This window comes from Winogradskyella sp., assembly GCF_016744625.1.
Lineage (GTDB): Bacteria > Bacteroidota > Bacteroidia > Flavobacteriales > Flavobacteriaceae > Winogradskyella.
In genome coordinates, this window is the sequence record NZ_JADGDZ010000010.1 from 1 (window position 1) to 57,671 (window position 57,671).

Annotated in this window: 41 protein-coding genes and 1 tRNA gene (1 of these 42 running past the window's edge); 24 read left to right on the forward strand and 18 right to left on the reverse strand. The window is 33.6% G+C overall.

What is annotated here, in order from left to right:
* Positions 1-11: 11 nt before the first annotated feature.
* From lptB to QZZ53_RS03950, 3 genes are all read right to left on the reverse strand, one after another.
* Positions 12-752 carry an LPS export ABC transporter ATP-binding protein gene (lptB, locus tag QZZ53_RS03940; protein WP_296381711.1) on the reverse strand — a complete coding sequence of 247 codons (741 nt, stop codon included), beginning with the start codon at positions 750-752 and terminating at the stop codon, positions 12-14.
* A gap of 87 nt (positions 753-839) precedes the next feature.
* Complete coding sequence (gene tatC / locus QZZ53_RS03945; RefSeq protein ID WP_296381713.1) at positions 840-1,673, reverse strand: twin-arginine translocase subunit TatC; 834 nt, start codon at positions 1,671-1,673, stop codon at positions 840-842.
* The gene (locus QZZ53_RS03950; RefSeq protein WP_296381715.1) at positions 1,673-2,638 is read right to left on the reverse strand and encodes a KpsF/GutQ family sugar-phosphate isomerase; all 966 of its coding nucleotides are present in this window, start codon (positions 2,636-2,638) and stop codon (positions 1,673-1,675) included. Before QZZ53_RS03950 ends, tatC begins: the two co-directional genes overlap by 1 nt.
* Before the next feature lie 88 nt (positions 2,639-2,726).
* Here QZZ53_RS03950 and QZZ53_RS03955 point away from each other — a divergent pair, with 88 nt between their 5' ends.
* Positions 2,727-4,928 carry an ATP-dependent DNA helicase RecQ gene (locus QZZ53_RS03955; protein WP_296381717.1) on the forward strand — a complete coding sequence of 734 codons (2,202 nt, stop codon included), beginning with the start codon at positions 2,727-2,729 and terminating at the stop codon, positions 4,926-4,928.
* Between the two features lie 31 nt (positions 4,929-4,959).
* Here the strand turns inward: QZZ53_RS03955 and QZZ53_RS03960 are convergent, their stop codons facing one another.
* A complete protein-coding gene (locus QZZ53_RS03960; RefSeq protein WP_296381719.1) occupies positions 4,960-5,409 on the reverse strand; it encodes a hypothetical protein in 450 nt (149 codons plus the stop codon).
* A 114-nt stretch (positions 5,410-5,523) separates the two neighbouring features.
* Between QZZ53_RS03960 and QZZ53_RS03965 the strand changes: the two genes are divergently transcribed.
* A complete protein-coding gene (locus tag QZZ53_RS03965; protein ID WP_296381721.1) occupies positions 5,524-6,456 on the forward strand; it encodes a peptidylprolyl isomerase in 933 nt (310 codons plus the stop codon).
* A gap of 158 nt (positions 6,457-6,614) precedes the next feature.
* Positions 6,615-7,310 carry a tetratricopeptide repeat protein gene (locus QZZ53_RS03970; protein WP_296381722.1) on the forward strand — a complete coding sequence of 232 codons (696 nt, stop codon included), beginning with the start codon at positions 6,615-6,617 and terminating at the stop codon, positions 7,308-7,310.
* Positions 7,311-7,329: 19 nt separating this feature from the next.
* Here the strand turns inward: QZZ53_RS03970 and QZZ53_RS03975 are convergent, their stop codons facing one another.
* Both QZZ53_RS03975 and QZZ53_RS03980 read right to left on the reverse strand, forming a co-directional pair.
* A complete protein-coding gene (locus QZZ53_RS03975) occupies positions 7,330-8,160 on the reverse strand; it encodes an alpha/beta hydrolase-fold protein (protein WP_296381724.1) in 831 nt (276 codons plus the stop codon).
* Position 8,161: 1 nt separating this feature from the next.
* Positions 8,162-8,737 carry a non-canonical purine NTP diphosphatase gene (locus QZZ53_RS03980; RefSeq protein ID WP_296381726.1) on the reverse strand — a complete coding sequence of 192 codons (576 nt, stop codon included), beginning with the start codon at positions 8,735-8,737 and terminating at the stop codon, positions 8,162-8,164.
* An 87-nt stretch (positions 8,738-8,824) separates the two neighbouring features.
* Here QZZ53_RS03980 and QZZ53_RS03985 point away from each other — a divergent pair, with 87 nt between their 5' ends.
* The 3 genes from QZZ53_RS03985 (at position 8,825) to raiA (ending at position 12,641) form a co-directional block, all read left to right on the forward strand.
* Positions 8,825-9,898, forward strand: coding sequence for a galactokinase family protein (locus tag QZZ53_RS03985; RefSeq protein WP_296381729.1), 1,074 nt, complete (start codon positions 8,825-8,827; stop codon positions 9,896-9,898).
* A gap of 6 nt (positions 9,899-9,904) precedes the next feature.
* On the forward strand, positions 9,905-12,175 hold the full coding sequence (locus QZZ53_RS03990; RefSeq protein ID WP_296381730.1) for a sugar phosphate nucleotidyltransferase: 2,271 nt from the start codon (positions 9,905-9,907) through the stop codon (positions 12,173-12,175).
* Positions 12,176-12,341: 166 nt separating this feature from the next.
* The gene (raiA, locus tag QZZ53_RS03995; protein WP_296381732.1) at positions 12,342-12,641 is read left to right on the forward strand and encodes a ribosome-associated translation inhibitor RaiA; all 300 of its coding nucleotides are present in this window, start codon (positions 12,342-12,344) and stop codon (positions 12,639-12,641) included.
* A gap of 41 nt (positions 12,642-12,682) precedes the next feature.
* Here raiA and rlmH read toward each other — a convergent pair whose 3' ends face one another.
* Entirely contained in the window at positions 12,683-13,156 is a 474-nt protein-coding gene (rlmH, locus tag QZZ53_RS04000) for a 23S rRNA (pseudouridine(1915)-N(3))-methyltransferase RlmH (protein WP_296381813.1), read from the reverse strand.
* 184 nt (positions 13,157-13,340) lie between these two features.
* Between rlmH and nadC the strand changes: the two genes are divergently transcribed.
* The 4 genes from nadC to priA all read left to right on the forward strand — a co-directional run bounded on the left by nadC (position 13,341) and on the right by priA (position 18,100).
* Positions 13,341-14,198: a carboxylating nicotinate-nucleotide diphosphorylase gene (gene nadC / locus QZZ53_RS04005; protein WP_296381734.1), complete on the forward strand. Its 858-nt coding sequence runs from the start codon at positions 13,341-13,343 to the stop codon at positions 14,196-14,198.
* Between the two features lie 62 nt (positions 14,199-14,260).
* Positions 14,261-15,226 carry a YihY/virulence factor BrkB family protein gene (locus QZZ53_RS04010; RefSeq protein ID WP_296381736.1) on the forward strand — a complete coding sequence of 322 codons (966 nt, stop codon included), beginning with the start codon at positions 14,261-14,263 and terminating at the stop codon, positions 15,224-15,226.
* Positions 15,216-15,650, forward strand: coding sequence for a DUF2147 domain-containing protein (locus QZZ53_RS04015; RefSeq protein ID WP_296381737.1), 435 nt, complete (start codon positions 15,216-15,218; stop codon positions 15,648-15,650). Before QZZ53_RS04010 ends, QZZ53_RS04015 begins: the two co-directional genes overlap by 11 nt.
* The gene (gene priA, locus QZZ53_RS04020; protein ID WP_296381739.1) at positions 15,647-18,100 is read left to right on the forward strand and encodes a primosomal protein N'; all 2,454 of its coding nucleotides are present in this window, start codon (positions 15,647-15,649) and stop codon (positions 18,098-18,100) included. Before QZZ53_RS04015 ends, priA begins: the two co-directional genes overlap by 4 nt.
* Positions 18,101-18,180: 80 nt before the next feature.
* On the opposite strand, the gene QZZ53_RS04025 is transcribed toward priA, so the two are convergent.
* On the reverse strand, positions 18,181-18,876 hold the full coding sequence (locus tag QZZ53_RS04025; protein ID WP_008271090.1) for a LytTR family DNA-binding domain-containing protein: 696 nt from the start codon (positions 18,874-18,876) through the stop codon (positions 18,181-18,183).
* 249 nt (positions 18,877-19,125) lie between these two features.
* On the opposite strand from QZZ53_RS04025, the gene rpsF reads away from it, so the two are divergent.
* The 5 genes from rpsF to QZZ53_RS04050 all read left to right on the forward strand — a co-directional run bounded on the left by rpsF (position 19,126) and on the right by QZZ53_RS04050 (position 21,775).
* On the forward strand, positions 19,126-19,476 hold the full coding sequence (gene rpsF, locus QZZ53_RS04030) for a 30S ribosomal protein S6 (protein ID WP_296381743.1): 351 nt from the start codon (positions 19,126-19,128) through the stop codon (positions 19,474-19,476).
* A 2-nt stretch (positions 19,477-19,478) separates the two neighbouring features.
* Positions 19,479-19,775: a 30S ribosomal protein S18 gene (rpsR, locus tag QZZ53_RS04035; RefSeq protein ID WP_296381745.1), complete on the forward strand. Its 297-nt coding sequence runs from the start codon at positions 19,479-19,481 to the stop codon at positions 19,773-19,775.
* 12 nt (positions 19,776-19,787) lie between these two features.
* Positions 19,788-20,237: a 50S ribosomal protein L9 gene (gene rplI / locus QZZ53_RS04040; RefSeq protein ID WP_296381748.1), complete on the forward strand. Its 450-nt coding sequence runs from the start codon at positions 19,788-19,790 to the stop codon at positions 20,235-20,237.
* 64 nt (positions 20,238-20,301) lie between these two features.
* Positions 20,302-21,174 carry a glycerophosphodiester phosphodiesterase family protein gene (locus tag QZZ53_RS04045; RefSeq protein ID WP_296381750.1) on the forward strand — a complete coding sequence of 291 codons (873 nt, stop codon included), beginning with the start codon at positions 20,302-20,304 and terminating at the stop codon, positions 21,172-21,174.
* 127 nt (positions 21,175-21,301) lie between these two features.
* Positions 21,302-21,775 (forward strand): DUF6495 family protein, encoded by a 474-nt coding sequence (locus QZZ53_RS04050; protein WP_296381752.1) that lies wholly within the window; start codon positions 21,302-21,304, stop codon positions 21,773-21,775.
* A 218-nt stretch (positions 21,776-21,993) separates the two neighbouring features.
* Here the strand turns inward: QZZ53_RS04050 and QZZ53_RS04055 are convergent, their stop codons facing one another.
* Positions 21,994-23,235: an ABC transporter permease gene (locus tag QZZ53_RS04055; RefSeq protein WP_296381754.1), complete on the reverse strand. Its 1,242-nt coding sequence runs from the start codon at positions 23,233-23,235 to the stop codon at positions 21,994-21,996.
* A 177-nt stretch (positions 23,236-23,412) separates the two neighbouring features.
* On the opposite strand from QZZ53_RS04055, the gene hisS reads away from it, so the two are divergent.
* The gene (gene hisS, locus QZZ53_RS04060; protein ID WP_296381756.1) at positions 23,413-25,077 is read left to right on the forward strand and encodes a histidine--tRNA ligase; all 1,665 of its coding nucleotides are present in this window, start codon (positions 23,413-23,415) and stop codon (positions 25,075-25,077) included.
* A gap of 84 nt (positions 25,078-25,161) precedes the next feature.
* Here hisS and QZZ53_RS04065 read toward each other — a convergent pair whose 3' ends face one another.
* From QZZ53_RS04065 to QZZ53_RS04075, 3 genes are all read right to left on the reverse strand, one after another.
* Positions 25,162-32,574: a choice-of-anchor D domain-containing protein gene (locus QZZ53_RS04065; RefSeq protein WP_296381758.1), complete on the reverse strand. Its 7,413-nt coding sequence runs from the start codon at positions 32,572-32,574 to the stop codon at positions 25,162-25,164.
* A 175-nt stretch (positions 32,575-32,749) separates the two neighbouring features.
* The gene (locus tag QZZ53_RS04070) at positions 32,750-35,257 is read right to left on the reverse strand and encodes a M14 family zinc carboxypeptidase (protein ID WP_296381761.1); all 2,508 of its coding nucleotides are present in this window, start codon (positions 35,255-35,257) and stop codon (positions 32,750-32,752) included.
* A 354-nt stretch (positions 35,258-35,611) separates the two neighbouring features.
* Positions 35,612-39,010: an amidohydrolase family protein gene (locus QZZ53_RS04075; protein WP_296381764.1), complete on the reverse strand. Its 3,399-nt coding sequence runs from the start codon at positions 39,008-39,010 to the stop codon at positions 35,612-35,614.
* A gap of 257 nt (positions 39,011-39,267) precedes the next feature.
* Between QZZ53_RS04075 and QZZ53_RS04080 the strand changes: the two genes are divergently transcribed.
* The 5 genes from QZZ53_RS04080 to QZZ53_RS04100 all read left to right on the forward strand — a co-directional run bounded on the left by QZZ53_RS04080 (position 39,268) and on the right by QZZ53_RS04100 (position 50,920).
* Entirely contained in the window at positions 39,268-40,056 is a 789-nt protein-coding gene (locus QZZ53_RS04080; protein WP_296381766.1) for a hypothetical protein, read from the forward strand.
* Between the two features lie 139 nt (positions 40,057-40,195).
* Positions 40,196-40,483 (forward strand): DUF2188 domain-containing protein, encoded by a 288-nt coding sequence (locus QZZ53_RS04085; RefSeq protein ID WP_296381768.1) that lies wholly within the window; start codon positions 40,196-40,198, stop codon positions 40,481-40,483.
* 247 nt (positions 40,484-40,730) lie between these two features.
* On the forward strand, positions 40,731-46,802 hold the full coding sequence (locus tag QZZ53_RS04090) for a PKD domain-containing protein (protein WP_296381770.1): 6,072 nt from the start codon (positions 40,731-40,733) through the stop codon (positions 46,800-46,802).
* 7 nt (positions 46,803-46,809) lie between these two features.
* On the forward strand, positions 46,810-47,814 hold the full coding sequence (locus QZZ53_RS04095) for a PorP/SprF family type IX secretion system membrane protein (protein ID WP_296381772.1): 1,005 nt from the start codon (positions 46,810-46,812) through the stop codon (positions 47,812-47,814).
* Between the two features lie 328 nt (positions 47,815-48,142).
* Positions 48,143-50,920: a PKD domain-containing protein gene (locus tag QZZ53_RS04100; RefSeq protein WP_296381774.1), complete on the forward strand. Its 2,778-nt coding sequence runs from the start codon at positions 48,143-48,145 to the stop codon at positions 50,918-50,920.
* Positions 50,921-51,174: 254 nt separating this feature from the next.
* Here QZZ53_RS04100 and QZZ53_RS04105 read toward each other — a convergent pair.
* Positions 51,175-51,248 (reverse strand) — tRNA-Met (locus tag QZZ53_RS04105).
* A 130-nt stretch (positions 51,249-51,378) separates the two neighbouring features.
* Between QZZ53_RS04105 and QZZ53_RS04110 the strand changes: the two genes are divergently transcribed.
* Together QZZ53_RS04110 and QZZ53_RS04115 are read left to right on the forward strand one after the other, a co-directional pair.
* A complete protein-coding gene (locus QZZ53_RS04110) occupies positions 51,379-51,771 on the forward strand; it encodes an START-like domain-containing protein (RefSeq protein ID WP_296381776.1) in 393 nt (130 codons plus the stop codon).
* Positions 51,772-51,840: 69 nt separating this feature from the next.
* Positions 51,841-52,692, forward strand: a complete 852-nt coding sequence (locus QZZ53_RS04115; protein WP_296381779.1) for an aminotransferase class IV — start codon at positions 51,841-51,843, stop codon at positions 52,690-52,692.
* A 55-nt stretch (positions 52,693-52,747) separates the two neighbouring features.
* Here QZZ53_RS04115 and QZZ53_RS04120 read toward each other — a convergent pair whose 3' ends face one another.
* The 5 genes from QZZ53_RS04120 to QZZ53_RS04140 all read right to left on the reverse strand — a co-directional run bounded on the left by QZZ53_RS04120 (position 52,748) and on the right by QZZ53_RS04140 (position 57,294).
* Positions 52,748-53,302, reverse strand: a complete 555-nt coding sequence (locus tag QZZ53_RS04120; RefSeq protein WP_296381781.1) for a YqgE/AlgH family protein — start codon at positions 53,300-53,302, stop codon at positions 52,748-52,750.
* 128 nt (positions 53,303-53,430) lie between these two features.
* Positions 53,431-53,703, reverse strand: a complete 273-nt coding sequence (locus QZZ53_RS04125) for an HU family DNA-binding protein (RefSeq protein ID WP_008271173.1) — start codon at positions 53,701-53,703, stop codon at positions 53,431-53,433.
* Positions 53,704-53,900: 197 nt separating this feature from the next.
* Complete coding sequence (gene fmt / locus QZZ53_RS04130; RefSeq protein ID WP_296381787.1) at positions 53,901-54,860, reverse strand: methionyl-tRNA formyltransferase; 960 nt, start codon at positions 54,858-54,860, stop codon at positions 53,901-53,903.
* The gene (locus QZZ53_RS04135; protein WP_296381788.1) at positions 54,857-56,752 is read right to left on the reverse strand and encodes a RecQ family ATP-dependent DNA helicase; all 1,896 of its coding nucleotides are present in this window, start codon (positions 56,750-56,752) and stop codon (positions 54,857-54,859) included. Before QZZ53_RS04135 ends, fmt begins: the two co-directional genes overlap by 4 nt.
* On the reverse strand, positions 56,752-57,294 hold the full coding sequence (locus QZZ53_RS04140) for an ATP-binding protein (protein ID WP_296381790.1): 543 nt from the start codon (positions 57,292-57,294) through the stop codon (positions 56,752-56,754). Before QZZ53_RS04140 ends, QZZ53_RS04135 begins: the two co-directional genes overlap by 1 nt.
* A gap of 90 nt (positions 57,295-57,384) precedes the next feature.
* Here QZZ53_RS04140 and QZZ53_RS04145 point away from each other — a divergent pair, with 90 nt between their 5' ends.
* Positions 57,385-57,671, forward strand: partial view of a DUF493 family protein gene (locus QZZ53_RS04145; RefSeq protein ID WP_296381792.1) — the 5' portion only. It continues 7 nt past the right edge of the window; only the first 287 of its 294 coding nucleotides appear in the window; it begins with the start codon at positions 57,385-57,387; its stop codon lies off the right edge, out of view.

The window sequence follows — 57,671 nt, forward strand, 5'->3', positions numbered from 1 at the left end:
CCCTGAAATTATTAAAAATCAATTTTGGTTTTGCGCAATTCGAAGTTTTGTCCGAGATATACTTTACGTACCATTTCATCACTAGCTAGTTCTTCAGGAATACCAGCTTTTAAGATACCGCCTTCAAACATAAGATAAGTTCTATCGGTAATAGCAAGTGTTTCTTGTACGTTATGATCGGTAATTAAAATACCAATGTTCTTTTTAGTTAGTTTAGCAATAATACGCTGAATATCTTCTACAGCAACAGGATCTACACCTGCAAAAGGTTCATCTAATAAAATAAAATTTGGATCAGTAGCTAAAGCTCTTGCAATTTCAGTTCTTCGACGTTCACCACCAGATAATAAGTCACCACGACTTTTTCTAATGTGGCCTAAACCAAATTCTTCAATAAGCGACTCCATTTTTTCGTGCTGCTCTTTCTTATTCAATTTTGTAAGCTGTAATACACTAAGAATATTATCCTCAATACTCAACTTCCTAAAAACTGAAGCTTCTTGTGCTAAATAGCCAATACCATTTTGAGCACGTTTGTACATTGGATATTTTGTAATATCGGTATCATCTAAATAGATATTACCTCCATTTGGTTTAATAATTCCAACAATCATATAAAAGGATGTAGTTTTACCAGCTCCATTAGGACCTAGTAAGCCTACAATTTCTCCTTGGTTTACTTCCAAAGAAACATCTTTTACTACTTTTCGTCCACTGTAGGACTTCATTAAATGTTCTGCTCGTAACTTCATAGTCTTTGTAAGAACGCTAAAAATAATAAAATCATATAGATTCGATTAGTAGTAGCATAGTTTTATTAAAAGTTTAATCACTTAGGCTTAACGTTTTGCTGCTTTAGTATTTTTTTTGTTTTGTCTTTTTACAACAACAGACGAAATATAAATACTTACTTGATATAATATTAATATAGGTATAGCAACAATAACCTGACTCGCAATATCTGGTGGTGTAATTACTGCTGATAAAATCAATACAATGACCAATGCATATTTTCGATATTTTCTCAAAAACGCAGGTGTTACCAATCCAACTTTAGTTAAAAAGTATATGATTATTGGTAATTCAAAAACAAAACCAGATGCGATAGCAGATGAGCGAACAATTGCAATAACAGAACTTACATCAAACTCATTAGAAATCTGCTCACTTATTTGATAGTTTGCCAAGAAATTAATCGACAATGGAGTTACAATATAGTATCCAAAAAGTACTCCTAGAAAAAATAAAAATGATGCAATAAATAAAAACCCTCTTGAGCTATTGCGTTCAGTAGATTTTAGACCAGGACTAATAAAACTCCATAACTGATATAATACATAAGGAAAAGCAACAATGAAACCAGCGTAAATTGAAGTCCAGATATGAGCTGAGAATTGACCTGCAACCGTTCTGTTTTGAATGATAAACGGAAATTTTTCAGCACAAAATGTGGTATCTGTCATACCTAAAAATTGTGATACTTTACAAAGCCCTTTATAAGTTGGGAAACTCATATTTGTTGGACCAAAAATAATCACATCAAAAATAAATTTATAAAAAATACCAGCTAAAGTCGCAGCAATTACAATGCCTAAAGTTGCTCTAATGAGATGCCATCTTAATTCTTCAAGATGGTCTAAGAAAGACATCTCATCAATAGTTCTGTTTGCCATTATATGATACCTTCTTTTATTAAATCGTGAAGATGAACAACACCAACATATTTGCCATCATGTTCTACAATTAGCTGAGTAATATTAAACTCTTCCATAACTTCTTTCGCATCTACAGCCATTGCATCTTCTGCAATACGTCTCGGATTAGTACTCATAATATCCTTAGCTTTTAAACCCGTAATATCATCACTTTTACTTAGCATTCTTCTTAAATCTCCATCAGTAATAATACCTGCAATTTTATCATTATCAACAACTGCAGTAACACCTAACCTTTTTTCGGTAATCTCTACAATGACTTCTTTTAAACTACTTTCTAAACCTACCTGAGGTTTTTTATTTTGAGACGATAAATCACTTACTCGCATATATAAACGCTTCCCAAGCGCACCTCCTGGATGGTATTTTGCAAAATCTTTACTAGAAAAACCACGTAATTCTAATAAGCACACTGCTAAAGCATCTCCCATTACTAATTGAGCAGTTGTACTTGTTGTTGGTGCTAAATTATTGGGACAAGCTTCTTGTTCTACAAAAGCATTCAAAATATAATCCGCTTGTTGACCTAAAAAGGAATCTATATTACCTGTAATAGCAATCATTTTATTTTTTGCGTTCTTAATAAGAGGCACCAAAACTTTAATTTCTGGTGTATTTCCACTTTTAGAAATACAAATAACGACATCATCTTCAAGAATTAATCCAAGGTCTCCATGGATTGCATCTGCGGCATGCATAAACACAGATGGAGTACCAGTAGAATTTAATGTGGCTACTATTTTATTAGCAATAATGGCACTTTTGCCTATACCAGTGATAATAACTCGACCTTTAGAATCGTAAATTAATTCTACGGCTTTAGCAAAATCTTTAGTAAGTAATTCTGATAAATTTTCTATAGCTTTACTCTCTAATTTTATTGTGGTTTTTGCAGTATTTAAGATGGATTGCTTAGTGTTCAAAACTTATTATTTATTGAGTTTTTTAGATTTAAAGAAATTGTTATCTTTAAGCTTATTGCAAATGTATATAAAATACTAATAGGGATTAATGAGTATTGCAGAAATTGACTTACACGCTTCACTAAAAAAACACTTTGGTTTTTCAGGATTTAAAGGTCTTCAAGAAGAGGTTATAGAAAACGTAGTTGCTGGTAATAACACTTTTGTTATTATGCCAACTGGAGGAGGGAAATCATTATGTTATCAGCTACCAGCTATAATAAAGGAAGGTACAGCTATTGTCGTCTCACCACTTATTGCGTTAATGAAGAATCAGGTAGATGCCATTAGAGCTGTATCTGAACACGAAGGTGTTGCACATGTTTTAAATTCATCTTTAAATAAAACGGAAGTTAAACGCGTAAAAGATGACATTACAAATGGTATCACAAAATTGTTATATGTCGCACCAGAATCGTTAACCAAAGAAGAATATGTTGAGTTTTTAAGAACAGTCAAAATTTCATTTATGGCTGTTGATGAGGCACATTGTATTAGTGAATGGGGACACGATTTTAGACCAGAATATAGAAATCTTAAGCATATTATTAAACGTATAGGTGATGATATTCCTATCGTTGGACTTACCGCAACGGCAACTCCAAAGGTACAGGAAGACATTTTGAAAAGTTTAGGAATGCCCAATGCTGTAACATTTAAAGATTCTTTTAACAGACCAAACTTATATTACGAAGTACGTCCAAAAACTAAAAATGTAGATGCAGATATCATTCGTTTTGTAAAACAAAATGAAGGAAAATCTGGCATTGTATATTGTTTAAGCCGTAAACGTGTAGAAGAATTGGCGCAAGTGCTTCAGGTTAATGGAGTAAAAGCGGTTCCTTATCATGCAGGATTAGATGCTAAGACTAGAGTGAAACATCAAGATATGTTCTTAATGGAAGATACAGATGTTGTGGTAGCAACAATTGCCTTCGGAATGGGAATTGATAAACCAGATGTGCGTTTTGTAATTCATCACGATATTCCTAAGAGTATAGAAAGTTACTACCAAGAAACTGGTAGAGCTGGGCGTGATGGAGGTGAAGGTCATTGTTTGGCATACTATGCTTATAAAGATATAGAAAAACTCGAAAAATTTATGTCTGGCAAACCTGTAGCAGAACAAGAAATTGGTCATGCTTTACTGCAAGAAGTTGTTGCTTTTGCAGAAACTTCTGTATCTAGACGAAAGTTTATTCTTCATTATTTTGGTGAAGAATTCGATAATGCTACTGGTGAAGGAGGAGATATGGACGATAATGTTCGTCATCCTAAAAAACAAGTTGAAGCTAAAAATGAGGTAAAAACGCTTTTAGAAACTGTCGATAAAACAAATGAAAAGTACAAATCTAAAGATTTAGTGCAGGTGCTTATTGGTAATTCTAATGCTTTAATTTCTTCACATAAAACAGATATACAGCCGTTTTTTGGAGTAGGTAAGGCTAAGGAAGCGAGGTATTGGATGGCATTAATTCGCCAAGTTCTTGTGGCTGGTTATTTAAGGAAGGATATTGAAACTTACGGTGTTTTACGATTAAGTGATAATGGTAAAAGCTTTATGGATAAGCCACAATCTTTTTTAATGGCAGAAGACCACGTTTTTGATGAAGAATCTAACGACGGAATTATTACCAACTCAAAAGGAGGTGGAGCTGTAGCAGATGAAAAATTAATGAAGATGCTTAAGGACTTGCGTAAGCGTAATGCTAAGCGACTTGAAGTACCACCATTTGTTATTTTTCAAGATCCTTCTCTTGAGGACATGGCTTTAAAATACCCTATTTCTATAGAGGAATTATCTAATGTACATGGAGTAGGAGAAAGTAAGGCCAAAAAATACGGAAAGGATTTTGTAGGGTTGATAGCTGATTATGTTGAAGAAAATGACATTATGCGACCAGATGATATGGTTGTAAAGTCAACAGGGACAAATTCTGCGATTAAATTGTATATCATTCAGAATGTAGATAGAAAATTGCCATTAAGTGATATAGCATCTTCTAAAGGTATGGAAATGCCAGCCTTTATTAAGGAGATGGAATCGATTGTTTTTTCTGGTACAAAATTAAATATCAGTTACTGGATTGATGACATACTAGATGAAGATCAGCAGGAAGAAATCCATGAGTACTTTATGGAATCTGAAAGTGATAAAATTGATGATGCTATTGAAGAGTTTGATGGAGATTACGATGATGATGAATTACGATTGTATCGTATTAAGTTTATGAGTGAAGTTGCTAATTAGTATTCAGTTTTTACCCAACTGACACTCTAATTTATTCTTCCTCATCAGAAACATTATATTTAGTAAACAAAATGTCCTGCTTTTTAACTTTTATTAGAATGTTACTAAGTTTTGCATTTTCCAATTTTTGGATGTCAGTTTCTTCAATTTGAAAATCAATTTTGGTAACGTTTCTTCCTTTTATATCAGAACCTTCAGATTCAAACTCTGGCATATCAGAATTAAGTTCCAATTCAAAGTTCTCTCCTTTAAATAAAAGTAAAGCACCATCTTTTGACTTTACATGAAGTTGACCAACTATAACAGTTTGAAAAAAGAAATAACCGCCAAGCTCATTTAGGCCTGCAAAAAGAACATTGTTGAGAGAAATTCCAAAAGGTCTGTTTTCAACATCTTCTATAATTGCTTCTATAGTATCACCAGATTGCAATTGTTCTTTAGAAGTTTTAGTACCAAAAAGTTTAGATAAAGAAAATCCCATAATTTTAAATTTCAACAAAACTAACTTTAATAAATCAATTCTCAAATCTTCAATCTAAATTCGTAATTCTTAAATCATTGACTATCTTTGCAGCCTTAAACAAAAGACAAAACAATGCAAGACGGTTTATACGCAAAATTCAATACATCGAAAGGTGAAATATTAGTGAATTTAGAGTTTGAAAAGACTCCAGGAACAGTTGGTAATTTTGTGGCTTTAGCAGAAGGAAACATGGAAAATTCAGCTAAACCACAAGGAAATCCTTACTATGATGGCTTAAAATTCCATAGAGTGATTCCAGATTTTATGATACAAGGAGGTTGTCCTCAAGGAACAGGTACAGGTAATCCTGGTTATAAGTTCGATGATGAGATTCATCCAGATTTAAAGCATGATGCTCCTGGTGTATTATCTATGGCAAATGCTGGTCCTGGTACTAATGGAAGTCAATTTTTTATAACTCACATCGCAACAGATTGGTTAGATGGTAAGCATACCGTTTTTGGCAAAGTTGTAGAAGGATTAGATATCGTTGATACTGTTGCACAAGATGATACCATCGAAAGTTTAGAAATCGTAAGAGTAGGTGATACAGCTGAGAAGTTTAATGCAATTGAAGCTTTTAGAGTATTTGAAGGATCTCGCGAAAAGCGCGTCGCAGCAGAGCGAGAAGCAGCAAGAGCTGAGCTAGATAAATTAGCTGCAGGTTTTGATGAAACTGAATCAGGTCTGCGTTACCAGATTATTCAAAAGGGTGACGGAAAGAAAGCTGAAAAGGGAAATATGGTATCAGTACATTATAAAGGTCAATTAGCAGATGGAACTGTGTTTGATTCGTCTTACAAAAGAAATTCGCCTTTAGATTTTCAAGTAGGAGTAGGACAAGTAATTCCAGGATGGGATGAAGGTATTTGTTTATTAAATGTTGGTGATAAAGCACGTTTGGTAATACCTGGTAATCTAGCTTATGGTGCTGCTGGCGCAGGAGGAGTAATTCCACCAGATGCAACATTAGTGTTTGATGTAGAATTAATGGGAATTAAATAAGCAAAGAACCAATTTTGTAGAGCAAAATTGTGAGTATCGCTTATACCAAATTTATTTTGTAATCTAATCAATTTAGGCGTAACAAAATTTTAAAAGAATCGTCTCACTTATATAGTGAGACTTTTTTGCTTATATATTAACCAATCCACCCAATCAAAATGAAGACTAAATTTTTACTACTGCTAATCGCGACATTAATATTTGGTTGCTCAAAATCTGTAGAATATTCTGAAGCGTTTAAGAAAGAAACTGAAGGAGGTTACCTTTATAATCAAGATGACTTAATTGAAGTTTATTATGAAAATAATAAGCTCTTTTTAAATTGGAGAGGTGGAAAAATTGAGCCTGTTGCTATAGAAGAGAATGAATTCTTTGTTGCAGATATGTATAAGAAGTTCAGGTTTGTTGAGCACCCAGAAACTAAAAAATGGTATTTATCTATAATATCTGAGGAAGATGATGGTAAGGTCACATATGATTATTTAAAGGCACCAGAGGGTTATAAAACACCGAGTCTACATTTAAAAGAAGGTAATTATGAAAAAGCTCTTGCTGGCTATTTAGAAATTAAAAAACAGGATTCTACAAGTGCATTTATAAATGAATGGGATTTTAATAGCATGGGTTATAAACATATCAGAAAAAAGGAATATGAAAAGGCAATAGGTGTTCTTAAATTAAACGCAGCTTTGCATCCTAATAGTGCTAATGTTTATGATAGTATGGCAGAAGCATACTTGTTAAATGGTGACAGTTTAGAGGCTTATACTAATTATAAAAAGACATTAGAGTATAATTCTGGAAATAAACGAGCGAAGAATTATATCAAAGCTTTTGAAAAAACACAAAATTAAATTTATAAAACACTATTTATTAGTTCTTCTTAGATCTGAACAACGCCTCAAAAGCAGTATAAACGGCTAAATGTAAAGTATCTCCATGATCTAATTCTTTAAAAAAGCTAAAATGTATGGTGGTGTTCTCTTTTTTATCTGTGTCTAAAGTTTTGTATAAATTTTCTGCATCTTTTTCCATCACTTTTCCTTCTTTGCCAACAGCGATATAAATTTTCTTTTCTGTTGTATATGCTTTTGGCTTTAGTTTTAATAGAGATTGATTGTCCCACCACAAACTAGGACTTATAATAATGTAGTTATTGAATAATTCTGGTTTTTTATAAAGTATTTCAGTTGCCAATAAGCCACCAAGGGATTGACCAATGATAGTTTTGGTGTCGTTAACATTGTAGTTTGAATTTATAAATGATTGTAATTCAGTTTCTATAAACTTGATGAATTTTTCTGAACCACCTGTTGTCGGAAATTCTGTTTTATGTTTTTTAATAGTTGTTGGAAACGTAAAATCTCGCTTTCTATCTATATTAGAAATACCTACAACTATAGTTTCTGGAATCATATTAATCCATGAAAATGAACCAAATTGTACTAATCCAGAAATATGAATAAAATCCTCATCCATAGAACCATCTAGTAAATAAATTACAGGATAAGTCTTTGTTGAATCTGCTGTGTATTCTTGAGGTAAATAGATATTTAGAGTTCTGTTTTCATCTAAAATTTCAGAGTGAAGTGTTACAGATTCACCTATTGTAATTGGTGTTTTTTCTATAACTTTTTCTTGTGCTTTAACTTGAGATAAAACCAATAAAACAGTAACTGTAGTAATGATTTTTTTGAACGACATATTATAAGTTATTAAGAAATGTAATTAATTGTTGCACAGCTTTTCCGCGATGACCGATTGTGTTTTTTTCTTCAAGTGAAATTTCTGCAAATGTTTTATTATAATCTTCAGCTTTAAAAATGGGGTCGTAGCCAAAACCTTTTTTACCATGTTTCTCTGTTGTAATTTCACCTTTACAAATTCCAGTAAAAGTTTTAAGTTTGCCATTAAGATATAATGCAATTACTGTTTTAAATTGGGCATTTCTATTGTCTTTATGTTCTAACTCAGTTAGAAGTTTCGTCATGTTATCTTCAGCATTACGTTGCGGACCAGCATAACGAGCAGAAAAAACACCAGGTTCGCCATTTAACGCATTTACCTCTAGACCTGTATCATCTGCAAAACAGTCATAACCATATTTGGTTTTAATATACTCAGCTTTTTGTATGGCATTGCCTTCAATGGTTGGTTGTGTTTCAGGAATATCTTCAATACATAAGATATCTGCCAGACTTAGCAATTTTATATGCTTAGGAACTAAAGTTTGAACTTCTTCTAGTTTATTAGGATTGTTAGTTGCGAAAACGAGTTGCATGTATTCGATTTTAAATTCAAATATAAGTTAATGTTAGGAATTAGGTTTAGTCTTTATTTGTTGTAATTTTAATCACAAATCTGTTATATGTTAAACAAAATTATTTCTAAAGCACCAGCAAGAATCTGTTTATTTGGTGATCATCAAGATTATATGCAGTTGCCAATTATTGCTTGTGCTATAGATAGGTATATTACTATTGAGGCAATGCCCAACCAAAATAACACACTTCATATATTTAAACACGATTTAAATACTGAAGATATTATCAAATTAAGCGAGCCAATAGAAGTTATTGCTGAAGATTATTTGCGATTGTCACTAATAGTGTTGTCGAGATATAATTACGTACCAAACCAAGGGTATGATGTGCATATTTCAGGGAATATTCCTATTAATTCCGGATTATCAAGTTCATCAGCTTTAACTGTAGCTTGGATTCAATTTTTAATTCGGGCTTTTAGTATAAATGAAAAAGTTTCTCCGATGCTAATTGCGAGACTTGCTTATGAGGTTGAAGTGATAGAGCAAAACGGGTCTGGTGGTAAGATGGATCAATATACCATAAGTTTAGGTAATAGTATTTTTATGAATACTAAGACAGATGCAATTCATACATTTCCTAATGCTTTAAATGGTATGATTATAGGTGATTCAGGTGAAGGTAAAGATACATTAGGTACACTTTCGCATTTAAAAGGTGATGCTTGGAAAGCTATAAACCAAGTAAAATCTAAATATTCAGATTTTGATATTGCGACGATAAATAGCTCAGAATTAGAGCAATTTACACCTCTTGTAAGTGAAGAATTACGACCTACTTTTGAAGCTGCTGTACTTAATTATAATATTACTAAAAACGCTGAGAAAGCATTTTTAGAATCCAATTTAGATTATAGATATATTGGTGATTTAATGAACCAACATCATCAACTATTAAGAGATAATTTACTAATTACAACTTCAAAAATAGATGCTATGATAGATGCAGCATTAAAAGCCGGAGCATATGGCGCAAAGATTGTTGGCTCTGGTAAAGGAGGTTGTATTGTAGCCTTAACTTCCAAAGAGAAAGAATTGGATGTTATTGATGCTATTAAAAGTGCTGGCGCAAAAGATGCCTTTTTAGTAAAAGAAAGTGGAGGAGCTCAAATTTTATAAAATCAAATGAATAATAGATTAGTTATACTGGCAGGAGGAGCATCATCTCGAATGAAAAAATCCATGGTTGATGCTGAATTAGATAAAAAATTAATTCAGCAAGCCAATGAGCGTTCTAAAGGATTAATAGAGATAGGTGATTCAGGAAGAACCTTATTAGATTACCTATTGATTAATGCATATAATGCAGGTTATATAAAAGTATTCATTATTATCGGAAAGGATTCAGGTTTATTTAGAGAACGTTATAAGGATTATTCTAGATTAGAAATTCAATTTGCTACGCAATATATTCCAGACGATAGGGTAAAACCGTTAGGCACAGCAGATGCTGTTTATCAAACGATGGTGCAATTTCCAGAACTGAAAGTTGGGCGATTTTCTGTTTGTAATAGTGATAATTTATACTCGATTAATGCACTTAAATCGTTGCGTTTTGTTTCTTCTAAAAATGCATGTATCGCATACGATAGAGATTATTTAAAGTTTCCTATTGAACGTATTTCAAAGTTTGCAGTAATGCATTTTGACAAAGATTATCAACTTATTAATATTGTAGAGAAGCCTAATCCGAGTAAGCTTTTAGACTATAAGGATGTTAATGGTAAGCTTAGAGTGAGTATGAATATCTTTTCCTTCGATGGAGCTTTGAGTTATTCTTTTTTTAAAGATTGCCCTTTGCATCCTATTCGAAATGAAAAGGAAATACCTTCTGTAATAGTCAATATGCTTCAGGAGCACCCAAAAAGTATGATTGGTATTCCTTTAGAGGAACATGTACCAGATTTAACAAGTAAAGAAGATATTTTAAAAATGACTGACTATTTAAAAAATAGTAAAAAAAAAAAAAAAAATAAATTTAATTTTAGTAGAAATAAAATCACCTTTATGAAAAGAAGAAATTTCCTTAAAAAGACCTCATTGTCAGCGGCTGGTATTACTGTTGCATCTATGTTACCTAGTTGTACATTCGAAACTAGTGGTAGACCTTCAGTAAGTCAGTATATGGGAGGATTTGCAGCTCCTAAATTAGAAACAGTACGTGCTGCATTTATAGGCGTAGGCGCTAGAGGTGGTGATCATTTAAAATTCTTTGCTGAACTTCCAGGTACTGAAGTAGTCGCAATTAGTGATTTGTTCAAGGATAATGTTATAAAATGGAAAAATATTGCTAATGAAATTGGTAAAGGTGAGAGACACAATGATGTGAAATTATATCATAGTGACGAAAATCTCTGGATAAAAATGCTTGATGAAGTGAAACCAGATGTCGTTTTTATAGCTACTAATTGGAATAATCATGCTCCAATGGCAATTACTTCTATGGAAAAAGGTGCACACGCTTTTGTTGAAGTACCAATGGCTGTGACTCTTCAAGAAATGTGGGATATTGTTGATACATCAGAACGTACTAAAAAGCATTGTATGATGATGGAGAATGTAAATTACAGTCGTGATGAGCTCATGTTTTTAAACATGTGTAGACAAGGAGTAATAGGAGATATTATACATGGAGAAGCTGCTTATTTACACGAGCTTCGTTATCAAATGGAAGAGCAAGAACGTGGTACAGGTTCTTGGAGAACTCATCATTATGCTAAAAGAAACGGTAATTTATATCCAACACATGGACTTGGACCAGTAGCGCAATACATGAATATCGCGAGACAAGATGATATGTTTAATAGTATGGTATCTTATTCAACGCAAGCAATAGGAAGACAACTTTATGCAGAAAAAAATTATCCAGAGAATCATAAGTGGAATCAATTAGATTTTAAAGGAGGGGATTTAAACACCTCTATTATTAAAACTAATATGGGAAGAACGATTATGGTTCAATGGGATGAAACAAGTCCTAGACCTTATTCTCGTCACAACTTAATTCAAGGCACTAAAGGAATATTAACTGGTTTCCCTACTAGAGGTGCTTTTGAAGGTGGTTTTGAAGGTGTTACTGAAAATCATCATAGTTGGGTTCAAGGCGAGCAATTACAGGCTATGTACGAAAAATATGATCATCCCTTATACAAACGTTTAAATGAAGCTGCTAAAGGAAGTGGTCATGGAGGTATGGATGGTATTATGGTATATCGCATTGTAGAGTGTTTACAAAAAGGATTGCCACTAGATCAAAATGTTTACGAAGGCTGTCTTTGGAGTGCAGTTACTCCTTTAAGTGAACAATCTGTTGCGAATGGTGGTGCTCCACAAGAATTTCCTGATTTCACAAGAGGAAACTGGAAATCTACAAAACCTTTAGATGTAATAGTATAGTTAAATGGTGTATTCTTAAAATGTGATCGTTTTGAGTATGGTTTATACTAGATTATTTTTCTCATTAAAATGACTTCACACAAAAAATTATGATAAATATCAGTTGCAAAACTCACTTAAAATTGTACCTTAGATATAGGAATTAATAATTAAAACAAGATAGATTATGACGGTAAATTTTCAATATGTAAATACAGATGTAAGTGAAACATTATCAGCTTTCACAGAAGATAAATTAGAGAGATTAGCTAATAAGTTTGAGTTTCTTATTTCGGCTCAAGTTTATTTTAAACACGATGATAAAGATCATAAAGCAGGTAAGATTTGTAATATAGAATTGAGTTTGCCAGGTCCACGTATTTTTGCCACATCAAATAAGCATAATTATGAGGTTGCCGTAAGCGAAACGATTAATGATTTAACACGTCAGCTTAAAAAAAGAAAAGAGATATATAAAGTTCATTAAAATCAAGCGTTTCGACGTTTATATTAGAGGGTTTACTATTTTTATCTGTGATGATAGGGTTCATTTCTTAAAATAGTAAATCCTCTATATAATTGCTCTATAAAGAACAAGCGTACCATTTGATGAGAAAAAGTCATTTTCGATAAGCCTAACTTCCCGTTGGCTCTACTATAAACAGCATTAGAAAATCCATAAGGTCCACCAATCACAAAGATTAGAGTTTTAATACCAGAATTCATATGTTTTTGTAAATAGTTAGAGAATTCAACTGAATTAAGTTGTTTTCCGTTTTCATCTAACAGAACTAGCACGTCAGAATTCTGAGTTTTTGCTAATATCAATTCGCCTTCTTTTTCTTTTTGTTGGGCTTCAGATAAATGCTTTACTTTTTTTATATCTGGTATGATTTCAAATTCAAACTTTATATAAAAGCCTAAGCGTTTAGTATAATCTTCAATTAAACTAATTAAGGATTTATTATCTGTTTTGCCTATGGCTATGAGTTTAATTTGCATTTTATTGTTTGGTCGAGCGTAGTCGAGACCTTTTTGTGTTACCTCTCGACTACGCTCGAGATGACAGAAAGATTCTGGTTTTGAATTCAAAATTAATCATTTTTAATAATTGGTGTTATTTCATTTTTAGTTTTTGATATTTTTAATCTTTCAATTCCTATTTTTACAACAAATAAGATTACAAATGATTTCAAAAGAACAATTTGATCTAGAAATAGATGGAATTATAACAAATGCCATTAGAGAAGATGTAGGAGATGGCGATCATAGTTCGTTAGCATGTATTCCTACTTCAGCTATAGGAAAAGCAAAATTATTAGTAAAGGATGAAGGCATCATTGCTGGTATTGAATTTGCTAAACAAGTATTTGCTTATGTAGATGCAAACATGAAAGTGGAAACCTTAATTGAAGATGGAGGTAAAGTGAAATATGGAGATATAGTGTTTTATGTAGAAGGAGCTTCGCAATCTATTCTTAAGGCAGAACGATTGGTTTTAAATGCTATGCAACGTATGAGTGCTATTGCAACTAAAACAAGACAATTTGTTGATTTATTAGATGGTACAGGAACTAAAATTTTAGACACTCGTAAAACAACTCCAGGAATCAGAGCGCTCGAAAAATGGGCTGTTAAAATTGGAGGAGGCGAGAATCATAGATTCGCTTTATATGATATGATTATGCTAAAAGATAACCATATTGATTTTGCGGGAGGAGTTGCTAAAGCGATTAATCTTACCAAGCAATATTTAAAAGATACTAATCGTGATTTAAAAATTATAGTAGAAGCTCGTAACCTTGAAGAAATTAAAGAGATTTTAGATTGTGGAGGCGTCGATCGTATTCTAATAGATAACTTTAATTACCAAGATACTCGTAAAGCTGTAAAGCTTATTGGAGACCAATGTTTAACAGAATCTTCTGGCGGAATTAATGAAGATACAGTTAGGCATTATGCAGAATGTGGTGTAGATTATATTTCATCTGGAGCTTTGACGCATTCGGTCTATAATATGGATCTTAGCTTAAAAGCAGTATAAAGTAGCAAATATTTCATTATAAATTAGCTATAAGCCAAAGGTAAATAGCTAAAAGCCAAAATATGTCCAAGCCTATAGAAGATAAGTTAGATAAAATACCTGTCATTAATTTAATTGTTCGCTTTTTTAAGAAGATTAGATTACCAGGATTCGAGGGCTTGTCTGTCTACGATTTGCTAGAGCTATATATTATGGGAATTGTTAACGGAGCTTTAACTACAAGGGCAAGTGCTATTGCTTTCAGCTTTTTTACAGCAATTTTTCCGTTTTTACTGTTTGTAATTATTATCATTCCATATATTCCTATAGATAAATTTGAAGTTGAATTTTTAGGATTTTTAAATTCATTTTTACCACCTCAAACATCAGATTTTTTCTTCTCAAATATTTTTGAAAACATAAGTGAAAGTGGTGGAGCTGGCTTAATATCATCTGTGTTTTTGTTATCTATGTTATTAATGGCAAATGGTGTTAGTGCTGTGTTTTCTGGATTTGAATATTCATACCATGAGCAACTTACCCGAAATGTGTTTCAACAATATTTATATGCTTTTGGTGTCGCATTGATTTTAGCATTTTTGGTATTATTAACGGTTGCAGTATTTGGGTATTTTCAGATCTATGTTATTCAACCCATATATGAAGGTATAACAGGAAAAGATGCACTAGAAACAGATTCAGGTTTAGGTTGGATAATTTTTGCTAAGTATATGTTTTTTGTAATTATGGTGTATTTAGCAACGGCTACTTTGTACTATTTTGGTACAAAAGAAGGAAGGCATACACGATTCTTTTCTGTTGGTGCTTTGCTAACTACACTTTTAATTATATTAACATCCTACTTATTTGGTGTATATATTAATAATTTCTCTCAATACAATAAGCTTTATGGCTCTATTGGAGCGTTATTGATATTGTTATTATATCTATGGCTCAACTCTAATATTTTACTGTTAGGTTACGAGTTAAATGCGTCACTTCAATTTTTAAGGAAGCATCCAAAGAAATCTAAACGAAATGAAAACTAATAAACACATTCTAACTGTATTTTTGTTTTTGATTACGATGTCTTTAACATCACAAAACATTCTTGGCAAATGGAAAACTATTGACGACAAAACAAGGGAAGAGAAATCTATTGTAGATATATATGAGTATGAAGGAAAGATTTATGGAATAATTATAGAAATACTTAACACTAAGAATAAGAATGCACTTTGTGAAAAATGCAAGGGAGATAAAAAGGATAAACCTATATTAACTATGATGATTATTGATGGTTTAACTAAAGATGATGATGCATTTGGAGGTGGAACTATTTTGGATCCAGAAAATGGTAAAACATATAAATGTAGATTAAAACTAGATGAAGACGATAAAGACACACTACAGGTAAGAGGTTATGTGGCTTTTTTCTATAAAACACAATACTGGAAACGTGTTGTAAAATGACTTATTTTATAGACGTCATATTACCAATTCCGCTTCAAAAGGCCTTTACGTATCATATAACTGAAGCAGAAGCTAAATTCCTTAAACCAGGAATACGCGTAGCTGTGCCCTTTGGTAAGAGCAAGATATACACAGCATTAACATATAAAATCCATAACAATCCACCAACGGCTTACGAAGCTAAAACCATCCATCAAATTTTAGATAAAAAGCCTGTGGTTACAGAAACGCAATTACAGCATTGGGAATGGATTGCTAAATATTACATGTGTAGTTTAGGTGAGGTGATGCGTGCTGCAATGCCGAATGCTTTTCTTTTAGAAAGTGAAACCATTATTTCTAAAAATGAAAAAACTAAAATAAATGATTCTGAATTAAAAGATGATGAATTTTTGATTTATGAAGCCTTACAACATCAGTCTTCACTTAAGATTCAGGATGTGGTTTCCATTTTAGATAAAAAACGTGTTTTACCTGTAATTAACGGTTTGGTAGAAAAAGGGGTGTTGTATTTACAAGAAGAGTTGTATGAAAAATACACGCCAAAATTAGTGCGTTATGTAAAGCTGCATGAAAATCATAAATCACAGGAAAAACTTCAAGAATTATTAGAACTATTAAGTAGGGCACCAAAACAACGCGAAGTGATTTTAGCTTTGTTCACTATGGAAGCTTCCATAAAAGAACCCATAAAAGTTTCCGAATTAGCTGAGCGTAGTGGCGCATCAACCTCTATTATAAAAATACTGATTGATAAAGCTATTCTAGATGAATATCACATCCAGACAGACAGAATTCAATTTGAAGGAGAAGGAGATGAAAACGTTAAAATATTAAACGAAGCTCAGCAACAAGCGTACGAAGAAATTGAAACGGCTTTTGAAAGTAAATCAGTTGCTTTACTTCATGGAGTAACTTCTTCTGGTAAAACAGAAATCTATGTGCAACTCATTCAGAAACAATTAGAACTTGGAAAACAAGTGCTTTATCTTTTGCCAGAAATTGCTTTAACAACACAACTAGTACAGCGACTTCAAGACTATTTTGGTGAAAAGGTTGCGGTATTTCATTCAAGGTATTCAGGTAACGAGCGTGTTGAGGTTTGGCAGAATATGCTCAGTAATTCTGTAAAGGCACAAGTCGTCATTGGTGCGCGTTCTTCTCTTTTATTGCCTTTTAGTAACTTAGGATTAATTATAGTAGATGAAGAGCATGAGCAATCTTACAAGCAATTCGATCCTGCTCCGCGTTATCATGCAAGAGATGCTGCAGTCGTCTTAGCTAATTTGCATGAGGCTAAAACGCTTTTAGGTTCTGCTACACCAAGTTTAGAAAGCTATTTTAATGCCAGTCAAGGTAAATATGGTTTAGTTGAATTAAATACGCGTTATAACAATGTGCTAATGCCAGATATTGAATTGGTAGATTTAGCAGATAAGTACAAGCGTAAACGAATGAAAGGTCATTTTAGTGACCGACTCATCCAAGAAATGACGGAAACCTTAGAGGAAGGTTTTCAAATTATACTATTCCAAAACCGAAGAGGCTTTTCACCAATTATCGAGTGTACTACTTGCGGAACGTCTCCTCAATGTCCTAACTGTGATGTGAGTTTAACCTACCATCAATACAGAGATCAGTTACGCTGTCATTATTGTGGATATAATTCTGCAATGCTAAAAAGTTGTCAAGGGTGTGGAAACTCTACTTTAGACACAAAAGGTTTTGGTACAGAACAAATAGAGGAGGAGGTTAAAATCTTATTTCCTGAAAAGAAAGTTGCTCGTATGGATTTAGATACTACACGAGGTAAATATGGATTTGAAAAGATAATTTCCAGCTTTGAGCAGCGCGAAGTTGATATTTTGGTCGGAACACAAATGTTAACCAAAGGTTTAGATTTTAGGTATGTAAAATTGGTTGGTATTATGAATGCCGATAATTTACTCAACTTTCCGGATTTTAGAGCACATGAGCGAAGTTATCAATTAATGGCTCAGGTCTCTGGTAGAGCAGGTCGTACAGATTTAAGAGGAAAGGTATTGATTCAAACCTATAATCCACATCATAATATATTACAGCAAGTTTCTACAAATTCTTATAAAGAAATGTTTGAAGAACAAATGAATGAGCGCTACAATTTTAAGTACCCACCAATTTATAGATTAATTAAAATCACCTTTAAGCACAAAGATTATAATCGTGTGAATCTAGCAGCAGATTGGTACGCAAAATCATTACGACAAGTTTTTAAAAGCAACGTTTTAGGTCCAGAATTTCCGCCAGTATCAAGAATCAGAAATTTATACAATAAGAATATTTTAATTAAGATTCCTCAAAATCAATCTTTAGCCAAAACAAAAGAGGCTATTATTAAAATTGATAACAGTTTTAATGCTGTGAAGGACTTTAGACCAGTCAGAGTTGTGTTGAATGTAGATAATTATTAATACTAAAAAATCCCGTTAATTATTAACGGGATTTTTCTATTTCAATGTGCTTTGAGATATTCTGCTATTAGCAATATTTTTTACATATTATTCAAAGCATCCACCAATTGTGTCTTTTTGTTTCGACTCAATGGAATCTCGTAAGCACCTACTTCAACATTTTTACTGTTAAAGCGGTCTATCTTGTCTAAATTCACAATATAAGATTTGTGAATTCTTAAAAATTTACCTTCTGGCAATTCTTGTTCAAAAGCTTTCATAGTAGATAATACTACTAAGCTATTTTCTTCTGTTACTACTTTTACATAGTCACCGAGTGCTTCAATCCATTTAATATCCTTAATATATACTTTACGTTTTTTAAGGTTACTTTTCACAAAAATGTGTTCACCATCAGTCTCGTTAAAGTCTAATTTCAATTTGTGCTGCTCAATAGCTTTTTCTACGGCAGTGTTAAATCGTTCTTTAGTGATTGGTTTTTGAAGATAATCGGTAGCGTCGTAATTAAATGCTTTAAAAGCATATTCGGTTTTACCGGTAACAAAAATAATTTGGGGTTTGTTGTTGAGTACATCTAAAAGTTCAAATCCGTTTAATACAGGCATCTCTATATCTAGAAAGATAAGATCTACTTTGTGTGTATTAAGACCGTTTTTTGTTTCTAACGCACTGCTGTACTCTGCAATAAGGTTAAGTGAGGAATGATTCTCAATTAACTTTACTATAGAGAGGCGCTGAATCGCAGAATCATCAACAACTACACAGTTTAAAGTCATAACATTAATATTTTATTAGGTTAAGATATCGACAATAGTACAATAATTTCGGTTAAAAAACAAATTTTACCGACAAAGTGTAATATTTAACAATATATGTAGTCCATAAATTCTATAAAATCTCACATTCAAAAACGTTGCCACAAATAGTATATGTAGTAAAATAAAATTACATAAATAAAACGTTGCTAGAAATAGAATTAATGCTTATTTTTGCAGCCGTTTTAACAATAAACAAAACAATTTATTATGAATCATTATGAAACTGTTTTCATCTTAAATCCCGTTTTATCTGACGATCAGATAAAGGAGACAGTAAAGAAATACGAGGATATGCTCGTGTCTAAAGGTGCTAAGATGATAGCCAAAGAAGATTGGGGCTTGAAAAAGCTGGCTTATGCAATCCAAAACAAAAAAAGTGGTTTTTATCACTTATTTGAGTATACTGTTGCTGGTGAGGCAATTGAACCTTTAGAGGTAGAATTTAGACGTGATGAGCGTTTTATGCGTTACTTAACTGTGAAATTAGACAAACATGCTATTTCATGGGCTGAGAGAAGAAGAGAAAAAATGAAAGTAAAAGCAAAAGCAAAAGCGTAATTATGTCATCAATAGAACAACAAGCAAAAGGAAAAAAGGACGGAGAAATTAGATATCTTACTCCTTTAAATATCGAGACTTCAAAACAAAAGAAGTACTGTCGTTTCAAAAAATCTGGTATTAAGTACGTAGATTATAAAGATGCAGATTGGTTACTAAGATTTGTAAACGAGCAAGGTAAATTACTACCAAGACGTTTAACAGGAACTTCTTTAAAGTATCAAAGAAAAGTATCTGTGGCTGTAAAGAGAGCTAGACATTTAGCTTTAATGCCATATGTTGCTGATTTATTAAAATAAAATATCATAACAATGGAACTTATATTAAAACAAGACGTTGAAAACTTAGGATTTAAAGACGATATTGTATCTGTTAAGAACGGTTATGGTAGAAACTTTTTAATTCCAAACGCACAAGCGATATTAGCAACTACTTCTGCAAAGAAAGTATTAGCTGAAACTTTAAAGCAACGTGCTTTTAAAGAAAAGAAAATAATTGACGAAGCTAAGAGTGTTGCTGAAGCATTGGCTGGTTTAGAAGTAAAGATTGCTTCTAAGGTAGGTGCTGGAAATAAACTTTTTGGATCTGTTAACAATATTGATTTAGCAGCTGCTTTACAAAAAGAAGGTCAGGAAATTGACAAGAAATTCATCAATGTAATTGGTGGTAGTGTAAAGCGTTTAGGTAAATACGATGCTGTAATTAGATTACACAGAGAAGTAACTGTAGATTTATCATTTGAGGTTGTAGCAGAAGCTTAATCTCTTTTTTAAAATAATAAAAAACCGTTTAGTTCTCTAAGCGGTTTTTTTGATTCTAACCTTTATGAAGCGCTTTATTTTATTACTTCTAATCCTTGGTCTCATAGGTTGTAAAGAATCTAAGACTATTGATGTAAGAACAGTAGTATCTAATTCAAAACTTATTGAAGTATTTAAGGATTCAAAAACTAATTATCCTAACATTAGTGTACATCGTGGTGGAAAAGGCTTATTAAACTATCCAGAAAACTGCCTAGAAACACTTCAATATGTTAGTGATAGTATTTCTGCTGTTTATGAAGTTGATGTGGCTCAAACTAAGGATGGACAATTAGTTTTAATGCACGATAATTCTATAGAAAGAACAACTAACGGAAGTGGTTTAGTAAAGGATTTAACTTATAAGGAGCTTAAACGATTCAATTTAGAGGATGATTATGGTAATAAGACCGCTTTTAAAATCCCATTATTTTCTGAAGTTTTAAAATGGTGCAAAACAAATAACGTGATTCTTACAATAGATATCAAACGAAGTGTAAGCCAAGAAACTGTAATTAATACAGTTAGAGAGGCTAAAGCCGAAGATATTAGTATCATAATTACCTATGATGTGGAGCAGGCTAAATCTGCTTATACTTTGGCTCCAGAATTATTGCTTTCAGTTTCAGCAAGAAACCACGAAGAATTTGATCGTTTGCTAAAGGCTAAAATACCTACAGAAAATATGTTGGCTTTTACAGGAACACGATTATCAAATGCATCGTTATACAAAAGATTAAATGAAAATGATATAGTTTGTATGCTAGGAACTCTAGGTAACTTAGATAAGCAAGCCGAAGCAAGAGGAGATGAACTTTACCTAAGATGGCAAACGTTTGGAGCAAATATTATTGCTACAGACAGACCGTTTGAAGCATTTAGAGCAATTAATAATTAGTTATTGCATTTATATATTTATGACTGTTACATTGAAAGTAGTTTACAAAGTAAGTCGAAGTGAATTATAACTGGTAAATAGACAAATAGATTCTGAAACAAGTTCAGAATGACAAAGTATTGTAAGAATGAAATACACAAGATTAACAAAAGAGCAATTCGAAGAATTACACCAAGAATTCATCAACTTTTTAGCTACGCAGTCTATTACAGCGGATGAGTGGCAAGACATTAAAGCAAATAAACCTGAAGCTGCAGAGCAAGAACTCGATGTGTTTAGTGATTTGGTATGGTTTGGTGTTTTGAGTAAAGTTGAATACCTAGAGCATATTTCGCCACAACAAATTCATTTGTTTAAGTGCAATGAAAAACAAATGCGTTTAATAGCATTAAAAATTAGCAAGGAAGAAATAGATTTTACTACCAAAGAAGGGTTTGAGTGGTTAAGGAATAATTTGTTATCTGATGATATCGAATTCTTTAATGCTAACAAACCGTATTCAGACGATAAGCATTTAGATATCTTTAAAATGATTCAAACTGGTGCTGTGATTACAAAAGGCGAATTGTTTCAGTATTTTGAGACGCTTATTGGGCAGTAGCAAATTCCTGAGAAGACAGGAATATCTTGGCTTCTATGAATAAGCTGTAGTTTTGTCTCGCTAAACTTGTTTCAGTGTCTATTTGCCTATTAGATTCTGAAACAAGTTCAGAATGACAAATCCCTCATTTGAAACTGAAATCTCAGATTTGTGAATTCAAAATGAATAAAAAAATAGTAGATTGTTTTAATGAGATTCCTACTTTTATAAGAACTTAATTACTCATAACGCAAAGACTCAATAGGATCTAATTTAGCAGCCTTCGTCGCAGGATACAAGCCAGAAACTACAGCGACAATAAAAGCAATACTTGTTGCCCAAATCATAGCAATCCAAGGCGTAGAGAAGTCGAGTTTAAAACCTTTTGCAACTCCCCAACCAATTAAAATTCCGAGGATAATTCCAAGAATTCCACCAAGCTGACCAATGATTACCGTTTCCATAAAAAACTGAAAAGCAATAGTTCTACTTTTAGCACCTAAAGCTTTACGTACTCCGATTTCTCTGGTTCGTTCACTTACTGAAACTAACATAATATTCATTAAAGCAATGGTAGAGCCAAAGATGGTGATGATACTAATAATCCAAGCGGCAATATAAAGAGCAGACGTATTTTGAGCGACACGATTTAATAAATCATCACTACGCTCAATACCAAAATCATTTTTTTGAATTGGGTTTAATCCTCTTATATTTCTAAAGGTTAAAATAGCATCTTCTTGTGCACCTTCGAGCATATCCTTTTTATCTACTTTGATGCTTAAGTTGTAATTAATATTTGCATTTGTATAGATGGATCGTGCCTTTTGAATTGGCATAATCACTCGTAAATCTTGATTATTACCAAAAGTAGATCCTTTTTCTTTTAAGACACCAATAACTTTAAATTTAGAACCTCTAACACTTATGGTTTTATCTATTGGGTTGTCTTCAGGAAATAAAGCTTTTTGCAAATCGCTACCAATAACACAAACGGCATTACTATTTTCAATATCAAAAACATTTAATGAACGACCATTTTCAACTTCTAAACCAGAGTTTTCAATAAAATTTTCATTAGAGCCTATAACTGCAACCTCTGGATCGGTCTTATTGTTTTCGTATTTTACTTCGGCAAAAGCAGTTCCGTAAAAAGAAACACCAACCTTTGTAAATGGATAATCGTAGGTATCTTCAAAAGCTTTAATGTTTCTGTAGTTAATTACAGGATTAATTTTTTGACGCTCTCTACTGCTTTGTCGTTGCGCTCTAAACTCATAACGCTGTATGTTAAATGTGTTGGCTCCCATTGAAGAAAAGTTACTTGAGAGTGTATTTTCTAGAGCAGAAACACCACTAAGAATCCCAACCAAAGCCATAATGCCAATTGCGATAATTAAAACGGTTAAGATGGTTCTAAGCAATTGACTTTTAATAGAGCCAAAAGCAATTCTAATATTCTCTTTAGCTAATGAAAACATAGTTTTATCTATTGTTAGTTGGGTTGTTTAAAAGTATAAGACTAATTAAACAGCATAAAGTTACTATAAAATCGAATTATCTTAGCAATGCCTTTAAAATTTATAATATTTTTGTGACGAATGTTGAGTTCAAATTAAGTTTCACTAAAAGAGATTCCTGCTTTCGCAGGAAATAATATGGCGCAAAAACCAAGTATCCCAAAAGGCACAAGAGATTTTAATGCAGAAGAAGTAGCAAAACGGTCTTATATCATGGAAACGATTAAGGAACAATTTAAGGTCTTTGGATTTCAGCCCATAGAAACTCCAAGTTTTGAAAACTCTGAAACTTTAATGGGAAAATATGGTGATGAAGGCGATCGTTTGATTTTTAAGATTTTGAATAGTGGTGATTTTCTAAGAACATACAATGAAAATTTGATCAAATCCATTAAACTTTCTTTACATAACTTAAGATTTTATTTAAGAAACGAAGCTAAGCCTGATTTAAATGTTTTTGGTGAAAATTTTGTTAATGAACTTCCAGACATATTAAGAAAAGACAAAGGGATCAAGTTTGATGAATCAATAATTAATTTAAGGAATCTAGCTAATGACTTATGGAACAAAATTGATAATACAATAAGTAAAAATTATTTACTAGAGTTATTAGTTGAAAATGATGATGAAAAAGACCAAAGGTTAACCAACTTGTCAGTTATAATTTTTGGTGAATTTTATTTTGAAATTGGAACAAAGTATTTGGGTAATCATATTTCGGAAAAGGCACTTCGTTACGACCTCACAGTACCTTTCGCACGTTACGTAGTACAACACCAAAACGAAATAGAATTCCCCTTTAAACGTTACCAAATGCAACCAGTTTGGCGTGCAGACCGTCCACAAAAAGGCCGTTTTAGAGAGTTTTATCAGTGTGATGCAGATGTTGTGGGTTCTAAATCTTTGTTTCAAGAGGTAGAATTTGTACAATTATATGACGCGGTGTTTTCGACTTTAAAATTAGAAGGTGCTACCATTAAAATAAACAACCGTAAAATTTTATCTGGTATTGCAGAAGTGATTGGAGCACAAGATAAATTGATTGATTTCACAGTTGCTTTAGATAAGCTAGACAAAATAGGAGAGGAGAAGGTAAAAGAAGAAATGCGTAATAAAGGTATTTCTGAAGATGGTATTACCAAGCTTCAGCCTTTATTTACATTGAAAGGAGATTTTGGAAATCAGGTAGAGAGTTTAAAATCTATTTTAAATACATCCGAAATTGGATTAAAAGGTATTGAAGAATTAGAATTCATAAATACAGCAATTTCAAACTTAGAATTAAAAACAGCCAAGTTACAACTCGATGTGACTTTAGCTCGTGGTCTTAACTATTATACAGGAGCAATCTTTGAAGTATCTGCTCCAGAAGGTGTGAAAATGGGATCTATTGGAGGAGGAGGTCGTTACGATGATCTTACAAGTATCTTTGGCTTAAAGAATATGAGTGGAGTAGGAATTAGCTTTGGTTTAGATCGTATCTATTTAGTATTAGAAGAATTGAATCTGTTCCCAGATACGATTGCAGAATCTACCAAAGTATTGTTTATTAATTTTGGTGAGAAAGAAGCTATGGCTTGTTTACAAGCCGTAACGAAGCTTAGACAAGCTGGAGTAAAAGCAGAGCTATATCCAGATGCTTCTAAAATGAAAAAACAGATGAATTATGCCAATAAAAGACAAATTCCTTTTGTGGTTTTGGTTGGTGAAGAAGAATTAAAAGCTGAAAGTTTTACGTTGAAAAATATGGATTCTGGTGAGCAACAAAAGCTTCAGATAAATGAATTATTAGAAGCATTATAATAAATTTAGTCGTTGTTATAAATAAAAAAGTCCTGATAAAATCAGGACTTTTTTTGGTTAAGATTTAAGATTTGGGACAAAAAATTATTTTACTAAAACTTTCTTAGTCGCTACTGAACCGCTTTCAGTATATAACTTAACAATGTAAGTTCCAGTGCTTAAATTCTTAACTTCATATTCAGAGTAACCGCTCTCTGAAATATTTTCTATTGTATAAACAGATTGTCCTATAACATTGAATAGTTCAATTGATTTTACGTTTATAAGGTTAGGGTTTATTAGTATTATTTTTTCGATATCATTAGAGTATAGCACATCAATACTATTGATCGTTTGATCATCAACTCCAAGAGAATCATGGTTTGTTGTGAATGTGATTTCAAAACGATCTAGATATTCACCAGCGTTTAAGAATACTTCGTAATCACTCTCTCTTAAATCATGATAAAGATCTAATGTGATGTCGTGCACATAGATTTCCAAGTCATTTGGTACATTTTCTAAGTCATCAATTGTAATAGTGTTTAAACCATCTGAATCGGTTTTAATACCTAATGGATATACAGAAGATTCTTCAGCTTCATCACTAGCTTGTATAATATATTCTTCATCATTTATCATCCAGTACATATCGTCCATCTGGCTTTCGTTCATTTTTGCATCAAAAGCCCAATCAACATCTAGAGACGCTCTTTCATCTATAGTTAAAAGTAATTGACGACGTAATGTATTAACAGAGTTAAACCCTATTCTAAATTTCATTCTATCATCAATCTCTTCATCGTTATAATCACTTTGAGTTGCTGTTGCATTAGCATTTCTCATAAATACTGAAGAAGCACCTCCTTCTTTTCTGAAGATACGTTGACCATTATTAAAATTAATAGCACCAGTATTTTCTGCTGTAACAAAGAAACCTTGCCCTACAGGAATATAACGTCCAGGTAATTTAGTTGGAGTTCCGCCGGTTGCTACATCTGGATCATTAGTTCCGTATGAGGCTGCTGCAACAGCTCCAGAGAAGTTATAAGTTGCGTAACCACCTTGGTAATCTGCTAAATTATGAGAAGCTCCTCCCCAATGTTCCCAGAAATAAAGTGTACCACTAAGTAATGGAGTTGGGTCAGTAGCAGGATCATAATCTAATTCTGGACCATTATCTGCAATAAATATATCAGCATCTATAGCCGAAGCATAAGGGTTACCAACTAAATAGTCGTTACCAGCATTTATAGTTAGATTAATATCTCCATTATTTGGTTTTCCTAAATATACATAGTTCTGATCTGTTAATATAGAACCTGTACCTGGACCTTTCATAGTGAAGCCTTCACCTGCACTAATAGAACCTGTACGTCTTACATGTTGCCATGCTGAATAATCGTCAGTTGGCTGATTGGCATATTTCCATATCCAATAATCAGCAATACCTACTGGGTTAGTCGCTGCACCATCATAACCAGAGGTTAAAAAGTTAATAGGATTTGTACCATCGTACATAATATCTTGTACAGTATAACGATAATCGTTTTTTGCAATATCTGTTTCACCTACTGGAGCAGACCAATAATTATAAGTAAACGTATCTGCAGTACCTTGTTGGTCGCGTTCTAACGCACCAGTACCAATAACATCTAAATCACTATTTGCAGATTGAATCAGTTGTGATTCACCTTCGAGATCTAATTTTCCTGTTAAGCGCATGTAATGTGAAACGGTTATACCATTTCCGGCACTTGTACCTGTGTTCCCATTTAGAGTTAATTCATTTGCATCTACATATAGTCCTAAAACTTTTCTGTTATCTAAATTTGCAGCTGGTAAGCTTGAATTATCAACAGATACATTATGAGATGTTCTAATGATATTCCAATCAACAGTTACAGTAGGATCAACTATCGATGTAGATCCTGGAATATATTGTTCGCTTCCGTTAGTCCAAGTTGCAGTTGTATCCCAATCTCCATTTTGAGTAGATTCATAAGGTAAAGGTGCAGTTTGTCTAGCAACAGTATTTAAATTTCTTAATGCTCCTTGATTACCATTACCAGAAGCATCTTCTGTATTTGTATAGGTATATACTGTCATAGGATAATAACCTGCTAAATCAGACCAAGGTATTGCATCAATATCGTGTTTAGTTATTGTTGATGGCAGTTCTTTGCCCATTACTTGACCTGAATTGTCTTCAATTTCTTGATTCATAACAAAACGTAATTGGTCTTCGGTTAGTGCTGTATCCCAAACACGGACTTCATCAATATTTCCTTGAAAGTGCTGAACAGGTGTGTTTTTACCAGCTGCAGCAATATAGAAAGATTCGTTTGTTGCTATAGGTGCTGTTCTGTTAGCAGAATTATCTAATACTCCATCAATGTATAAATAGACTGATGAGCCATCATATATTGCGGCAACATGGTGCCATTCATCATCAGGAATTACTGTATTAGAAGAAAGAGATTGATTGCTGCCATTTCTCCAGTATATTCTAAGTTGATTAGTGTTTCGCATTCTTAGATCATAACCTTGTGTAAAAGCCGCATCTCTTTTAGATAAAATAGAAACTTCACCTGTATCGGCTGCATCACGTTTTACCCAAGCAGAAATTGTAAAACCAGTTGGGTCTAAATCTAACTTGTCTTCCATATCTATATAATCTACAGCTCCATCAAAATAGACAGAACGCTCAACTATAACTTGTGGTGCATAACCAAATGTAATATACTTAGTACCATCAAAATCGTAATCTGCTTCTAAATTACCGTTTCCATCAGAAGTCATAACTCTATAATCTGCTGTAGGATCGAATACTCCTGTGCTAGAAATAAACATATAATAACTTCCAGGAGGTGTAATGTTTCTTACAGCTTGTTCTTGTAAACGCACTTTTGCTTTAGAGATATCACCACCGGATTCAACAACTTTCCAAATACGTTGCATCGCAGTGAAGGTTACTTCTGTCGTTAATGCAGGTGCTACACCAGAACTCATATTCACTGTAACAGTTGTTGCAGCTAAGTTTAAATCTGTTCCATTATTTCCCCAGATTAAGAATTCTTTATCGCCTAAAGTTGTAGGGTTGCTTGACTGATTAAGGTTGTTTGTATCATAAATATCCGTTAAACCGATAGAAAGAACACCTTGAGTTCTACCTGTACCATCAGTAGCGTTATTTACACTTCTAGATTGTTTTTGATTTAATTCTGAAGCATCATCTCTACCAATACCTGCAATATCATAGTTGTACCCACTATTTACAGATTGATCCCAAATAACTGTACCATCACTATTTACATAATCTTGTGATGTGCCATTTGTGCCAAGTGTAATACCATATTTAATACCTAAATAAGATTGTATCCTATTACGTTCTTGAGTTAAATTAGCATCTGTCTTTCTTGTAGTATAGGTAATAACTTCTGCAACTCTAGCATTTAATGTTGCTTCCCAGCCTTCACTTCGTCCAATCCACCATCTAGAATCGCTAGTATTCATATACTCAGCAATATCATTTTGAGTAGTTTCAATATCATTAGCATTGTAGTACAACTCTTGTTGGCTATTTGCGCTATTATTTCGTGTGTTAATAATACCTACATTATCATAACTAGATCCTGTACCTATTTCAGCTACAGCGTAACCATCACCTGATTCAGATTGGGTATACGAATCATGTGCATAACAAATAATTTCGTTATTAATTCTACCTGTATAATCACCGAAACCTATTCCAGTCGCATCAGCTGCACCTGTTTCTAGATGTGCGTCACTACAAAAGACATCCATAAATCCGAATGAATTAGTAATAGAAGTATCATCTGGAATCATAACAATAAACACCTCTTGCGTATAAAATCCATAATCTCCAGATAAAAACTCAGAACTTGTATTATCATGAGAAAAATCAGTGTCTTCAGAGAATGATGTGTAAGTATTATCAAATTCTATTACTGGATTAAAGTTAACATTTCTTGTCGTATTATCATAGTAAGTAGGTGCTTGTGCGCTTTCTTGAACTCTGGCATCACTACCAAGACCTTGATCTTGCCAAGCTGTAACATTTTGTCCATCAGTATAACTTAAACCATCATCTGCCTTTAACCAAAGTGCTAAATTAGATGTTACACCTCCAGGTGCTACTGTTGGAGTAGGTTTATTTGTCATGGTAACCTGATCTATGGCCATATCACCTCTGTTGTCACCAATGGTATCACCTCTTAATCTTATTCTAACTGTTTGACCAATATAACTACTAAGATCTATACTTATTGGGGTGAAAGAAGCATTAGTAAAGTTGTGTGTTAAATCAGATTGTGTAAAAAGAGTATTAGGGTAAGTAAGTCCGTTATCGGTACTTAACTCAACATTTAGGTTCCCCATGTATCCTGTCGATGAAGCATACATATGGTAGAAAAATGTAAACCTTGGGTTGGCAGTACCAGTTAAATCAAAACAAGGACTTATTAATTGAGCAGTGTCGTTTTGGTTTCCATCAACTTCCGTATAGATATAAAAACTTCCATCTTGTGCAGCATTAGGTCCTGTGCTTCCTGAAGGTGTAGTGCCACTTGTTCTGCTCCAGTCAAAGTCATCTTGTACTCCGTCAATATCTTGTGTCCAAAGACCAAAACCAGATTCAAAACTTTCTTCATAAGGGAAAGTAGATACTGTTGCTCCACATGAGCCAGGTGTAATTCCGTAACCTTGAATACTAAAGTTGTATGGGTTTTCGTCACTATCACCATTAACAATACTAACTGTGGCAGTTCTTAAACCAGCCACACTTGGATCAAATTGTATATTGAAAGTTGTGCTTCCTGAAGCTGCAACAGAAGCTGCGGGTGAAGCCGTTACTGTAAAATCAGCTGCATGTGTTCCACCTATTGTTATTGTTCCAACAGATAATGTTGCTGTACCAGTATTTTGAATAGTAAATGTGTTTGTATCTGTTGCACCAGTTACAGAGATGGCACCAAACTCTGTGTCATCTGTTGTGGTAGGTGTAGTGTCTCCATCAGCAATAGTATTAGAATTACCAGTAATATTAATTTCTGGTGTAGGAACAATACCTGTTCCCTGTATATTGAAGTTATATGGATTTTCATCAGCATCATCATTAAGAATGGTTAGTGTTGCAGTTCTTAAGCCTCCTGCTGATGGATTAAATGTAATTTGAAATGTTGTATTTGCACCAGCTGCAATTGGTGTTGTTGGAATAGCAGTTACAGAAAAGTCTCCTGAGTGAGCACCAGATATAGTTACGAATGGAGATCCACCTGTTAAGTTTAAATTATTTGTTCCGCCATAATTATGTATAGTAAATGTATTTGCAACAGGAGTACCAACATTTGTAGAACCAAAATCTGTGTCGTCAGTAACTGTAGGTGTAGTATCACCATCAACTATAGAGTTACCGTTTCCTGTAACATCAATTTCTGCAAGTGGTGATGAGGCTATAATGTTGATTGTATAATCTTCTACTTCGCCAAAATCTGGAGTATTACATGGGTTCGTAACTACAATAGCATCATCCATCATCACTCTCATTCGAGTAGCACCAGTGGTCGCACCTAAAGGTACGTTGATAGTTCCAGTTTGAGGTGAAACAGTGTCTGGTCCAACTTGAAACACAAGTTCTCCAGGGTCATTAAAGTCATAATCTTGATTAAAATCTATCCATACTGTTACACCTTCATTATATAATGTTCCAGTCCAGAAAGGTGTTACTGAGATAGCATGTGTACTTCCTTGTGTTAGGTTGGTGGATATGCCAGTAAAATCTGAATATCCAGTAGGAGTTGTTCCTCCAGTAGAGTTATTGTTTATTGTATTTAAGCTTACATTACTAATATATTCAAAGCCATCATTGGCACCAATAACTGTACAATAAGTTGGTGTAACACCAGTACCTTGAATATCAAAAGTATATGGGTTCTCATCTGTATCATCATTAGCAATGGATATTGTTGCTGTTCTTACGCCGTTTGCACTAGGATCAAAAGTTATATCGAAGGTTGTGCTAGAACTCATACCTATCGTAGCAGTTGGTGTTGATGTAAGAGTGAAATCAGCGGCATTAGTACCACTTATACTCACATAAGGGGATGAATCAGTTAATATAAGGTTACTAATACCAGTGTTTTCAATTGTAAATGTATTTGCATTAGTGCCAGAAGGTACATTAACACTACCAAAGTCTGTGTCATCGGTTAAAGAAGGTGTAGTATCACCACTGGCTATTGAGTTTCCAAGACCAGTGATATTTATTTCTGGATTGGATCCGCATGACGGACATCCGGATGTTAAATTACTTAAATCAACAATTTGTATTTCGTGCGACATGGTATTTCCACTTCTATGTGACCAGTGTGCCGCTTGTGTTGTAGAATTGAAATAGTAATTTCTCCAGCCTCTTGCATAAGCAGTTCCGCCACCAGTACTTGTTGAAGAGCCAATGATTAAAGCTTCGCTAGTATTAGTTAAACTCGCAGAAGAAATATCAATTGTTGATTCACCTGCTGTATTTGATGTGTTTGCTGAAAACCTTGTTACAGACAAACCTGAATTGGATAATACATGTACAAATTGTCTGTTAGTACCGTTAGATAAATGACCAGATTGAAAAGCCCAATCCACAGTTTGATTATTAGAACCTGGATCCATTTGGGGCCAGTTATCTTCAATAGCTTCATTAACTCCACTAGCAGTGTTATCTCCTCTATGATGACTAAAAATTATAGCTTCGCTCCATGCACTTACATCAGTAGCTGTTCCTGTACCATCAGAGTTATTTCTTATTGTAATGCTTCCTGTATCAGCACTTACATTGCCTGAATCACCATGTAATACGGTCCAGTTACTTCCAGTAAATTCAACAAGTGTTACATATACAGTGATATTGTTTGTGTTAGAGCCTTTTTCAACCCTTAACGTCGTTGCATTTTCTAAGTAGGCGATAGCTGTACCAGTATCTGCACCAGCAGTACCATCATTTGTTAAAATACCAGTTATAAATGGAATACAGTCGTTTACATTACTAATACCAGATATGATTTCAGTTACACTATTTGCAGCTCCATCTAAAGAAACTGCATATCTCCCTATAGTAATCATTTCATTACTTCCGCCTGGTGCACCAATATATTCCCATATTGAGGTATTAAATCTCGTATTAGAACTAGAAGACCCAGATTCTCTATAATAGCTTAAAGTACCAGTGCCTGTTAGAACCCTTGCTCCAGATAAATCATCGGCTGCTAAGTTGCTAGCAGTACCATTAATACCTGCGGTTACTTTTCTATTATTATTTGCTAGAGCTATAGCATTATTCAAGGAAGATACTGCAGTAAAACTTGTATTTGTTCCTCCAGTGTTTCCAACATCATTTTGCACATGTTGTACATTAAAGTCTGCTGTCTGAGAATAAGAAAAAACTGTAAATAGAAAAGCACATGCAATCAGTGCATACCTCCTAGAGGTTAGGGTAAAAGTTGTCATAAGCGGTTAATTTTAGTTTGGGACTAAATTATGTGTCAAACATAGTCTAATATTCTATTAAGTGCAAATATAATCGTTGAAACGCATCATTAAAATCTAACTATCTGTGATTCAGTGAAATAAAAAAGGCTCTATTTTTAATTAAATAGAGCCTTTAGGTGGTATTTGTTACCTACTATTGCTTAATTATCTGTTTTGCAATAGATTGATTTGTTGTTAAATCGTGTATTTTTAGAATATAAGTTCCACTCTTAAGATTATCTAAAGTAGATAATCGTATCGTTTGATTATTTAATTCTAACGTGTTGGTAATAATAGATCTTCCTAATACATCATAGATGTTAAATGTTAATGTATTTCCAGTTAAAGATGATGGTAATTTAATGTCAATAACATCTTTAAATGGGTTAGGGTAAAGGCTTATATTTTCTAAACTTTGGTCGTCAATATCTAAAACTTGCTCAAATAAGTTGACTGTATAATCTTCAACCTCACCATCGTCAAAACTTTCACATGGATTATCTTGAGTTTGGTTTGCTGAGCCATAATATTTCATTATAACACGCATAACTGTATCTCCAAGTTTTGCTTCTGATGGTACAGTAAAGTTTGTATTCGAAACTGTTTGAACTTCTGATGAGTTAGATGATAATACTTTCTCTGAAGCACTAAATGTTCCATCCTGATTATAATCTATCCAGACAGATACGGCTTCATCATAATTAGTCCCTGTCCAATGTTTTGTTACAGAAATATTATTATTAGAGGTTCCTACTTCAATTGGGTTAAAAATTGTCATACCCTTATAGCTAGTATAACCAGATGCTGTTGAGCCTACAGAATTATTTGCAGTACCATTTAATCCTACTTCTCCAATATATTCGTATTGTACTCTGTTTCCAGTTGCTGCACAATAAGAAACAAGGGCAGTTGTAAAGTTATCTGTAGTAGAATACGCTGAAGATATAGCATCACAATTAGAACGCACTTCATATTCATAATTTGTATTTGGGTCTAAACCTGTTACACTATAGGAATTTGTATTAATATCAGTAACTTCAGTCCAAGTACCAGAACCAACTTCTCTATATCTTAAATCATAACTAGAGCCAGATCCAGTAGACCAATTTAGTGTAGCTGATGCAGAAACAATGTCTGTAGCATTTAAACTTCCTGGAATTGCTGGTGTTAATGGAGTTAACATAACATCTGCTAATACTTTTTTTTCGTAATTAGCTATTGTTCTATTGTTTAAAGTTACAGGTTGGTAACATGGTGCTTCAAATATTAAGTCGTATGTGCCAGCATATATAGGTCTGTAATAATCACCTTGTGTATCAGATACGGTCCAAGAACCTAAATCATCATGTCCAATAGCTTTAATTGTAGCTCCTTCAATCGGATTACCTGTATTGGCATCTTTTATAAATCCTCTAAAACCATATGTACCTTGTACTAAATAATCGAGTAAAGCGTCTCTATTGTAATTCCAAAAATCATCTAGCTGATTAGCTGAAGGCTTTTTAGTATTTGATAACTCAATAGTCATTTCTTTACATTGATGATCGTGATTCATATAATCTTGGCGACCACCATATACGCGGTACCAGTCTGCACCATGTGTAATACCATTATTTTGGTCGTCCATATAACCACTAGGTCCATCGTTTTGAGCATGATCTCTATATTCTGAAGCGGTTAAAACCCACCATGAATCATCAGGATGTCTATCGTAAGTGTTATCCCAAGGGTAGTTTACTAGCTCAATGCCTCCATGGAAATTTGCAGAAATAACAAAATGATTGTCTTGTGCTAACTGCATAAAATGTAGTGTTTCTGTTTGATATGCATTGCCATCATCGTGAGCACCAGCAATATTATCTGGATAATTTCTATTTAAATCAATATTATTCCCATTTCCACGTCTTGCATTTGCAACTGAGGTGTTGTTTGCACTTAAATGATAAGTGCCATCTGGATTAGCATTTGGATTAATCCATATTTCAGAATTATTAACTAAGTCAGCAATTCTTGCATGATCAGGATGTGAATTGTCTTTATATACCGTAATAAAATAGTCGATTAAGTCTAACATCATTGGAAAACCAGCAATTTCATCACCATGCATCGATGAGGTGTATAACAATTTTGGTTCTGCTTCATCTGTAGAAACATTATCCGAAATCTTTACAAAAAGAATTTCTTTATCTCCTTGTCCTGTTGCTCCAATACTGAAAAATTCAACAATATCAGAATGTTGTGTTTCAAAATTCTGCATTTGTGATGAGTAATCTGCATAAGTTGGGTAAGCAGTTAAAGGAAATTCTAAAGTATATCCAGGTTTTGGAGCTCTAGAATAAGTACTTATATCATCAGACATTAAACGTTCATTGATGTCATTATCTTCTTCAGATACACTGTAAGGAATATTTAAGTCTAAAAAGCTTGAAAATTGTGAACGGTTTGCCCATGCTTTTACTTCATTAGTATTGCTGTTAAAGTTTACAATAGTTAATGATTTAGACAATTGACTTAATTCGGTACTATTTTCAATATTGAATTTGAAAGTCAGTTCTCCTTGTGTTTGGAGTAAGTTGTCGATTGCAATATTATTTAATCTCTGCGCATATGCAGACATAAAGAATAATAGAAAAGCGGTTAAGGTTAAAGTAATTTTCTTCATTAGATTTGGGATTAAATGAAATTAATTTTGGCGCTAATATAGAATTAATTTTGATTTTAAATCTATAAAAAGCATAAAAAACCGATGAAATACATATTTTTTGTAAGTTGATTCTGTTAATCGATTGAATGTCAGTACCATAAATATGAGGCTAATTTTCCGCTAAATATGTATAGAATTGGAAGAAAAGTAATTGTATAATCCTAAATGAAGTCTTTAGAATTGTACCGAGAATCATTTTATAAATTAAAAATTTGATTCTCGATATTAATTTTTTACATGGAAAATATGTGAAACTTTCTTGAATTGACAAGTCTTTATAAAAACACTCAAAGGCTATGGTTTTGAGTACTTTTAGTTTTTCACTCCAGGTAAACCTTTTGGCTTTTTAGTTTGCCAATGAAAAGTTTCCGCCTTCTTTTGAATTGGTGCAACTTCATCTAGTGTATTTGCATCATATACGATACCGTTTTTTACAACATGAGTTAGAGTGTTTGTGTTTCTTAAATTATCAAGAGGGTTATTATTCATAATTAAGATATCTGCGACTTTACCGACTTCGAGAGTGCCTAAGTCATTATCCAGGCCAAGTGCTTCACAACCTTTAATTGTTGCTAATCTTAAGGCATCATAATTACTCATGCCACCACTAGCGACAGCCCATAATTCCCAATGAAATCCTAAACCTTGTAACTGTCCATGGCTACCAATACCACCAATGCCGTCAGCTTCGATAAGATCTTTCATAAACTCAGCATGTTTTTTAAAGACGTGTTCTTCGTCCATAAACCAACCTGGTCTGCGTCTCGATTTTTGTGCTAATTCTTTATAAGGTGTAAAGTATTGTAGCTTCTTATCGTTATATGGTTTTTCTCTAGAGTAGTAGTAGTTTTCTGCCCAAGGACCACCATAACTTACTAAAAGAGTAGGAGTGATTGCCATTTGTGATTGGGCAGCGGTTTTAATTACGTCTTTGTAAATTGGATAAATAGGAAATGAGTGCTCATGACCAGGATAACCATCCATCATGTTCACCATATTCTGTTTAAAGTCTAATCCTCCTTCAGTAGTTGGCATTAATTTTAATTCCTTTGCAGCCATAATTACCCATTGACGTTGTTGACGGTTACCAACCAAGTAACTTTTAATGCTCTTGGTATTGTAGTATTCGCTGTATTGTTTTAATACTTCTTTAGCGTGATCTAGGCTGGTAATATTGTAAGCCCAATACCCAACACCAGGACCTGTACTATATACTCTTGGTCCATGAATCATACCAGCTTCAACCATGTCAGCATAGGTCAATACATCAGTTGTAGCGGTTTGTGGATCTCTAGTTGTAGTTACTCCATAAGCTAGGTTCGCTGAATAAATCCAAACCTGATTTTTATGAACTCCCCAATTTGGCCACATATGCGCATGAGTATCTACAAATCCTGGTGTAATAGTTTTACCTTTAATATCAATAACTTTAGCATCATTTGGTACTGCAAAGCTTCCAGAAGCACCAATAGCTTTAATACGATTGTTTTCAATTAGAAGATCACCATTTTCAATGACTTGTTTTCCATTCATGGTAATGATACGTGCTCCTTTAAGTAAGGTGTTTCCTTTAGGAATTGCACGTTGGTATTTTACTTTTACTTTGTATTCATCGGCCTTAAACTTGGGCTTCTCTTTTTTCTTGTCTTTTTTGTCTTCAGTCTTTGTAGAATCTGTTTTCTTTTCGGTAGCCTTAAGTTCTTTTTCTTTTTTTTTAGCTAAAACAAGACTATCAGAAAATGCCTTTCCTTTAGCCAAATCATATGCAAAGTGACTTGCACCAAGCGACCAATGTACTTTTTTGCTATCGTGTGACCATGCCGGAAATTCTCCTCCCATAATCGTAAGTTTAGTTGCTGGAAATGCTGCATTTTCTGGTTTTGCTAATGAAATAGATGGTGTTTCTCCTATCATAGGAATAATCACCGAATAGATATCATTATTAATTTGAGCTAGAGCATGTGTGCCGTCTGGTGAAATTCTAATTTCACTAGGACGCGAGCCTTTATTGTTTTCTCTCCATCCCTCTTCACTTGTTGGCATTGCTGCTGCGTGATTGTGGTCTTTTCCGAAGACATCAGATGAGCCGTAAGTTTTAATTCCGGTTAGTTTTAAGTGTTCTTTTTCATCACTACCATCCCAACGTATAGATATTAAACCTTTGCTGCCATGGTTTAAATACACACGATTATTCATCTTAGTGAAATGTGGTAACATTCTTCCTTTAGATTTGTCTATAACAGTAATGGTTCCACCTTCTGAAGAAATCCAAGCAATTTCGGCAAATACGCGTCTTTCAAATGGATCAACAGCATCATCATAAGTTTGAGCTGACCCTTTAGTGAAGGCAATACGGTTACTTTGATAAGACCAAGCAGGATAGTTATAAATACCGCGTTCTTTTGTGAGCTGTGTTGGATTACTTTTGCCAGAGGCATTCACTTTATATAAATGACCTCCATCAGGTTTCCATGTGGTAAATACAATCTGCTTACCATCTGGAGACCAAGCTGGCATCGCTTCTGTAAAATTATGATGGGTTAAACGTTTTGGAGTCCCATTGGCTATGGCCATTACGTAGAGTCTGTTCAATGCTGTGAACGCAATTTGCTTACCATCTGGAGATGGTTTTGCATCTCTAATTTGTGTTACAAGTCCTTCAGGCGAATCATCTATTGGGTATTTAAAAGACACCATTGGTCCCATATCTAAATCTACATCCACAGAAAAGGGAATCTCAGTCGCATTATTATCTACAATACTAATGTTATATAGTTTTCCACCATAAGAAGCGATAAGATTTTTACTATCTGGTGTAAAAGCCATTGCTGGTAAAACGCCGAGAGGAGCAATAGATTCTTGGTCGTCTCGTTGTACAGGATAGGCTAACCAACGTTCTTCACCAGTGTTGAGGTTACGAAGTACTAAACCAGTATGTTCTTCAAAACGGCTACCATAAACCATCCAATTACCATCTTTAGATAAGGTCGGAGTAAAGGCAGAACCATAACGAGAAGTCACCATTTCGGTAGTGGCATCTTCTCTGTCGAAGCTCATAATCTGGTATTGTGGCAATTGTGCATTATAATTCCATGCTCCGCGACGTGCAGAAAAGTAAATGTGTTTTCCATCTGCACTAAAAGCTGGATCGATATATTTATTAGCCTTTTGCTTTTTTAGTAAGTCGGCACCAGAGCCACCATCTTTATGGACTATAAAAGGTTTTGTGTTTCTTCGGCCTCGTGTGCCAACAATATAATCACCATCTGGACTCCAAGACGCAGAGACATGATATTTGTTTTTGTCTTTAGTAAGTTGTTTTTGCTCTTTAGTAGCTAAATCCATTGTCCAAAGGTTATCTGAACCACTTTTGTCTGAAATAAATAAAATTGACTTACCATCTGGACTGTAACGTGGATGCACATCGTAAGGCATGCCTTCTGTGACTTTAGTGGCTTTTCCACCTGCAATAGGAATGTTGTAAAGATCTCCCATCATATCAAACATAATGTTTGTACCATCTGGACTCACATCTACTGAAATCCAAGTCCCTTTATCTGTAGTGAAATTGACTTTTCGCGTTGGCTTTAAAGGCAATTCTTTAGTTGCTTTTTTTGTAGAGTCTTTGGCTTTGGTTGTGTCTTGAGCAGTTAATAGATTTAAAGTAAAAAGTAGGAGTAGAGCAATGCAAAAGTGGTTGTGCTTTTTCATAGGTGGTTGATTGATTACATATAATGCTTTAAAAATAAGTAAATTATAACTGAAGACTTAAAATTTTAACATAGTTGGTTTTGTTTTTTAGTGTTAGACTTTTTTCAATTCACTCAGCATTACATTCTTAGTAGTACATAAATCATTATAAATACACTATAGTTGAATATACCTAGTAAAGGGTATGGTTTGCTTTGGTACTTGCTATTAAATTTGACTATTAACCAAAAGCAAACGAATTATGAAAACTAAGTTAGTTGCCAGCTTTTTTTATCTGTTTATGTTATTTATCTGCAATTTCTCAAGAGATTAAACTTGGAGATGTAGTAGTGCTGAAAGCCGATATTCCGATTATTCAAAAAGAAGTTGTTGGCATATCAAGTGATCTAGCAGAAAAGGATAAAATTTTAGACTATTTACAAAAAGGGGTGAAGTTTTACGTGGTCTCTTTAAGTAGTATAAGTTCCGATATTGTTAAATTGAGAGCGGTAAATTTTAACTCTATTTCCCCAGAAGAGAGAAAAAGCCTTGATAAAATGAAAATAATGATAAAAAGTGATTATTATAACGATAAAATTTATGCGATTACCTCAGAGAATTTCAAGGCATTCGCAGAAAAAGTTGTACCAGAAGATAGAATTTCAATAGGAATTATAACATTGCCTTTTAAAGCTAGGCCACAAGAGGATTTTTCATTTGATACTGAGTTAAACCTAAATACGACCTTAAATATTAGAATAGGACACTTTTTAGGATCTTCATTTAATTATCAACTAGGAGCAGGAATAGGAAGTGTAGGATTAAATACCAATAATGCTAGTGGTATTGAAGCAGATGATGCACAAGATGTTGCAACTTTAACGCTATTCAATGGATTAATGTTACAATATAATAACGTACAGGTTGGTTTATATTTAGGGATTGATCACATCAATAATCAAAAAAATTATAATTGGGTTAGCAATGGTAATATATGGTTGGGCTTCGGAATTGGTTATAATTTATTTGAAATAAGCGTTGCTTCTTCAAAAAATAGTCAAGATTAAATTTTTACCATTCATTTTAAATCGATTTATGTCAATTCAAAAGACTAAATGAAGACTCAAAAAAAATATTGCCCTTGCCAAAACAAGGGCTTTTGTTATTTAAAATGAAACACTTATTTTGCATTCGTAATAAAAACTAATGCCAAAACAAAACACTCTTACAGACTCCATACGCCAACTCATAGAAGCTATTCTCAAAGCTCTTGGGTATGACAATAATAGAAAAAGAACATGGCATCAGCATGTGATACCTTATCAAGATGGTTGGGCTGTGCGTAGAGAAGGTAATAAAGGCATTACTTCTAAACATAGAAAGCAAAGTACTGCTATACGTAAAGCAAAAACTTTAGCCAAAAGACATGATGCAGATGTCATTATCCACAGAGCCAATGGTGGTATTCGAGATCGAGTGAGTTATAAGGAATAGTGTCCATTTGTATTAGAATTATTGTTTTTTAATGGCTAAAAGTGTTGTCTTGTTAAAAATACCTAGTACTGAGTATTTTTTAGAATAGTTAAAAGTATTTAATTTACAGAGTATTACGAATATGTGAATTATAAAGGTCTTTTATAGAGATTAAAATAATCTTGTCGAAAAATGAATGCGTTTCATTTTAACTTAGCAAGAATTTAACTACATTGAATATCTTTAAGTAATTAGCTATTATCAATTTATGGAGAAAATTAAGCATCGCTTACTCTTTTTAGTGATTTGTTGTGTCGTAAATTTAACGGCTGCTTTTAATAATACTGATAAGTTTCTAAATACTGAGGCATCATCTGAGATGACTTATGAAGAAACAATTTTACTGCCACCAAGTGCAACAATATCAGGTACAGCAACGGTTTGTCTTAATGATACTCCATTGCCAGAAGTTACCTTTACAGGATCTGGAGGACAAACACCATACACCTTTGTTTATACCATTAATAATGGACCAAATTTAAATGTAAGCACTACAGGAACAAACACATCTGTAACCGTAAATGTTAATACCAATGTTGTAGGTGATTTTGTATATGAAATTGTTTCCGTTACAGATAATACTAATGATACAACCTTAGAAAGTGGAACTGTAACCATAATTGTTGGTGCTCCGCCAACCGTAGATTTCACTTTTGATGATAATGAATGTTCTGGTACACCAGTACATTTTTTATCAAATATTACAGGAAGTAGTCCATTTATCTATGCTTGGACTTTTGGAGATGCTAGTACATCTACAGATCAAGATCCAACCCATGTCTATGATGCGCGAGGTTGTGGTTTTTCTAATTTTATAGCGACCTTAACAGTTACAGATTCTAATGGTTGTAGTGCATCAGCGTCTCAGACAATAAATGTAGAACAGCGACCAGATCTTAGTTTTGTGGATTTAGATGCTCAGTTTACTCCTCCATTTGATAATTGTGGAAATAATACCGTTGATCCTGCTTATACCATAAATGTTGGTAATACATCACCATCAGATAGCTGTGTAACCTCTTACGACATTGATTGGGGAGATGGCAATGCAGCAACTGGCATCTTATTTCCTATTACACATACTTATGCAGGACTAGGTTCTTTTAATATGGTAATAACAGGTTATGGAGATAGTGGATGTAATACCACGGAAACCATCTTGGTGAAAAATTCTAGTAATCCTATTGGTGCGATTATAAGCCCAGGAAATACGGTAAATTTATGTTTGCCTATAAATGCACTCGATTTTGCTATTGGATCTTGGGGAGCAAATCCTCCAGATACGACTTATTCTGTAGATTATGGAGACGGTAATACAGGGTTTTATACTCAAGATCAATTAATTGCGGGAACAGCTAATTACGACCCAAATAATCCTGCAGCAGCAGATCCTTTTCCGATACCACATGAATATACAGAATCGAGTTGCCCAAACTCTAGTTATACAATTACCTTAATAATTTCGACATCTTGTGGTCAGACCTTTTTAACCGCAGGACCTATAATTATTTTAAAACTACCAGAAGTTGATTTTGATTATGAATCACCAGGTTGTGTTGATACTGCTATTCAATTTACTAATTTAACTGAAGGTGGATTTGGACCAAACTGTACCGACCAGGCTGCACATATGTGGGATTTTGGAGATGGAGATACGTCCACTTTAGAGAATCCAAGTCATGTGTACACATCACCTGGAACTTATACTGTGACTTTACTTGAGGAGAATTTTTGTGGTACCACAGATCCAGTAGTTAAAACTATTTGTATAGAGCCAGAATTAGTTCCCAATTTTACATTAGATACTAATTCAGGTTGTATTCCTTTGGATGTTGTTGGAACCAACACTACAGATTTATCTCAATCTTGCGGAAGCGACACTTATCTATGGGAAGTTTCTTATATGCCAGAATTTTGCGGAACCACAGAATTATGGAGTTTTACGAATGGTACTGACGAAACCTCAGTGAATCCATCATTTCAATTTGATACAGCTGGTACTTATGAGCTTAGCATGACAATTACAAATTCTTGTGGTGATTTTACGACTATGCAAACCATTGAGGTAAAAAGACCACCAACGGCTACTATTAATCCTATTGATGATGCTTGTGGTATGGCTTCCTTTAATCCAGTGGCAACAGTAGATACCTGTGCACCAGCTTCAGATACGATAACTTACAGTTGGTCTTTTCCTGGAGGAACACCTGCGACGTCAAATTTACTCGACCCAGGAACTATTACCTATACAATGGTTGGTGTATATACTGTTTCTCTTGGTATAACTAATGCTTGTGGGACGACCACAGTGACAGAGGTATTTGTTGTAAGTAGTTTACCGACCATCACTAATACAGACTTAACACAAACGTTATGTTCTGGAGCGGAATCTACTGCGATAGATATAACATCAGATAATGCTAGTACTACGTACAATTGGTCGTCTAATACTCCTGCTGGTTTAACAGGTTATATTCCTAATGGCACATCGAGTACGATTCCTGCTCAAACCTTAATTAATACAACTAATACAGCGGTAACGTTGATTTATACAGTAACGCCAGAGATTAATGGATGTTTTGGTGCACCTGTAAATTTTGAAATTGTAGTTGAACCAGCACCATTGATAACAACACAACCAATTTCTGATGCGGTTTGTCAAAATGGAACGGCTAATGATTTATCAGTAGCATTTCAAGGTACAGGAACAGCAAATTACCAATGGTATGAAAATACTGTTGATAATACCACAACAGGAACAGCGATAGCAGGAGCGACATTTTCAACATTTACTCCGCCTACAGATACTGTAGGAACGATCTATTATTATGTGATTATTACATTTTCTACTGGTGGTTGTAATGAAATCACATCAGACACAGCGGAAATCATAGTCGCTAATACCACACAGATTGATATGCAACCTTTAAATACTCAATCAATATGTGAAGGAGGCACATCTGAAGAACTTTCAATAACGGTCTCAGGTGGAGCAGGAGTCGCATCTTATCAATGGTTTAGTAATACAACAAACTCAAATACTGGTGGAACTTTAATTACTGGAGCAACCGCACCTAATTATACTCCTCCTGCTTTTACAAGTACTGGAAATTTTTATTATTATGTTGAAGTCAGCTATATCACCAGTGGTTGTGCTGGACTTACAAGTGATGTTTCAGAAATTATAGTGGTCAATGATCCAACGATTACAATACAGCCACTTGTATTTCAGAGTTTATGTCAGAATACTTCAACGCAAAATTTAGAGGTTACGATTGCAGATGGTTTGGGAATTGAATCTTACCAATGGTATGTAAGTACTGTGAATAATACAACTACAGGTACAGCAATAGTAGGTGCTACAGCTTCTATATTTACACCACCTTCAACCGTAGTTGGTACCTTATATTATTACTGTATTGTCACTCAAGATGTGTCTGGTTGTGAAGTTACGAGTGCGAGTAGTGAAGTTGAGGTCACAGCAGGCGCGCAATTTAATTCGCAACCAATTTCTGATGAACTATGTCTTGGTGAAACCACTAATACTTTAACAGTTTCTTATACAAATGGTACTGGAACTCCAAGCTACCAATGGTATCAAAATACAGTAAATAATACGACGACAGGTACTACAATTACTGGAGCTAATATAGCTACTTATAATCCAGATGTAAGTTCTATAGGAACCTTGTATTACTATATGATTATTACGTTTAATTCAGGTGGTTGTACTGAAATTATATCGAATACAGCTGAAATCATTGTAAACGAAATACCGATTATAGATGATTCTGAGGCATTGATTTGTAGTGGTAATACATTTGTATTTATTCCTGATACAACAAATACAGGTGATATTGTACCATTAAATACCTTATACACATGGACATTACCTGTAGTTAATCCTGCTGGAAGCATTACAGGTGCAACAGAACAGCTCACACCCATAGCAACAGTATCCCAATTTTTGGAGAATACAACAACAAATCCTGCTACAGTAACTTATACGGTAACTCCAATTTCTGGTAATTGTATTGGTATAAATTTTGACGTTGTGGTGACTGTAAACCCATCAATTTCCGTTACATCAACTGTTGTAAATAATACGTGTTTTCAATCTAATGATGCTTCTATAAATATAACTATTGTTGGAGGAGTACCATTTACAACAGGAAACCCTTATACTGTTAACTGGACAGGACCTAACGGTTATACAAGTACTGATGAAGATATTTCTAACCTAGAAGCAGGAATTTATACTTTAGATATTATAGATGATGGAGGTTGTCCATATACTGAAACCTTCACCATTACAGAACCAGAAGAACTAATGTTTAGCTTTATAGATTTTGATCCTGAAACGATTTCTTGTTTTGGCGCCAATGATGGAGACATTAGCATTGATATTGCTGGAGGAACTCAGCCTTATGATTACACATGGACTTTAGGAGGTTTACCATTTTCAACAGATGAAGACTTAACGAATCTAGGACCTGGTGATTATGCGATTTCTGTAACTGATACCAATAGTTGTGGGCCAATAACGCTCAATTTTGTTATAGTAGAACCAGAATTATTCGAAGTTACTTTAGATACAAAAACGGATGTATTATGTTTTGGTGAAGCTACTGGAACTATAAACGTAGCTATTGTTGGCGGACGATTAGATTACACTTTTTCTTGGACAGGACCAAACGGGTTTGTAAGTGCTAATCAGAATATAGATACGTTATTTGCTGGAACTTATAATCTTACAGTAACAGATCGTTCAGGTTGTACAGATATGCTTGAAGTTGAAATTATTCAGAATGATCAAATAGATATTGATGTAACAGCTACGGATATTTTGTGTTATGGAGATAATGACGCTTCGATAACAATTAATTCGATTTCTGGAGGAGTATCTCCTTATGGCATAGCTTGGAGTAATTTTGGAACTGGAAATGTGCAGACTAACCTTTCGCCTGGAACTTATACTATAACGATTACTGATGCAGAAAACTGTACACGAAGTTTTCCTATAGTAATAGATGCACCTCCTTTGTTTTTAATAGATCCTGTAGTGATGCAAATGTCGTGTTCTGGTGAAAATGATGCGAGTATAACATTGAATTTTGTTGGAGGTATAGATCCTGTGACTGTCGTTTGGGATGATGATGCAACTGCAGGGACTGAACGTAATAATTTGGCACCAGGCAACTATTCTGTAACTATTACGGACGGAACACCTTGTGTTATTCAAGAAAGTTTTACCATATTCAATATTTTGCCTTTAGAGCTTTCTGCTAATGTAACTGATGCACTAGATTGTGATGATACCAATAGTGGTGCCATTAACTTATTAATCCAAGGAGGAACTCCTCCCTTTACCGTAGTTTGGTCTAATGGAGATACTACTGAAGATTTAGATAATGTGCCACCAAATTCATATACAGCAAATGTTACAGACGCAAATGGTTGTGAAATACAAGGCAATTGGGATGTGATTCGTTTTGAACCCTTGGTCTTAAACATTGAAACACAAACTGAAGTGGATTGTGATGCTAAAACAGTCGATCAGACTTTTGTTGCTATGGCTAGTGGTGGAGTACCTCCATTTCAATTTAATTGGTCTAGCGGAACCGTTAGTGGTACTAATAATGAACTAATGACCATTGATGAAGATGGGCTTGTTCTTTTAGAAGTTATAGATAGTCAAGGTTGTACTGCAAATTATAGTTTAAATGTTGAAGCTCCTGTTTTAGGAGATCCTGATTTTACAACAAGTTCTTTTGGGTTTATAAATTATGGAGTGTATGCAATTCAAGATCCTATTGAGTTTATAAATACAACTACTGGAGATTACGAAAGTATATTATGGGATTTTGGTGATGGTAGTTTTTCAAGTGAAGAAAATCCAATTCATACTTACATAGAAATAGGAAGTTATATCGTTACACAGCGCGTTACATATCCTTTTGGGTGTGTGTATGAAAAAGTTATCACGCTTATTATTGAAGAAGGCTACAGGCTTATTATGCCAAATGCATTTACACCAAATGATGATACACTTAATGATTTCTTTAGTCCTGTTCACATTGGTCTTAATACTTTAGAAATTAACGTTTATGATACTTGGGGAAGTCTAATTTATTCAGAGTCAGGAGATACAATAAGAGGATGGGATGGGAAAGTAAAAAATGAAGTCGCCGAAAACGGAAACTATTATTATACGTTCACAGCTAAGACCTTTTATGGAAATGTGATTAAGAAACAAGGAGCTTTTGTATATATCAAATAAAACCAGAATGACATTTAATAAAAAAGCAATAATTATAATATTGGTTTTAATGAGTTTTTGTGCCAATGCTCAAGATCCGATTTTTACTCAATCTAACTATATACAAGAAACATTGAATCCTGGATTTTCCGGATTTGAAGATAGCGACCGTATTGCTGCAGGTGTTTTAAGTAGAACCCAGTGGCCAAATTTAGATTTAAGAGTTGATACACAATATGCATATGTCAATAAATCATTTGATTATGGTCCAAGTCTTGGGTTTGGTATTGGTGTTAACTTTTTAAGACAACACGAAACTTTTAATAACTATAATTATTATCAGATTAATGCTAATTATGCACATCGTGTAAATCTTGATGGTGGTTGGTATTTTAGACCTGCTTTAGAAGTTGGTCTTGGTTTTAAAGATATAGGATTTAGTAACCTCACTTTAGCAGATCAGATTAATATTAATACAGGAGTCATTAACCCAGTATCAGTTGATCCTTTGAGTAATAATACCGATAATGTATTCTTTGGAGATATTTCGGCAGGTTTTGTTTTTGAGCGCGAAGAGTTTAATGGCATTACATATTGGTTTGGTGCTTCTGCTAAACATCTTAACCGTCCTAATATATCATTTGTTGATGGCGAAAAATTGCCATTAGATATTTTCTATTCTTTACATGGTAATTTCCGCTTTCCGTTTTTAAATGATTATAGTATAATGATGACTGCTAATTTTATGCAGCAAGGCGAGTATAATCGTTTAGATATTGGTTCGTTATTTATGGTCAATCAATTTCTTATTGGTATTACTGCAGCTACAAATCCTGCTATGAATGATGATAATAGTCATTTGTTAACTTCTATTAACGGCTTTCTAGGTTTAGAATATGAAGAATTTAGATTCGGTTTGTCTTATGATGCTAATACGTCTAAAATCGGTCGCACTAATGGTGTGTATGAGTTATCGGTGACGTACTTATCTAGATGTAGACGTTGTAAAATTGACCGTAGACGAAAGCGGTAAGGTGCTTTGTTTACTTAAATATTCTGTATTAGGTTTTGTATAAAGCTAAAGCCTAATCTATTAACTATGTTTGTTACGTTTTATCTAAAACGTCTCCTATAGAACTGATTTGTAGTACGTTTCATCGAATACTAGCACGATACATTTGTATAACCGCCATTTAACTACGATATTTACTTTGCTATTATATTAATTAATCAACCCTCAACATCAGTACACTATTTTATATATAGTATTCATTTTAGGCTATACCAGTAATTAGTATTGGCCTTTTGGTATTTATATTATTTAGATGTAGAACGTTGAATGTTAAACTAAACTTTAAAAGATGAAAACAAAAATTACTAAACATTTAAAAAATTGGTTTTTTATACCAATGTTCTTAATGTCTCTGATGGTAAGTGCCCAAGGTACTGTATTAGAAGACATTTGTGCTACATTTCCAAGCGCACCAATTTTAAAAGAAGTCATTGCGACTTATCCACTGACGGATTTAAGTGATGCTAATGGAGATAATAATACAGAGATTATACCTGGAGTAAATATTTCTGATACTAATGGTCTTTGTATAGATAACAGTATTGTAGATAATTTTGATAATATTGGAGCTGCTATAACAGACCCAGATCTTTTGGGTATCATTGATAGTTTTGATGTAACTCCTGTAGAAGATAATTTTGACCCAAATAACTTTGGTGTAAAGTTAGATTTTAACTTATCGTATTTCCCTCCAATTGATGTAGATTCTGATGGAATAGTAACTATGGGTGCAATTGAAAACCCTTATCTAGACTTTTTGGGTATAGTATATAATTATGTTACACAACAAGTAGGTGTTTTACTTCAGAGTGGAGATATATTGTATGCAGAAGTTGACGTACCATTAAATCAGTGGCATACTGTTGAGGTTAAGCATATACTTGGTCAAGGAGGATTTGTTTATTTAAACGGAACTTTAGTTTTAGCCGTAAATACTATAGCAATTGATGTAGAACAAGTAGAAATAGATTTTAGTCAATTTGATGTCAGTAATTTAACTCTAGAAGGAGCTTTAGACTTTGTGACTAGTTTTGCTAGTTTAGCTGATGGTTACGAATTCTGTTTAAGAAATGTAGAAATTTATAAATGTGTTCCTGGAGCTATTGAAGTCTCTAGTATTACAGAAGATTGTTCAGTGTCTCTAGAAGCACCAACAGCTTGGGATCTTTGCAGTGGGTCTGTTGTTGGTACAACAACAGATCTAACAGAATATGCAGTGGCAGGAAACTACGTTGTTAACTGGTCTTTTGTTAGTGCCAATGGCATCGGCGAATTAGTATTACCACAAAATGTTACAGTAACCGCTAATGACGATGCAGATGGTGATGGAGTTTGTGACGCCTTAGATGTATGTCCAGGTTTCGACGATACTATAGATGCTAATATGAATGGCACACCAGATGGTTGTGACACACCAACTACAGATAACGAACCAAGTGATAGTGTTAATTTAGCACTTTTAGATGATGCCACTTTATCAGGTTCTACAACTAGTGGACGTGGTACACCATTGGCAATATTATACGATCCATTAATAGAAGATTATAGAATTAGAACAGATTGGAATGAATATGGAGTTGATTTTAATGAGAATCTAGGCCGTCCAGATGTCGATAATGGTTTTTTCTGGAGAGTAGATTGGGAAACACCAAAATCTGTTAATTTTATTACAATCGGTGGAACATATCCAAACCAACCACAACCAAATGCATTATGGAGAGTTAGTTATCTTTATGATGGAGTATGGACGACCTTAGAAGAAGGCCAAGGGGGGTGGATAGATAGTGGTATCTATTTATGGGATGGTACAGCTTCGCCACCAATAATAGCAGACGCTATGCGCGTACAGGTTTATAGTGATGGTAATAGTGATTTAGTAAGTATTCATTTACGAGGACGTGGAGGTATATCAGATAGAATAAATGATAGTGCAGAAGCGACTAAGGCAACACTTTTTATGTATTTGCCACAAGCAGGTGCACCAATTGCAGATTTTACAACAGTAAGTGATATGCTCGAAGTAGATTTCGATGCTAGTGGTTCTATAGATGATGGTAGTATTGTTGGTTACCAATGGGATTTTGGTGATGGTAATAGTTCAAATTCAGGGCCTACAGCTATGCATACTTATGCAATGTCAGGTAATTATACAGTGACTTTAACAGTTACAGACAATGATGGTCTAATGGGTTCTATTTCTAAAGTTGTTACCGTAAGTGATGGTGCAGCAGTTAATGAACCAGATGATAATGTCAACTTAGCACTTCTAGATGATGCAGATTTATCAGGTTCAGTATCTGAAGGAAGAGGTACACCAGACGCAATTCTTTACGATCCTTCAATAGATGATTATTTTATTAGAACAGATTGGAATGAATATGGAGTTAATTATCAAGAGAATCTAGGACGTCCAGATGCAGATAATGGCTTTTTATGGCAAGTAGATTGGGAGACACCAAAATTCGTTAACTATGTTACTTTTGGAGGTACGTATCCAAACCAACCTCTACCAAATGCGTTATGGAGAATTAGTTACCTTAATAATGGAGACTGGTTAACCTTAGAAGAAGGCCAAGGAGGCTGGATTGATAGTGGTATTTACGAATGGGATGGTAGATCAGGTGCACCTATAACAGTAGATGCAATGCGAGTTCAAATTTACAGTGATGGTAATACAGACTTAGTAAGTGTTCATATTAGAGGACGTGGTGGACTATCAGCTAGAACAGATGATAGATCAACAACGACTAAGGCTACACTGATACAGTATTTATCAGCTGTACCACCTTCAGAAGCTCGACATGTAGAAGTTGTAGATAGCATGAAAATATCTCCTAACCCATCTTCTGGTAAAGCATTAATTAGCTTTGAAGATGCAAAAGAGATTGAAGTAATCGAGATTTTTGATCTCACAGGTCGATTAGTGCAACAGATTAAAGGCGGTAAAATAGATAAAGATGGTAAACAAATTTATGTTTATGGATTACCAAATGGTATTTATAACATAAAAGCCATTGAAACGTCTGGACTATTACACCAAGCAAAACTGATTATAAAGCAGAAATAAGTAAAGTTTTAAAAATAAGTTTAAAGCCCAATAGATAATATTATCTATTGGGCTTTTTTATTGTTCATTAGATATTAAATAAAGAAATTGAACTATATAATTGCCTTAGATTATTCTTATTAAGGTAAGTTTTACAATTGCAAAAGATTATACACTATCACACTGAATAGCCTCTTTTTATGAGTTTATTGAATCGAACTTCAGCGCAATGCATCAAAAAAGTCTAGCACTTTCGTACTAGACTTTCACTGTTGTAGCGAGAACGAGAATTGAACTCGTGACCTCCGGGTTATGAATCCGACGCTCTAACCAACTGAGCTACCTCGCCATTATTGCGGCTGCAAATATAAAAACAAATTCTACGACAACAAACATAACATTCTAAAAAAATAATTTTTAGTTTAAAGTTTTGAATTGACCCATAATTGTATATATTGAGCGTATAATAAAATGCATCTATGGACGATAAAGAAAAATATGAAATGGAGTTTGTGATACACGCATCACCTTCTCTTATATATACATATATATCAACACCTTCAGGCTTATCAGAATGGTTTGCCGATAATGTAAATTCTCGTGGAGAATTGTTTACTTTTATTTGGGATGGCTCAGAAGAACAAGCTAAGTTATTAAGTAAAAAGAATGGAGAACGTGTTAAATTTCGTTGGGTTGAAGATGATGAAGACGGAGCATCCTATTACTTTGAAATCCGAATTCAAGTCGATGAAATCACTAAAGATGTATCTCTAATGATTACTGACTATGCAGAAGATGATGAAATTGAAGAAGGTAAAATGCTTTGGGCTAATCAAATTTCAAGTCTTAAACAAGTTTTAGGTTCGGCATAACGTGTAAATAATTATACTATCATATATTTGTCTCGGTATAATCTTAACAGATTAATCGAGACTTTTTTTATGGTAAATTTTAACGGAACATTATTATCTCAATCAGATTCAAAACTTACAATTGATAATAGAGGTTATAAATATGGTGATGCCCTTTTTGAAACATTAAAAGTGGTTAATGGTAAAACCTTCTTTTGGGAAGATCATTATTTTAGACTTATGGCATCAATGCGTATTCTACGAATGAATATTCCAATGAACTTTACTATGGAATTCCTAGAAGCTGAAATTATAAAAACAGTTGAAGCTAATGATTTATTGAATAGCGCAGCGCGTGTGCGTTTAAATGTAGATAGAGGAGAAGGTGGTAAATATTTACCTTATGATGATGCAAAAGTGAATTTTAATATTATTGCAGAACCACATGCCAATCCGTTTTATACCATAGATACTGATGCTAGATACACTGTAGATTTGTATAAAGATTATTTTATGGCTCCAGGATTGTTATCGGGTTTAAAATCTAATAATAAAGCGATTCAAGTTATAGGAAGTATATATGCAAAGGAAAATGACTTAGATAATTGTTTAGTACTCAATACTAATAAAAGTGTTATTGAAGCTTTAAATGGTAATTTATTCTTGGTTAAAGGTGATAAGATTAAAACACCTCCATTAGAAGATGGTTGTCTTAAAGGTGTGATGCGTAAGCAAATTTTAGAGCTGTTAGCGAAGGATGTTAACCTTTTTGTAGATGAAGCGTCTATTAGTCCTTTTGAACTTCAAAAAGCAGATGAATTGTTTGTTACTAATGTGATTAGAGGTATTGTCCCAATTACACAGTATCGTAAAAAAACGTTTGGAACTGATTTTGCTCAAAAGACAGTAGGTAAATTGAATACTAAGTTGAGACTCTTGTAATAACGTCATTAAGAGTATGTATAATCTTTTTAATTAAAACTTCAAGTTAAAAGATTTAATTATAACTGGGATTTTCGGGTGCATTAGACCAAATACTATAATCACCACCAAGTTCTAACATTTTTTCACGCCAAAAGGAATTGCAAGACTTGGATATAATGTCATTGTTATGCACATTTTCAGAAACTAACCAAGCATTAGACTGAAGTTCATTGTCTAATTGTTGTTCGTCCCAGCCAGAATAGCCTAAAAAGAATCTAATCTCGTCTTTAGATATTTTATCTTCATTAATTAAGTCTATGACTATATTGAAATCTCCACCCCAAAAAATACCATTTGATATTTCAATACTGTTTGGAATTAATTCTGGTGATTTATGGATAAAGTAAAGATTGTCTTGTTCTACAGGACCTCCATTATAAACCGTAAACTCAGATTCTGTACCTTCAATAAGATCTTTGAGATTATAATCTAAAGGTTTGTTTAAGATAAACCCAACCGATCCTAGTGCGTTGTGATCTGCTAACAATATCACAGCGCGATTAAACGAGATGTCACCGATTATGGATGGTTCAGCAATTAATAAATTGCCTTTTTCAGGTTTAGTCATTGTTTTATCTACTTTTAAGACAACTAAATCTATAGTTTTTTTCTTAAAAAAACAACTTAAAGCCCTTAAAATTAGAGCAAAAAAAGCCTGCTCATTGAGCAGGCTCTGTATTTTAAACAAAAAATGTCTTAGTTTACAGCACTACTTAAGTCTGAACCAGCCTTAAATTTTACTACATTTTTAGCTTTAATCTTGATAGTCTTTCCAGTTTGTGGGTTTCTTCCATCTCTTGCAGCTCTTCTAGAAACTGACCAAGAACCAAATCCTACTAAAGATACTCTATTACCTTTTTGTAAAGATCCTTCGATATCAACTAATAAAGAGTCTAATGCTTTTTTTGCTGCTGCTTTTGTAATTCCAGCATTCTCTGCCATCCCGTTGATTAAATCTGTTTTGTTCATAAAATATATAATTTAAATTGTTAAAAATTCGATTTTTAATAAGTAGTTGTTAAAAATCCGTACACAAAATTATTAGGAATATTAAGCTACGCAAGTAATAGCAAGGGAAATACGGCAATTTGTTGATAACTTATAATATTTGTTAATAAAGGAATGTATTTTATCGGATTTTTTCTTAAACCAATGGTAATAAGGGTTTACAGCAGTTTTGCAGATTTAGAAAATTGAAAGCCATTTAAAAGTGATTTTACATCCATTTTTCGTTTTCCTGGAAGTTGAATTTCTTTGATATTAATATAACCTCCATCGCATGCTACTTTCAATTCATCTTTTGTAGAAAGAATATAACCATCTTTATATCTATGACTCTCACTGAGTTTCTCAACGCCATAAAGCTTTACTTTTACGGATTCATCATCTTTATTATCTAAATAACACCAAGCTGTTGGGAATGGATTTAAACCTCTTATCTTATTATAAATGGTGTCAATAGGTTGAGACCAATCTATTTTACAGTTGTCTCTATTAAGTTTGTATGCCGTTTTTAAATCCTCGGTTTGAGGTTGAATTGTAGTCGATACTGAATCAGATTCAATTAGTTTTACCGTTTTAATGACCAAATCACTTCCTATGGTCATTAATTCATCATGAAGTTCACCTACTGTAGTGTCTGTTCCTATGTTTGTGCTTTCACTCATAATAATTGCTCCTGTGTCAATCTTTTCGTCAATAAAGAATGTTGTGACACCAGTCCTCGTTTCACCATTAATAATAGCCCAATGAATTGGTGCTGCTCCTCTATAATCTGGCAATAAGGATGCATGAAGGTTAAACGTGCCATATTCTGGCATTTGCCAAACAACTTTTGGTAACATTCTAAAAGCAACGATGATTTGTAAATTGGCATTTAAAGCGCTCAATTCTTCAATGAAAGACTCTGCTTTTAGATTTTTAGGTTGTAAGATATTTAGATGATGCTCTAGAGCAAATTGTTTTACTGCTGAAGCTCTTAATTTTTGACCACGACCAGCAGGACGATCAGGTGCCGTTAAAACACCAACAACATTATAATCATTATCAAGGAGTGCTCTTAAGGTCTCAACAGCAAAATCTGGTGTGCCCATAAATACAATTCGTAAATCGCGCTTTATTGTCATATTAATGAATAGGTATTTGCGTGTGTTATTTTAATTTTTTTTACTTCTATTAGCTCAGAAATACTCTGTAATAAGTCTTGCTCTGAGCATTTAAGGAGTTGTAATAATTCTCGCGAAGATAAATCTTCCGCTTTTAAATTTTTTAAGATAAGGTTAGAAAGATTCACTCTATTAGGATGACTCATTCCTGAGCTTTTATTGAGACATACTGAACATCTTCTGCAGTTAGAAATTGTCTTTTCTCCAAAGTAAGCCAATAATTGTTGACTTCTACATATTGAATCATTTTGAACATAATTTAGAACAGCTTCAATTTGTTTGTGTTTTAATAGATGTTGCTGTTCAATAGTTTTAGCAATTGGGTTGATTGTAATATCGTCTTCTCTTGGTGCTAAATATGTGATTTCAGAATCTGTATTAGCCATTTGAAGACTTATAATTTCATCTTTTTCTAAATGTTGTAGTTGCTCTATAATTTGTTTTTCTGGTAGATTTGTCTTTTGTATAATCAAACTAAGATTTACTTTGGTTTCATAATCAAAAATACCGCCATAAGTTCTCAATAAAACTTTAACCAAAGTATTTAAATCTAAATGTGTCTCTAAATATTGAAATAATGCAGCATTTGTAGTAATAAATTGGATTTTAGTTCTAAAATTAAAATGTTGAGTCAATGCAATAATCGCATTTCTATCGAGTAATAATAAAGCGTTGTAAGTAAGACTTGCTTTTAGTTTATAGGTGCTACAAAATGATTTAAAGTCGAATTGATGTGTGTGGTTTTCACCTTCTCCATAAGGGATTTGAAAATAATTACACAACTTGTTATATACGGTTTTCACAAAGCCAACAGAAGGTAGTGTGCTTAAAAACTGATTACGAAGATGATCTTCATCTATATGTTGTTTTAAGATTACGGCATGAGCCAATTGTCCATTACGACCTGCTCTACCTGCTTCTTGATAATAACTTTCTAAACTTTCGGGTAAATTAAAATGAATTACTGTTTTTACATTAGCCTTATCAATTCCCATTCCAAAAGCAGTTGTGGCAACCATGATTTGTTTTTGGTCGTGAGTCCATTGGTACAAATGCTCTTGCTTTTCTTTATTAGTAATTCCACCATGATAGAAAGTAGAGGGGAAGCCTTTTGTTTCTAAATATTTTTGAATATCTGTCGTTGCCCTCCGATTTCTAACATATATAATAGACGACCCTTGGTGTGTGTTTAAAAGATGCTCTAGTTGAAACAGTTTATCATCTGTATTAATAACACTGTACGCTATATTTGATCGCGAAAATGAAGCTTTAAAAATTTTCGAATTAACAAAATCGAGATTATCAATAATATCGTCAACCACATTGTGCTTTGCTGTTGCTGTTAAAGCAATACAATTAACATGTGGATGCATTTGTCTTAAAGTATTTATATTTTTATAAGCTGGTCTAAAATCATTTCCCCATTGACTGATACAATGCGCTTCATCTACTGCAATTAAATTGACTTGCATTTGCTGAATACGATCTTGGACTAAAGATTGTTGTAAACGTTCTGGTGAGAGGTATAAGAACTTGTAGTTGCCATAAATACAATTGTCTAATTGTGTGTCTAAATCAGCATACGACATACCAGAAGTTAAAGCAATCGCTTTTATGCCTTTTGTTTTTAAGGTATTTACTTGATCCTTCATCAAAGCAATTAAAGGAGAAACAACAATACAAATACCATCTTTAATTAATGCAGGAATTTGAAAGCAAATCGATTTTCCTCCACCAGTTGGTAATAAAGCAAAGGTGTCCTCATTATTTAAAACCGAAGTAATAATCTCTTCTTGTAATGGTCTAAACGATGTATGATTCCAATAGCGTTCTAAAACTTCAATAGGATGCATTACAGCAAATTTAAGGAGTCTAACACAAAATCAGTTCTGTTTTCAATACTTCCGAATGGTACGTCTATTAATTGGTAGCCAAAACGTTGATAAGTTTCGAAAAGATGATGATGAATTTCTATCGCTTGCTCAAAGCTTTCATAGCGCTCACTATCGCTTGTAAAAATTTCTTGCCATGGTGCTAAAACAAAGACACAATCATATTGATGGGATTTACAAATCTCAGTAAAATACTTTGGGTATGTATCACCAATATAGTCCATGTAAGCCAAGACATCTGGTAGTCCTCTATCTAAAAAAACCGCATTCTCGGGTTCTTTAGCAGCGTCCATAAATTGTAATGTCCTTCCTTCGAGAAGTTTTTCACTAAACAATAACGGTTTAGTTAAAAACAGTTGCTCAATGCCATCTTTTCTGGCTTGTAGTGTTACTTGTCTAGAGATTTCTTCATAACAAAGAAACCCACGAGATTTTAAGTGATTTATTATCGAGGATTTTCCGGTACCAGGTCCACCAGTAATAACGATTTTCTTTGGATTCAAATTGGCAATGTTTTTGCTGTAAAATAAGCAGTTAAAAATAAATATAAAAAAGTAAAGTTAAACGTATCTTTGCAACTGAAAAATTTTAATATGGATAGCTCTAAGAAAACAGACGAGTTTTACGATAAACTAAAGTCACAATTATACGATACAGCCCTTTGGCCAACGGAATATTTATATAAGTTCATTGTCGTTTCTAATAGTACAGGAATTGCTTCTATTGAAAACCTCTTTAATGGTTTAGGTGCGGTTATTAATACTAAAGTATCAAAGAATGGTAAGTACACAAGTGTTTCTATAAATGTAAGGATGAAAAACCCTGAAGCGGTTATAGCTAAATATAAGGAAGTTGCTAAAAATGTTGAAGGAGTAATTTC

Bases quoted from the DNA above. Each gene is read 5' to 3' on its own strand.
- lptB (WP_296381711.1), bottom strand. From the start codon at position 752: ATGAAGTTACGAGCAGAACATTTAATGAAGTCCTACAGTGGACGAAAA.
- tatC (WP_296381713.1), bottom strand. From the start codon at position 1,673: ATGGCAAACAGAACTATTGATGAGATGTCTTTCTTAGACCATCTTGAA.
- QZZ53_RS03955 (WP_296381717.1), top strand. From the start codon at position 2,727: ATGAGTATTGCAGAAATTGACTTACACGCTTCACTAAAAAAACACTTT.
- QZZ53_RS03960 (WP_296381719.1), bottom strand. From the start codon at position 5,409: ATGGGATTTTCTTTATCTAAACTTTTTGGTACTAAAACTTCTAAAGAA.
- QZZ53_RS03965 (WP_296381721.1), top strand. From the start codon at position 5,524: ATGCAAGACGGTTTATACGCAAAATTCAATACATCGAAAGGTGAAATA.
- QZZ53_RS03970 (WP_296381722.1), top strand. From the start codon at position 6,615: ATGAAGACTAAATTTTTACTACTGCTAATCGCGACATTAATATTTGGT.
- QZZ53_RS03975 (WP_296381724.1), bottom strand. From the start codon at position 8,160: ATGTCGTTCAAAAAAATCATTACTACAGTTACTGTTTTATTGGTTTTA.
- QZZ53_RS03980 (WP_296381726.1), bottom strand. From the start codon at position 8,737: ATGCAACTCGTTTTCGCAACTAACAATCCTAATAAACTAGAAGAAGTT.
- QZZ53_RS03985 (WP_296381729.1), top strand. From the start codon at position 8,825: ATGTTAAACAAAATTATTTCTAAAGCACCAGCAAGAATCTGTTTATTT.
- QZZ53_RS03990 (WP_296381730.1), top strand. From the start codon at position 9,905: ATGAATAATAGATTAGTTATACTGGCAGGAGGAGCATCATCTCGAATG.
- raiA (WP_296381732.1), top strand. From the start codon at position 12,342: ATGACGGTAAATTTTCAATATGTAAATACAGATGTAAGTGAAACATTA.
- rlmH (WP_296381813.1), bottom strand. From the start codon at position 13,156: ATGCAAATTAAACTCATAGCCATAGGCAAAACAGATAATAAATCCTTA.
- nadC (WP_296381734.1), top strand. From the start codon at position 13,341: ATGATTTCAAAAGAACAATTTGATCTAGAAATAGATGGAATTATAACA.
- QZZ53_RS04010 (WP_296381736.1), top strand. From the start codon at position 14,261: ATGTCCAAGCCTATAGAAGATAAGTTAGATAAAATACCTGTCATTAAT.
- QZZ53_RS04015 (WP_296381737.1), top strand. From the start codon at position 15,216: ATGAAAACTAATAAACACATTCTAACTGTATTTTTGTTTTTGATTACG.
- priA (WP_296381739.1), top strand. From the start codon at position 15,647: ATGACTTATTTTATAGACGTCATATTACCAATTCCGCTTCAAAAGGCC.
- QZZ53_RS04025 (WP_008271090.1), bottom strand. From the start codon at position 18,876: ATGACTTTAAACTGTGTAGTTGTTGATGATTCTGCGATTCAGCGCCTC.
- rpsF (WP_296381743.1), top strand. From the start codon at position 19,126: ATGAATCATTATGAAACTGTTTTCATCTTAAATCCCGTTTTATCTGAC.
- rpsR (WP_296381745.1), top strand. From the start codon at position 19,479: ATGTCATCAATAGAACAACAAGCAAAAGGAAAAAAGGACGGAGAAATT.
- rplI (WP_296381748.1), top strand. From the start codon at position 19,788: ATGGAACTTATATTAAAACAAGACGTTGAAAACTTAGGATTTAAAGAC.
- QZZ53_RS04045 (WP_296381750.1), top strand. From the start codon at position 20,302: ATGAAGCGCTTTATTTTATTACTTCTAATCCTTGGTCTCATAGGTTGT.
- QZZ53_RS04050 (WP_296381752.1), top strand. From the start codon at position 21,302: ATGAAATACACAAGATTAACAAAAGAGCAATTCGAAGAATTACACCAA.
- QZZ53_RS04055 (WP_296381754.1), bottom strand. From the start codon at position 23,235: ATGTTTTCATTAGCTAAAGAGAATATTAGAATTGCTTTTGGCTCTATT.
- hisS (WP_296381756.1), top strand. From the start codon at position 23,413: ATGGCGCAAAAACCAAGTATCCCAAAAGGCACAAGAGATTTTAATGCA.
- QZZ53_RS04065 (WP_296381758.1), bottom strand. From the start codon at position 32,574: ATGACAACTTTTACCCTAACCTCTAGGAGGTATGCACTGATTGCATGT.
- QZZ53_RS04070 (WP_296381761.1), bottom strand. From the start codon at position 35,257: ATGAAGAAAATTACTTTAACCTTAACCGCTTTTCTATTATTCTTTATG.
- QZZ53_RS04075 (WP_296381764.1), bottom strand. From the start codon at position 39,010: ATGAAAAAGCACAACCACTTTTGCATTGCTCTACTCCTACTTTTTACT.
- QZZ53_RS04085 (WP_296381768.1), top strand. From the start codon at position 40,196: ATGCCAAAACAAAACACTCTTACAGACTCCATACGCCAACTCATAGAA.
- QZZ53_RS04090 (WP_296381770.1), top strand. From the start codon at position 40,731: ATGGAGAAAATTAAGCATCGCTTACTCTTTTTAGTGATTTGTTGTGTC.
- QZZ53_RS04095 (WP_296381772.1), top strand. From the start codon at position 46,810: ATGACATTTAATAAAAAAGCAATAATTATAATATTGGTTTTAATGAGT.
- QZZ53_RS04100 (WP_296381774.1), top strand. From the start codon at position 48,143: ATGAAAACAAAAATTACTAAACATTTAAAAAATTGGTTTTTTATACCA.
- QZZ53_RS04110 (WP_296381776.1), top strand. From the start codon at position 51,379: ATGGACGATAAAGAAAAATATGAAATGGAGTTTGTGATACACGCATCA.
- QZZ53_RS04115 (WP_296381779.1), top strand. From the start codon at position 51,841: ATGGTAAATTTTAACGGAACATTATTATCTCAATCAGATTCAAAACTT.
- QZZ53_RS04120 (WP_296381781.1), bottom strand. From the start codon at position 53,302: ATGACTAAACCTGAAAAAGGCAATTTATTAATTGCTGAACCATCCATA.
- QZZ53_RS04125 (WP_008271173.1), bottom strand. From the start codon at position 53,703: ATGAACAAAACAGATTTAATCAACGGGATGGCAGAGAATGCTGGAATT.
- fmt (WP_296381787.1), bottom strand. From the start codon at position 54,860: ATGACAATAAAGCGCGATTTACGAATTGTATTTATGGGCACACCAGAT.
- QZZ53_RS04135 (WP_296381788.1), bottom strand. From the start codon at position 56,752: ATGCATCCTATTGAAGTTTTAGAACGCTATTGGAATCATACATCGTTT.